Annotated in this window: 54 protein-coding genes and 1 pseudogene (2 of these 55 running past the window's edge); 39 read left to right on the forward strand and 16 right to left on the reverse strand. The window is 69.0% G+C overall.

Going from position 1 to position 57,171, the window contains the following annotated elements; all coding sequences use genetic code 11:
- Positions 1-471, reverse strand: partial view of an SDR family oxidoreductase gene (locus E0H73_RS23170; protein WP_131359950.1) — the 5' portion only. 273 nt of this gene lie to the left of the window's left edge; 471 of the gene's 744 nt are visible here — the first part of the coding sequence; the start codon lies at positions 469-471; the stop codon falls past the left edge of the window.
- A 99-nt stretch (positions 472-570) separates the two neighbouring features.
- On the opposite strand from E0H73_RS23170, the gene E0H73_RS23175 reads away from it, so the two are divergent.
- The 5 genes from E0H73_RS23175 (at position 571) to E0H73_RS23195 (ending at position 6,388) form a co-directional block, all read left to right on the forward strand.
- Positions 571-1,437, forward strand: coding sequence for a helix-turn-helix transcriptional regulator (locus E0H73_RS23175; RefSeq protein ID WP_131359952.1), 867 nt, complete (start codon positions 571-573; stop codon positions 1,435-1,437).
- A 77-nt stretch (positions 1,438-1,514) separates the two neighbouring features.
- Complete coding sequence (locus E0H73_RS23180; protein WP_202867517.1) at positions 1,515-2,753, forward strand: ThuA domain-containing protein; 1,239 nt, start codon at positions 1,515-1,517, stop codon at positions 2,751-2,753.
- Between the two features lie 22 nt (positions 2,754-2,775).
- The gene (locus E0H73_RS23185; protein ID WP_202867518.1) at positions 2,776-3,849 is read left to right on the forward strand and encodes a WD40/YVTN/BNR-like repeat-containing protein; all 1,074 of its coding nucleotides are present in this window, start codon (positions 2,776-2,778) and stop codon (positions 3,847-3,849) included.
- Positions 3,850-3,912: 63 nt separating this feature from the next.
- Positions 3,913-4,725, forward strand: coding sequence for an endonuclease/exonuclease/phosphatase family protein (locus tag E0H73_RS23190; protein WP_131359956.1), 813 nt, complete (start codon positions 3,913-3,915; stop codon positions 4,723-4,725).
- Positions 4,726-4,984: 259 nt separating this feature from the next.
- Positions 4,985-6,388, forward strand: coding sequence for a C40 family peptidase (locus E0H73_RS23195; RefSeq protein ID WP_131359958.1), 1,404 nt, complete (start codon positions 4,985-4,987; stop codon positions 6,386-6,388).
- A gap of 43 nt (positions 6,389-6,431) precedes the next feature.
- Here the strand turns inward: E0H73_RS23195 and E0H73_RS23200 are convergent, their stop codons facing one another.
- From E0H73_RS23200 to E0H73_RS23210, 3 genes are read right to left on the reverse strand one after another with little or no spacing between them, the layout of a single operon-like run.
- A complete protein-coding gene (locus tag E0H73_RS23200) occupies positions 6,432-7,145 on the reverse strand; it encodes an SDR family oxidoreductase (protein WP_202867519.1) in 714 nt (237 codons plus the stop codon).
- Between the two features lie 44 nt (positions 7,146-7,189).
- On the reverse strand, positions 7,190-8,080 hold the full coding sequence (locus tag E0H73_RS23205) for a LysR family transcriptional regulator (protein ID WP_131359960.1): 891 nt from the start codon (positions 8,078-8,080) through the stop codon (positions 7,190-7,192).
- 19 nt (positions 8,081-8,099) lie between these two features.
- Positions 8,100-9,065: a quinone oxidoreductase family protein gene (locus E0H73_RS23210; protein ID WP_131359962.1), complete on the reverse strand. Its 966-nt coding sequence runs from the start codon at positions 9,063-9,065 to the stop codon at positions 8,100-8,102.
- Positions 9,066-9,150: 85 nt separating this feature from the next.
- On the opposite strand from E0H73_RS23210, the gene E0H73_RS23215 reads away from it, so the two are divergent.
- Positions 9,151-9,582 carry a MarR family winged helix-turn-helix transcriptional regulator gene (locus tag E0H73_RS23215; RefSeq protein WP_131359964.1) on the forward strand — a complete coding sequence of 144 codons (432 nt, stop codon included), beginning with the start codon at positions 9,151-9,153 and terminating at the stop codon, positions 9,580-9,582.
- A gap of 60 nt (positions 9,583-9,642) precedes the next feature.
- Here E0H73_RS23215 and E0H73_RS23220 read toward each other — a convergent pair whose 3' ends face one another.
- Positions 9,643-10,131, reverse strand: a complete 489-nt coding sequence (locus E0H73_RS23220) for an inorganic diphosphatase (RefSeq protein ID WP_131359966.1) — start codon at positions 10,129-10,131, stop codon at positions 9,643-9,645.
- Positions 10,132-10,181: 50 nt separating this feature from the next.
- Between E0H73_RS23220 and dacB the strand changes: the two genes are divergently transcribed.
- The 15 genes from dacB to E0H73_RS23295 all read left to right on the forward strand — a co-directional run bounded on the left by dacB (position 10,182) and on the right by E0H73_RS23295 (position 23,071).
- Positions 10,182-11,543: a D-alanyl-D-alanine carboxypeptidase/D-alanyl-D-alanine endopeptidase gene (gene dacB / locus E0H73_RS23225; RefSeq protein WP_131359968.1), complete on the forward strand. Its 1,362-nt coding sequence runs from the start codon at positions 10,182-10,184 to the stop codon at positions 11,541-11,543.
- A gap of 61 nt (positions 11,544-11,604) precedes the next feature.
- A complete protein-coding gene (locus E0H73_RS23230) occupies positions 11,605-12,699 on the forward strand; it encodes a zinc-dependent metalloprotease (protein WP_131359970.1) in 1,095 nt (364 codons plus the stop codon).
- 94 nt (positions 12,700-12,793) lie between these two features.
- The gene (gene tilS, locus E0H73_RS23235) at positions 12,794-13,735 is read left to right on the forward strand and encodes a tRNA lysidine(34) synthetase TilS (protein WP_238164183.1); all 942 of its coding nucleotides are present in this window, start codon (positions 12,794-12,796) and stop codon (positions 13,733-13,735) included.
- 4 nt (positions 13,736-13,739) lie between these two features.
- Complete coding sequence (gene hpt, locus E0H73_RS23240) at positions 13,740-14,291, forward strand: hypoxanthine phosphoribosyltransferase (protein ID WP_131359974.1); 552 nt, start codon at positions 13,740-13,742, stop codon at positions 14,289-14,291.
- A gap of 172 nt (positions 14,292-14,463) precedes the next feature.
- Positions 14,464-16,500 carry an ATP-dependent zinc metalloprotease FtsH gene (gene ftsH, locus E0H73_RS23245; protein WP_131359976.1) on the forward strand — a complete coding sequence of 679 codons (2,037 nt, stop codon included), beginning with the start codon at positions 14,464-14,466 and terminating at the stop codon, positions 16,498-16,500.
- Between the two features lie 63 nt (positions 16,501-16,563).
- Positions 16,564-17,136, forward strand: coding sequence for a GTP cyclohydrolase I FolE (gene folE / locus E0H73_RS23250; RefSeq protein WP_131359978.1), 573 nt, complete (start codon positions 16,564-16,566; stop codon positions 17,134-17,136).
- A 141-nt stretch (positions 17,137-17,277) separates the two neighbouring features.
- The gene (locus E0H73_RS23255) at positions 17,278-18,402 is read left to right on the forward strand and encodes a S1 family peptidase (RefSeq protein WP_131359981.1); all 1,125 of its coding nucleotides are present in this window, start codon (positions 17,278-17,280) and stop codon (positions 18,400-18,402) included.
- Positions 18,403-18,519: 117 nt separating this feature from the next.
- Positions 18,520-19,317 carry a dihydropteroate synthase gene (folP, locus tag E0H73_RS23260; RefSeq protein WP_131360435.1) on the forward strand — a complete coding sequence of 266 codons (798 nt, stop codon included), beginning with the start codon at positions 18,520-18,522 and terminating at the stop codon, positions 19,315-19,317.
- Positions 19,314-19,799, forward strand: coding sequence for a nuclear transport factor 2 family protein (locus E0H73_RS23265; protein WP_131359983.1), 486 nt, complete (start codon positions 19,314-19,316; stop codon positions 19,797-19,799). The genes folP and E0H73_RS23265 overlap by 4 nt, the downstream gene beginning before the upstream one ends.
- Before the next feature lie 76 nt (positions 19,800-19,875).
- Complete coding sequence (gene folB, locus E0H73_RS23270; RefSeq protein ID WP_202867520.1) at positions 19,876-20,265, forward strand: dihydroneopterin aldolase; 390 nt, start codon at positions 19,876-19,878, stop codon at positions 20,263-20,265.
- A complete protein-coding gene (gene folK, locus E0H73_RS23275; protein WP_131359985.1) occupies positions 20,262-20,819 on the forward strand; it encodes a 2-amino-4-hydroxy-6-hydroxymethyldihydropteridine diphosphokinase in 558 nt (185 codons plus the stop codon). The genes folB and folK overlap by 4 nt, the downstream gene beginning before the upstream one ends.
- Positions 20,819-21,334: a DUF3180 domain-containing protein gene (locus E0H73_RS23280; RefSeq protein WP_131359986.1), complete on the forward strand. Its 516-nt coding sequence runs from the start codon at positions 20,819-20,821 to the stop codon at positions 21,332-21,334. The genes folK and E0H73_RS23280 overlap by 1 nt, the downstream gene beginning before the upstream one ends.
- An 11-nt stretch (positions 21,335-21,345) precedes the next feature.
- Positions 21,346-21,786: a hypothetical protein gene (locus E0H73_RS23285; protein WP_131359988.1), complete on the forward strand. Its 441-nt coding sequence runs from the start codon at positions 21,346-21,348 to the stop codon at positions 21,784-21,786.
- Between the two features lie 44 nt (positions 21,787-21,830).
- Entirely contained in the window at positions 21,831-22,226 is a 396-nt protein-coding gene (locus E0H73_RS23290; protein WP_131359990.1) for a hypothetical protein, read from the forward strand.
- 59 nt (positions 22,227-22,285) lie between these two features.
- On the forward strand, positions 22,286-23,071 hold the full coding sequence (locus tag E0H73_RS23295) for an inositol monophosphatase family protein (protein WP_131359992.1): 786 nt from the start codon (positions 22,286-22,288) through the stop codon (positions 23,069-23,071).
- Position 23,072: 1 nt separating this feature from the next.
- Here the strand turns inward: E0H73_RS23295 and E0H73_RS23300 are convergent, their stop codons facing one another.
- Positions 23,073-24,278 (reverse strand): NADH-quinone oxidoreductase subunit D, encoded by a 1,206-nt coding sequence (locus E0H73_RS23300; RefSeq protein ID WP_131359994.1) that lies wholly within the window; start codon positions 24,276-24,278, stop codon positions 23,073-23,075.
- Positions 24,279-24,303: 25 nt separating this feature from the next.
- Here E0H73_RS23300 and E0H73_RS23305 point away from each other — a divergent pair, with 25 nt between their 5' ends.
- Positions 24,304-24,792: a PH domain-containing protein gene (locus tag E0H73_RS23305; protein WP_131359996.1), complete on the forward strand. Its 489-nt coding sequence runs from the start codon at positions 24,304-24,306 to the stop codon at positions 24,790-24,792.
- Between the two features lie 197 nt (positions 24,793-24,989).
- Positions 24,990-26,072 (forward strand): annotated as a pseudogene (locus tag E0H73_RS23310) (PH domain-containing protein); the annotation flags it as partial.
- Between the two features lie 20 nt (positions 26,073-26,092).
- Here E0H73_RS23310 and E0H73_RS46625 read toward each other — a convergent pair.
- Positions 26,093-26,974 (reverse strand): SAM-dependent methyltransferase, encoded by an 882-nt coding sequence (locus E0H73_RS46625; RefSeq protein WP_131360000.1) that lies wholly within the window; start codon positions 26,972-26,974, stop codon positions 26,093-26,095.
- The gene (locus E0H73_RS23320; protein ID WP_131360002.1) at positions 26,971-27,528 is read right to left on the reverse strand and encodes a 2'-5' RNA ligase family protein; all 558 of its coding nucleotides are present in this window, start codon (positions 27,526-27,528) and stop codon (positions 26,971-26,973) included. The genes E0H73_RS46625 and E0H73_RS23320 overlap by 4 nt, the downstream gene beginning before the upstream one ends.
- Positions 27,529-27,607: 79 nt before the next feature.
- Between E0H73_RS23320 and E0H73_RS23325 the strand changes: the two genes are divergently transcribed.
- The 7 genes from E0H73_RS23325 to E0H73_RS23355 all read left to right on the forward strand — a co-directional run bounded on the left by E0H73_RS23325 (position 27,608) and on the right by E0H73_RS23355 (position 34,723).
- Positions 27,608-28,477 carry a Rossmann-like and DUF2520 domain-containing protein gene (locus E0H73_RS23325; RefSeq protein WP_131360004.1) on the forward strand — a complete coding sequence of 290 codons (870 nt, stop codon included), beginning with the start codon at positions 27,608-27,610 and terminating at the stop codon, positions 28,475-28,477.
- On the forward strand, positions 28,474-29,301 hold the full coding sequence (gene panC / locus E0H73_RS23330) for a pantoate--beta-alanine ligase (RefSeq protein WP_131360006.1): 828 nt from the start codon (positions 28,474-28,476) through the stop codon (positions 29,299-29,301). The genes E0H73_RS23325 and panC overlap by 4 nt, the downstream gene beginning before the upstream one ends.
- Before the next feature lie 144 nt (positions 29,302-29,445).
- A complete protein-coding gene (locus E0H73_RS23335; RefSeq protein WP_131360008.1) occupies positions 29,446-31,113 on the forward strand; it encodes an L-aspartate oxidase in 1,668 nt (555 codons plus the stop codon).
- Entirely contained in the window at positions 31,106-31,960 is an 855-nt protein-coding gene (nadC, locus tag E0H73_RS23340; protein WP_131360010.1) for a carboxylating nicotinate-nucleotide diphosphorylase, read from the forward strand. The genes E0H73_RS23335 and nadC overlap by 8 nt, the downstream gene beginning before the upstream one ends.
- Positions 31,960-32,724 (forward strand): type III pantothenate kinase, encoded by a 765-nt coding sequence (locus E0H73_RS23345; RefSeq protein WP_131360012.1) that lies wholly within the window; start codon positions 31,960-31,962, stop codon positions 32,722-32,724. The genes nadC and E0H73_RS23345 overlap by 1 nt, the downstream gene beginning before the upstream one ends.
- 85 nt (positions 32,725-32,809) lie before the next feature.
- Positions 32,810-33,274, forward strand: a complete 465-nt coding sequence (locus E0H73_RS23350) for a hypothetical protein (protein WP_202867522.1) — start codon at positions 32,810-32,812, stop codon at positions 33,272-33,274.
- Positions 33,275-34,723 carry a multicopper oxidase family protein gene (locus E0H73_RS23355; protein ID WP_131360014.1) on the forward strand — a complete coding sequence of 483 codons (1,449 nt, stop codon included), beginning with the start codon at positions 33,275-33,277 and terminating at the stop codon, positions 34,721-34,723.
- Positions 34,724-34,809: 86 nt separating this feature from the next.
- Here E0H73_RS23355 and E0H73_RS23360 read toward each other — a convergent pair whose 3' ends face one another.
- A complete protein-coding gene (locus tag E0H73_RS23360) occupies positions 34,810-35,373 on the reverse strand; it encodes a carboxymuconolactone decarboxylase family protein (protein ID WP_131360016.1) in 564 nt (187 codons plus the stop codon).
- Positions 35,374-35,440: 67 nt separating this feature from the next.
- A complete protein-coding gene (locus E0H73_RS23365; RefSeq protein ID WP_165555791.1) occupies positions 35,441-38,707 on the reverse strand; it encodes an ATP-binding protein in 3,267 nt (1,088 codons plus the stop codon).
- Positions 38,708-38,812: 105 nt separating this feature from the next.
- On the opposite strand from E0H73_RS23365, the gene E0H73_RS23370 reads away from it, so the two are divergent.
- Complete coding sequence (locus tag E0H73_RS23370) at positions 38,813-39,490, forward strand: hemerythrin domain-containing protein (protein ID WP_165555792.1); 678 nt, start codon at positions 38,813-38,815, stop codon at positions 39,488-39,490.
- A 111-nt stretch (positions 39,491-39,601) separates the two neighbouring features.
- On the forward strand, positions 39,602-40,894 hold the full coding sequence (locus E0H73_RS23375; RefSeq protein ID WP_238164216.1) for a hypothetical protein: 1,293 nt from the start codon (positions 39,602-39,604) through the stop codon (positions 40,892-40,894).
- On the opposite strand, the gene E0H73_RS23380 is transcribed toward E0H73_RS23375, so the two are convergent.
- The 4 genes from E0H73_RS23380 to E0H73_RS23395 form a co-directional block, all read right to left on the reverse strand.
- Complete coding sequence (locus tag E0H73_RS23380) at positions 40,880-41,533, reverse strand: DedA family protein (RefSeq protein WP_202867523.1); 654 nt, start codon at positions 41,531-41,533, stop codon at positions 40,880-40,882. The two genes, E0H73_RS23375 and E0H73_RS23380, sit on opposite strands and share 15 nt — an antisense overlap.
- Before the next feature lie 46 nt (positions 41,534-41,579).
- Entirely contained in the window at positions 41,580-42,467 is an 888-nt protein-coding gene (locus E0H73_RS23385) for an SPFH domain-containing protein (protein WP_131360024.1), read from the reverse strand.
- The gene (locus E0H73_RS23390) at positions 42,455-42,901 is read right to left on the reverse strand and encodes an NfeD family protein (RefSeq protein WP_131360026.1); all 447 of its coding nucleotides are present in this window, start codon (positions 42,899-42,901) and stop codon (positions 42,455-42,457) included. Before E0H73_RS23390 ends, E0H73_RS23385 begins: the two co-directional genes overlap by 13 nt.
- A 72-nt stretch (positions 42,902-42,973) precedes the next feature.
- Positions 42,974-43,540, reverse strand: coding sequence for a winged helix-turn-helix domain-containing protein (locus E0H73_RS23395; RefSeq protein WP_202867524.1), 567 nt, complete (start codon positions 43,538-43,540; stop codon positions 42,974-42,976).
- A gap of 58 nt (positions 43,541-43,598) precedes the next feature.
- Between E0H73_RS23395 and E0H73_RS23400 the strand changes: the two genes are divergently transcribed.
- The 5 genes from E0H73_RS23400 (at position 43,599) to E0H73_RS23420 (ending at position 51,241) form a co-directional block, all read left to right on the forward strand.
- Positions 43,599-44,810, forward strand: coding sequence for an MFS transporter (locus tag E0H73_RS23400; protein WP_131360028.1), 1,212 nt, complete (start codon positions 43,599-43,601; stop codon positions 44,808-44,810).
- Between the two features lie 9 nt (positions 44,811-44,819).
- Complete coding sequence (gene lysS, locus E0H73_RS23405) at positions 44,820-46,340, forward strand: lysine--tRNA ligase (RefSeq protein ID WP_131360030.1); 1,521 nt, start codon at positions 44,820-44,822, stop codon at positions 46,338-46,340.
- Between the two features lie 316 nt (positions 46,341-46,656).
- Positions 46,657-46,986 carry a histone-like nucleoid-structuring protein Lsr2 gene (locus E0H73_RS23410; protein WP_131360032.1) on the forward strand — a complete coding sequence of 110 codons (330 nt, stop codon included), beginning with the start codon at positions 46,657-46,659 and terminating at the stop codon, positions 46,984-46,986.
- 350 nt (positions 46,987-47,336) lie between these two features.
- Positions 47,337-49,877 (forward strand): ATP-dependent Clp protease ATP-binding subunit, encoded by a 2,541-nt coding sequence (locus E0H73_RS23415; protein ID WP_131360034.1) that lies wholly within the window; start codon positions 47,337-47,339, stop codon positions 49,875-49,877.
- A gap of 113 nt (positions 49,878-49,990) precedes the next feature.
- The gene (locus tag E0H73_RS23420) at positions 49,991-51,241 is read left to right on the forward strand and encodes an MFS transporter (protein WP_131360036.1); all 1,251 of its coding nucleotides are present in this window, start codon (positions 49,991-49,993) and stop codon (positions 51,239-51,241) included.
- Between the two features lie 6 nt (positions 51,242-51,247).
- Here E0H73_RS23420 and E0H73_RS47995 read toward each other — a convergent pair whose 3' ends face one another.
- Together E0H73_RS47995 and E0H73_RS23430 are read right to left on the reverse strand one after the other, a co-directional pair.
- Positions 51,248-51,757, reverse strand: coding sequence for a hypothetical protein (locus tag E0H73_RS47995; RefSeq protein WP_131360038.1), 510 nt, complete (start codon positions 51,755-51,757; stop codon positions 51,248-51,250).
- Positions 51,754-54,381: a hypothetical protein gene (locus tag E0H73_RS23430; RefSeq protein ID WP_131360040.1), complete on the reverse strand. Its 2,628-nt coding sequence runs from the start codon at positions 54,379-54,381 to the stop codon at positions 51,754-51,756. The genes E0H73_RS47995 and E0H73_RS23430 overlap by 4 nt, the downstream gene beginning before the upstream one ends.
- 309 nt (positions 54,382-54,690) lie before the next feature.
- On the opposite strand from E0H73_RS23430, the gene E0H73_RS23435 reads away from it, so the two are divergent.
- Positions 54,691-56,673: a coiled-coil domain-containing protein gene (locus tag E0H73_RS23435; protein WP_131360042.1), complete on the forward strand. Its 1,983-nt coding sequence runs from the start codon at positions 54,691-54,693 to the stop codon at positions 56,671-56,673.
- Between the two features lie 72 nt (positions 56,674-56,745).
- Positions 56,746-57,171: the beginning of a DivIVA domain-containing protein gene (locus E0H73_RS23440; protein WP_131360044.1), read on the forward strand. It continues 525 nt past the right edge of the window; the window shows 426 of its 951 coding nt (coding positions 1-426); it begins with the start codon at positions 56,746-56,748; its stop codon lies beyond the right edge, outside the window.

The following is a 57,171-nucleotide window of genomic DNA, read 5'->3' on the forward strand; positions in this document are numbered from 1 at the left end:
GATGGCGGCCTTGGTCGCGCTGTACGTCGGCGTGGCCACGAGCGGCACGAACGCCAGCCCGGACGAGACCGTGACGATCGCGGCATCGGGCTGCTTCAGCAGGTACGGCGTGAATGCGGTGATGGTCCGGATCGTGCCGAGGAGATTGATGCCGATCGTCTCCTCGCTCGTCGCCAGGTGGGCGGGATCGTGCAGATCTTCGGTCCGCATGATGCCGGCCATCGTGACGACCACGTTGAGGTCCGGGTGCGTGCCGGTGACGGTCTCGAAGGCCGCGGCGATCGAGTCCGGGTCGGCGACGTCGAGGGTGATGCCCTCGATACCGTCCTCCGCGGCGATCCGGTCCAGCAGGTCCTGGCGGCGGCCGCTGATGATCACGGTGTTGCCGAGGTCGCGGAACTTCCGGGCCAGCCCGAGGCCGATCCCCGACGTACCGCCGGTCATGAAGATGGTGTTGCCCGTGGTTCTCATAGCTCCAGACTGGGATCGGATGCCGACGGCAACCAGGCTCGGCTCAGCCTCTGCTCGGCAAGCAGTGGATAACGCCGGCCGGTCCGGGACACTGGACATATGGAGTACGCCGATCTGTCCGATTTCCTGCGTAGACGCCGCGAGGCCCTGCAGCCCGAGGATGTCGGGATGCCCCGCGGCCGGCGCCGTCGTACGCCGGGACTCCGCCGCGAGGAAGTCGCCGCACTCGCCTCGATGTCGGCCGACTACTACAGCCGGCTCGAAGGCGGTCGGGGTCCGCAGCCGTCAGCCGAGATGCTGGGCTCGATCGCCCGCGCGCTCCGGCTGACGCTGGAGGAGCGCGACCACCTGTATGTCCTCGCCGGGCACGGTACGCCGCCTCGGACGACACGGACCTGTCACGTCGACCCGGGGATGCTGCGGATCCTCGACCGGCTCCAGGACACCCCCGCGATGCTGCTCAACCGGTGCGGCGAGACGCTCGCGCAGACACCGGCGCACGTCGCGTTCGCCGGCGAGCAGACCAACTACGAAGGCATGGCGCGGAGCGAGTTCTACCGCTGGTTCGCCGACCCGGACTCGCGCTATCTGTACCGCGAACCGGAGATGTCCACTCACAGCCGGATGCTGGTCTCATGGCTGCGCTCGGTCGCCACCGCCGACGGACCCAAGTCGTACGCCGCCTCGATGGTCCGCACACTGCGCAAGCTGAGTGCGGAGTTCGACGAGCTCTGGAACGCGCACGAGATCGGAATCGCACACAGCCGGACCAAGCGTTTCCAGCACCCGGTCGTCGGCGAACTCGACCTGTACTGCGAGGTCATCGACAACCGCGACCAGCAGCAAACCCTGGTGGTCTTCACCGCGGAGCCCGGGAGCGAGAGCGCCGAGAAGTTGCGGTTGCTGGAGGTTGTCGGCAGTCAGTCGATGAGCTCTGGACAGGACTTTGATCCAGAGTTAATTTAAGTCCTGAAATTTCAGAAGTCACCGCACCGGAAAGGGCCGCCCCCATGCTTTCCGATCGCTTTCGCCTGCCCGTATTCTTGCTCGCCGTCGTCTTGCTGCTCAGCAGCCTGACGACGACCGCATCCGCTCAAGTTCAAGCGAACTTCAATGTGCTGGCGTTCTACAGCGGCACCTGGGATGCCGCGCACATCGACTTCGAGAAGGAGGCGAACCAGCGCTTCCCGCAGTTCGGGGCGCAGAACGGGTTCAACTACACCGCGACGAACAACTGGGACCAGTTGAACAACCTGAGTGCCTCGCAGTACCAGGTGGTGATGTTCCTGGACGACTCGCCGCACACCGACGCGCAGCGGACCGGGTTCCAGCGCTACATGGACAACGGCGGCGCGTTCTTCGGCTTCCACGTGTCGGCGTACAACGACGCGAGTGGCGGGTGGCCGTGGTTCAACAACACGCTGCTCGGGACCGGCCGGTTCCAGTCGAACACCTGGGGTCCGACCGCGGTCACGCTGAAGGCCGAGAACCGTTCGCACCCGGCGCTGGTGAACACCGGTGCGACGTTCCGCTCCTCGGTGAGCGAGTGGTACAGCTGGCAGAACGACCTGCGGAACAACCCGAACATCCAGATCCTGGCCTCGATCGACCCGTCCAGCTTCCCGGTCGGCATCGACCCGGCGCAGACCTGGTACAGCGGCTACTACCCGATCATCTGGACGAACAAGAACTACAAGATGATCTACGCGAACTTCGGCCACAACGCGATGAACTACGAGACCAACACCCGGCTCTCGTCGACCTTCGACAGCCCGGCCCAGAACCAGTTCATGATGGACGCTCTGAAGTGGCTGGCCGGCGCCGGTACGACGCCGCCGGTGGACCAGCCGTCGCCGACCGCCTGGTACAAGGTCTCGAACAAGGCCAACGGCAAATGCGTCGACGCCCGGGCCGCGGGTGTCGCCAACGGCACGGTGATCCAGCAGTACAGCTGCAACGCCACGCAGGCACAGCAGTTCCAGCTCCAGCCCACCTCGGGCGGCTTCACCCGGGTCAACAACCGCAACGACGCGAGCAAGGTGATCGACGTGACCGGGGTGTCCGCCGCCGACAATGCCGGCCTCCAGTTGTGGACCTACAGCAACGGCGACAACCAGCAATGGCAGGCCGTCTCCGAAGGCAGCGGCTACTTCCACCTGGTCAGCCGCCACAGCAACAAGTGCCTGACCGTCCCGAACGGCTCGACCGCTGACAGCACCCAACTCGTCCAACTCACCTGCAACGGAGGTACGACGCAGTCCTTCCTGCTGACGATGGTGTGACCCATCGACTAGGTTGCCGCGCATGAGAATCCTGCGTGTGGCCGCTGTTGCGGCAGGAGGTCTGCTGTTGATGTCTCAGCTCGTGCCCGCCGCCCAAGCCCATGGCGTGCCGTCGTACCAGTGGAAGGCGACGCCGACCGGGAGTACGGCGCAGTTCCGCGGGCTGGCCGCGGTCAGCAAGGACGTCGCCTGGGTGGGCGGGAGCGAGGGGACGGTGCTGCGGACTGTCGACGGCGGGCGGCACTGGCAGAACGTCAGCCCGCCCGGTGCGGAGGCGCTGCAGTTCCGCGACGTGGAGGCGTTCGACGCGAAGCGCGCGGTGGCGTTGTCGATCGGGACCGGCGAGGACTCGCGGGTGTACCGGACCGCGGACGGTGGCAAGACCTGGACCGAGACGTTCCGCAACCCCGATGCGAACGCGTTCTACGACTGCTTTGCCTTCAACGACGACCGGCACGGCCTGGCGTTGAGCGACCCGGTCGACGGCAAGTTCCGGATCGCGGCGACGGCGGACGGCGGCACGTCGTGGAAGGTCCAGTCGAACGAGGGGATGCCGGCGGCATTGCCCGGTGAGTTCGCGTTCGCGGCCAGCGGGACGTGCCTGGTCGCCGGACATGGCCGGTCGGCCTGGTTCGCGACCGGTGGCGGCGACCGGCCGCGGGTGTTCCGGACCTTCGACGGCGGCCGGCACTGGAAGGTCTCGGACTCGCCGATGGCCAGTGGCCCGGCGGCGGGCATCTTCAGCCTCGCGTTCCGCGGTCCGCTGTTCGGCGTCGCGGTCGGCGGTGACTTCGAGAAGCCGACCGAGGCGGTGAAGGCCGCGTCGGTCACGTCCGACGGCGGCCGCACCTGGAAGCTGGTGCCGGCCGACAAGGCGCCGAAGGGTTACCGGAGTGGATCCCACTTCGTGCCCTGGTCGCCCGCTACCGTCATCGCGGTGGGCCCGTCCGGCAGCGACGTGAGCTTCGACGGTGGGCGCAGCTGGAAGCAGTTCTACGACGGCAGCTTCGACAGCGTCGAGTGCGGCGGTCACGGCTCCCAGGCCGGCTGCTGGGCCTCCGGCGCGAAGGGCGCGGTCGCGCGGCTGGTGCGCTGACGTTCACACCGCGGACACGCCTTGGCCGTGCGGGTGTCGCCGGTTTTCCGGAAAGATGGGTGCATGCGTAAATTGTTGACCGTGCTTGTGGGGCTGCTGATGGTGGTACCGACCGTTGCCGCGGCGCAGCCCGCCGCCGACCGCCCGGACCGGCCGTTGACGGTGATGACGTACAACATCCACCACGGCGCCGGCATCGACGGCGTCCTCGACCTCGAGCGGATCGCCCAGCTGATCGAGCAGTCCGGCGCCGACGTGATCGGGCTGCAGGAGGTCGACCGGCACTGGGACGTGCGGAGCAACTGGGTCGACCAGCCGGCCTGGTTCGCGAAGCGGCTCAACATGCACTACGGGTACGCCGCCAACCTCGACCTGCCGCCGGTGAACCCGGGCGAGCCACGCCGCCAGTACGGTACGGCGATCCTGTCGAAGTACCCGATCAAGGACTTCACCAACACCCTGCTGCCGCTCTACCCGACCGGTGAGCAGCGCGGTCTGGCGGTCGCGACGGTCAAGGTCCGCGGCGCCGAACTGCGGTTCGCGAACACGCACCTGACCAGCAACAACAACGCGGAGCGGCTGGAGCAGGCGCAGAAGGTGGTCGAGCTGCTCGGTACGTCGAAGACGCCGACGCTGCTGGTCGGCGACCTGAATGCGACCCCGGAAGCGCCCGAGATCAAGACGCTGACCGCCGTACTGAACGACACCTGGACCGAGGTCGGAGTCGGCCCGGGCTACACGATCGAGGCCGGCAACCCGACCAAGCGGATCGACTTCCAGCTGCACAGTGCCGGCTTGACCCCGACGAAGGCCTCGGTCCCGGTCACCCCTGCCTCCGACCACCTCCCGGTGCTGGCCTCCTTCATGCTGCACTGACCGCCCCGGACCGCTACGGCGTCCATCGGCTTCGGCCGGTGGGCGCCGTTTTCGTGCTCCCAGCAGCGGGTCGACTACGGCTCGTGTGAAATTACAAGCTTGTAGTTTGTCAAGTCGACACGCAGGTGAAACAAAGTTACTTGTGTGAAAGCTGTTCCCAATGGGGCTGCAGGCAACTAGTGTCACGTATGAGTCCAAATGGACCAAAAGTTCACGAACCCTGGGGAAGGGGTTCGTGACCGGCGGAAGGAACGACCTGATGCGGACCCCCTCGCGGGCCAGGTCCGGCGGACGGGTCGCGGGCACTGGGAAGACCGGCAGGGCGCTGCTCTCCGGGGTGCTCGTGGTCTGTCTGGCCGGTTCGATGGCCGTCAACCCGATCCAGGCCGACGCCGCCAAACCGAAGCCGCCGGTGATTCCGTCCAAGGCCGCGGTCGAGAAGGCCAAGCAGGCCGCCGCCGCGAAGGCCGGCCAGGTGGCCGGGATCGAGCAGCAGCTCGCCGCGGCGAGCGCGCGGCTCGAGCAGTTGGGCGTCGCCTCCGGGATCGCGGACGAGGCCTACAACGGTGCCGTCTACAAGTTGCAGCTGGCCAAGACCGAGGCGGCCGCCGCCGCGGCCCGGGCGGCCAAGGCGCAGAAGACCCTGACAACCCAGCGACAGCAGATCGGCCGGTTCGCCGCCGCGTCGTACCAGGGTGGTGGTGATGTGGCGAAGATCGCGCCGCTGTTCACCGCCGGGGGTCCGCAGGAGTTGCTCGACTCGGCCGGCGCGGCGCGGTCGGTGTCGACCGCGATGCAGGGGTCGTATCTGCGGTACACGGCGAGCCAGGTCGTCACGAATCTGTTCAAGGTCCAGGCCGACCAGGCCGTCGCCAAGGTGAAGAAGGCGACCGACGAGGCCGCCGCGGCGAAGAAGGCGGCCGAGGCCGCGGAAGCCGCGCAGGCGTCGGCGGTGACCGCGATGGGCGTCCAGCGCAAGCAGGCGATCGCCCAGCTCGCCGTCCTGCAGAACACGTCGATCCAGGTGGCCGCCCAGCGGCAGCGGGGACTCGAGGAGCTTGCGCGCCAGCGAGCCGCCGCTCTCGCCGCGAAGAAGGCCGCCGAACTGCGCCGCAAGATCGCCGCCCGGGAGGCCGCCGAGCGGGCCCGGGAAGCGGCCGACAAGGCGCGGGAAGCGGCCGAGAAGGCGCGGGAGCAACGCGAGGAGCGGGAAGAGGTGAAGAAGAACCACGGCAAGAAGCCGCCGAAGCACAAGCCGGACCGGCCGAGCCGCCCCGACAACCCCCGCCCCTCCCGCAAGGGTGCGCAGGCGGCGATCGACTTCGCGCTCTCGCAGCTCGGCGACATGTACCTCTGGGGCGGGACCGGGCCGTCGCGGTGGGACTGCTCCGGTCTGATGATGGGTGCCTGGAAGCGGGCCGGTGTCCAGTTGCCGCACTACAGCGTTGCGCAGTACGAGCAGGTCCGGCACATCGACGAGGACGAGTTGCGGCCCGGCGACCTGATCTTCTGGTCGGTCAACCCGGACGACCCCGGCACCATCCACCACGTCGCGATGTACCTCGGCGACGGGCGGATGATCCACGCACCGCGCACCGGCAAGCCGGTGCAGATCGACAGCGTCTACTACTGGGAGCCGCCGGACTTCTTCGGCCGCCCCTGACAGGTGTCCCCGGCAACCATCAGGTGCCGGGGACCTCCATTTCCTAGACCAGCCGGTGTCCGCCGTCGGCGTGCAGGACGGTGCCAGTGATGAATCCGTTGCGCAGCAGGGCGATGATTGCGTCCGCGATGTCCTTGGTCCGGCCGATCCGGCCGGCCGGCAGGCGGACGGCCATCGCGGCCAAGGTGTCCGCGGCCGCGTCACCGGCGACGTCCTGCCAGATCGGGGTGTCCACCCAGCCCGGCGACACCACGTTGACGCGGACCGGAGCCAGCTCGACGGCCAGCGCCGAGGCGAGTGACGCGAGTGCGCCGTTGAGTGCTGCGACCAACGATGCCCTCGGTCCGGGCCGGTACGCCGCGATGCCTGAGGTGAACACGATCGAGCCGGCCGGTTCGAGTGCCGGTGCGCCGTGCTTGGCGAGGAGCAACGGGCCGAGCAACTTGGAGTCGACCGCGGACCGGGCCGCGTTCACGTCGTACTCGCTGATCGGTTGGTAGGCGCCGCTGATGTCGGCGGCGGTGGTGACGATGTGGCTGACCTTGCCGGTGGTCGCGAAGAGCCGCTCGATGTCTTCCTCGACACCGATGTCCATGGCAACGGTCCGTACGCCGAGCTCGCGGCGTACTGCGTCGAGTTTGCCGGTGGAGCGGCCTGCGACGGTCACTTCGCTGCCTTGGGCAACGAGTTCCGCGGCGAGCCCGCGGCCCATCCCGGAGCTGCCGCCGACGATCACGACGTGTTCTGTTGACTGCACTCTTTCTCCTTTGCTGGTTGACTTCGAGCCAACCAGCGCAGGAGTCACGCTTCCACGACTTGTTGCCTAACCACCGTTAGGCCAGGGCTAACGGTCATTGCGCGGAGCACCGGGTTGCGTGAGTCGGTCCGCCAGATCGCGGCGTACCGAGCGACCAGCGGACGGCCGCACAACGGTCGCCACCCCACGTCCGGTGTCGCCGCGCGGCGGGAGCCAAGGCTGATCGCGTCCCGGCGAACGAGCAGGGCGGAGCGGAGCTGGGAGTGGCTCATGCTGATGTCGCTGAGCCTGATCCGGTCGCCGAGCCGGCGGAGAGCATCGTCGTAGAACTCCGGTGCGGCGGCGCGTGGGATCCAGATGAGCTCCAGTCCGGCGAGGTCGTCGAGGGTGAGCTCGGCACGCGAAGCGAGCGGATGCGTGGACGCCAGCAGTACGCCGAGCTCCTCGTCGGCCAGGTGCTCCGATGTCGTTGCTGCAGGCAACGTCAACGGCGTGCGGACCAGGCCGAGATCGATCTCGCCCGCGGTGAGCATCCGGACCTGATCGGTGGTCGTCCCGGCCTCGAGGGTCACCGTGCTGTTCGGGAAGCGTTCGGTGGCGAGCTGTTCGAGGGCCGCCGGCAACCATCCGGGGATGCCGTTGAGCAGGCCGAGCCGGAGTACGGGTTCGTCCAGGCCGGCCGCCCGGCGGGTGTCCTTCAGCGCCAGACCGGCCGCCTGGATCGTCTCTCGGGCGCGGGTCAGGAAGACCTGGCCCGCGGGCGTGAGCTCGACGCCACGGCTGTGCCGGATCAGCAGCGTGGCGCCGACCTCACGTTCGAGTTGCTTGATCTGCTGGCTCAGCGTCGGCGTGGAGATGTACAGCCGCTCGGCGGCGCGGCCGAAATGCAGTTCCTCCGCGACGCCCACGAAGTACCGCATCTGCCGAAGCTCCACGCCTTGATTCTAAGGCGGTTCAGGGCGTGGCGATCAGTCTTCCGAGGTGGGTGCGGGCGTCGAGCACCTGGTGGAGCTCGACGACGTCGCTCAGTGGGTAGCTCGCCTGAACGACAGGACGGAGTTCGCCGGACTGCCAGCGGCGGGTGACCTCGGCGATGTCGGCGCGGGCCCCGTCCGGGCTGGCCATGCGCCAGCCCATGACCGAGACGCCGGTGACGGATCGGAGGCCGAACAGGCTACTGACCGGAATCATCGGCAGCGCACCGCTGATGCCGCCGTAGGTGATCATCGTGCCGAGCGGTTTCACCAGCTCCAGGCCCTGATCGAAGACCTTTCCACCGACGGCGTCGAGGACGGTGTCCACGCCGTCGGGTGCGAACTTGCGAACCTGATCCGGCCATTCGGCGTCGGTCAGGTCAACGGCCTCGGCGCCGAGCGAACGGATGAAATCCAGGCGAGCCGCGGACGACGTCGTACCGATGATCGTCTTCGGGTCGAAGGACCGGGCCAACTGGACGGCGAGGTGGCCGATGGTGCCGGCGGCGGACTGGATCAGGACGGTGCCGCCGGCGGGGATGCGGCCGGCCTCGAGCAGGCGGAGGGCGAGCGGTGCGGTCATCGACATCATCGTCGCCTCACCCGCGTCCGCGTCGTCGGGGACCGGGGCGAGGAAGTCGGCGTCGGCCGCGGCGTACTCGGCGAACGCGTCGTCGGTCAGGGCCGCGACACGCTGGCCGACGGCAACGCCGGGTGGGGTGTCCTGGCCGAGCTTGGTGATCCGGCCGACCACGTCGCCGGTCAGGGTGCTGGGGAGTGGGCGGTCCCAGGGGGTGCCGCCGCGGCGGAGGACGGCGTCGATGGCGTTGGCGCCGATCGCCTCGACCTCGATCAGGACCTGGCCGGCGGTGGGTTCCGGTACGGCGACCTCGTCGAGTTGCAGGACGTCGGGACCACCGTGCCGATGGAAGCGCACTGCGCGCATGAGTACTCCAATTCGTGGGAGTCATAAATAATAGGTGGCTCCCACGATAACCTCGGACGAGACCGCTGCCAATAGAGTTGTTCGGGTGAAGAAGTCGTCGACCCATCGTCTGTCCGACCGGGTGCTGTGGGCGCTCGGCCGGTCCAGCCAGCAGGCGCAGCGTCTGGTCCGGCAGCACATGACGGAGGCCGGCGTACGGACGTTGCACTACCACGTTCTCGCGAGCCTGGCCGATGACGGCGAAGGTGCTCAGGCGACGCTGGCCGACCGGATCGGGTTCGACCGCAGCGATCTGGTCACCCTGCTCGACGAGTTGGAAGAGCTGAAGTACGTCGAACGCCGGGTCGACCCCGCGGACCGGCGACGCAAGATCGTGGCGATCACGCCCGCGGGGGACAAGCAACTGCTCGCGATGGACGAGCTGATCGCGGCCGCCGAGACGGAGTTGCTGGAGCCGCTGAGCGCGAGCGAACGGAAGACCCTGCTCGGCCTGCTCCGTCGGCTCACCTCCGAGTGAGCCACCGAGTGAGCCACCGAGTGAGCCACCGGCGCGGGGAATCCGGGCCGGCGGGACGGCTCAGTGGGCTTCGGTCTTCAGGCGCTCGAAGGACGCGGTGATCTCGGTCTCGGCGTCGGCGCGTCCGACCCAGGTGGCGCCTTCGACGGACTTGCCGGGCTCGAGGTCCTTGTAGACCTCGAAGAAGTGCTGGATCTCCAGCCGGTCGAACTCCGGCACGTGGTGGATGTCGCGCAGGTGCTCCTGGCGCGGGTCACCGGCCGGCACGCAGAGCACCTTGTCGTCCGGCCCCTTCTCGTCGGTCATCCGGAACATGCCGATCGCGCGTGCCTTGATCAGGCAGCCGGGGAACGTCGGCTCCGGCAGCAGCACCAGCGCGTCCAGCGGGTCGCCGTCCTGGCCGAGGGTCTCCTCGATGAATCCGTAGTCGGCCGGATACTGGGTGGCCGTGAAGAGGGTCCGGTCCAGCCGGAGCCGGCCCGACTTGTGGTCCAGCTCGTACTTGTTGCGCGTGCCCTTGGGGATCTCGATGAAGACGTCGAACTCCATACGGCAGATACTGTCACGGTTCGGACCGACCAATTGACAGGAGCAGCCCGGTGCCCCGTCCTCCCCGTGCGGTGTTCGTCACGCTGCTCGCCACAGCGCTCTGCGTGAGTCTGGCGGGCGGAGCGGACGCCGTACCCGGATCTGCCCAGGCAGCCCAGCAGGCGCCGGCTGTGCTGGCACCGGCCAAGACCGAGGGCGTCGCGCCGACCGCCGCCGGCGTACAGAAGGTGCTGGCACCGATCCTCAGTGACCCGGCGCTGGGCAAGCACCGTGGGATCTACGTGTACGACGCCTCCCGCGGCAAGGCGGTGTACTCGGCGGGTACGGCGACGCCGTACGTCCCGGCGTCCACGATGAAGCTGCTGACGACGGTGTCCGCGCTGGAGACCCTCGGACCGGACCACCGGTTCACCACGAGGGTCGTCAGTGGTGCGGGTAGCTCTCTGACCCTGGTCGGAGGCGGTGACCCGCTGCTGGCCACCAAGCGGTCCACCGACCCGACCGACTTCCCGGTCCGTGCGTCCCTGCAGGACCTGGCGGCCAGTACTGCGAAGGCCCTGAAGGCCCAAGGCATCCGGAGCGTCACTCTCGGGTACGACGCCTCGCTGTTCACCGGGCTTGCGGCCAACGCGAACTGGGAGCCGAACTACACCACCGAGGGCATCGCCGCCCGGACGTCCGCGCTGTGGGTGAACGAGGGACGACTGTCCCCTGGCATGGCCAAGCGGGCCGACTCTCCGTCGCAGGCGGCGGCCACTGCCTTCGCCGCGCAGTTACGTGCCGCAGGCATCAAGGTGGCGCCGACCCTCAAGGCGGCGGTCGCCCCCGCCGCAGCCAAGACGGTCGCACAGGCGCAGTCGCCGACGGTCGGCCAGATCGTCGAGTACGTGAACCTGCACAGCGACAACGACGGCGCCGAGGTGCTGCTGCGGCAGGTCGGCCTGGCCACCAAGAACGGCGGCTCGTACGCCGGTGGGGTCAAGGGCGTACGGGCGACGCTGACCAAGCTCGGTCTGGATGTCAGCAAGGCCCGGATCCTCGACGGCAGCGGACTGTCTCGCGGCAACCACGTGCCGCTGGACCTGCTCGCCGGTGCGATCCGGACCGCGGTCTCCAGCGAGCACCCGGAGCTGCGGCACCTGCTGACCGGGCTGCCGGTCGCAGGGTTCACCGGAAGCCTCGAGGAGCGCTTCACCGGAGCCGGCACCGCCGGCGGGACCGGACTGGTCCGTGCGAAGACCGGCACGCTGACTGGAGTCCACAGCCTGGCCGGTCTGGTCCGCGACCGCACCGGCACCCTGCTCGTCTTCGCGGTGGCGACCGACAGCGTTCCGGTGCCCAAGACCCTCGATGCCCGGGCCGCGCTCGACCGGGCGGCCGCCGCGCTGGCCGGCTGCGGCTGTGCTGTCTGACCGCGGCCTGACCCGGACCGATCAGCAGACGCATATTGGGACATGCGACTAGGGTCGGAATATGAGTACGGCGGAAGGTGGGACCACGGCCGAGATGGTCGACTGGCAGCTGGCAACGGGAGTGGCGCGCAAGCTGCTGCGGCCCGGACCTGCGGTCAGCCGCGCGGAGGCGGATCAGGTGGTGGCCGAGCTGCGCCAGTTCGCGGCCGACTCCGAGCACCACGTCCGCGAGTTCACCAAGCTGGAGGCCACCTCGGCCACCGCGCCAGTGGTGATCGTGGACCGGCCCGGCTGGGTCCAGGCGAACGCAGACGGCTTCCGGACCGTGCTGCAGCCCCTGGCCGACAAGCTCCGCGAGAAGGCCGAGCGGACCGGTGGGCTGTCCTCCGCTGTCGGCTCGCGGGTGACCGCGATCGAGGCTGGAGCGCTGCTGGCCTTCCTCTCGTCCCGGGTGCTCGGGCAGTTCGACCCGTTCTACCCGTCCGAGCCGGATCCGGACCGGCCTGGTCTGACCGGCCGGTTGCTGCTGGTCGCGCCGAACGTCATGCACGTGGAGTCCGAGCTGGGCGTCGTACCGCGGGACTTCAGGCTGTGGGTGTGTCTGCACGAGGAGACGCACCGGGTGCAGTTCACCGCGGTCCCATGGCTGCGGGACCACCTCCGGTCGGAGATCGCGCTGTTCCTCGACCAGGCCGAGCTGGACGCCTCGGCGTACGCCGCGATGTTCCGCGAGGCGGTCCAGCGGCTGGGCCGATCGGTGCGTGGTGAGGCCGAGCTGAGCCTGGTCGACCTGATGCAGTCGCCGGAGCAGCGTGCGGTGCTGGACCGGCTGACCGCGGTCATGTCCCTGCTGGAGGGCCACGCCGACTTCGTGATGGACGGGGTCGGACCCTCGGTGATCCCGACCGTGGACGCCATCCGCTCCAAGTTCACGTCGCGCCGGCAGAGCGGCAACCCGGTCGACCAGTTGCTGAAGCGGTTGCTCGGCCTGGACGCCAAGCTGCGGCAGTACAAGGACGGCGCCGCGTTCGTACGCCGGGTGGTCGAGCAGGTCGGGATGGACGGGTTCAACCGGGTCTGGACCGGGCCGAACACGCTGCCGACCAAGCACGAGATCGCGAATCCGGATGCCTGGGTCAGCCGGCTCCACGGCTGAGCCACCGGGTGGATCGGCTGCCGACGAATTGGTCGAGCGCCGGAGAGGAAAGCTGCACCCCGCCGTCGCACGCACGCGGGAGGCAGTGCGGGCCATGCTGGCCGAACTGCCCAAGGGCACGACCGTTCTGGTCGCCTGCTCCGGCGGTACGGATTCGCTGGCCCTCGCGGCCGCGACGGCCTTCGAGGCTCCGAAGCTCGAGCTCCGCGCTGGTGCCGTCATCGTCGACCACGGGCTCCAGGCCGACTCCGCCCACGTCGCGGAGACCGCCGCCACCCAGTGCCGGGGGCTCGGGCTCGACCCGGTCCACGTGCGCCCGGTAGAGGTGGGCTCCGACGGTGGTCCAGAGGCCGCTGCCCGAGCGGCTCGGTACGACGCTCTGCGGGACGCGGCTGACGAATCCGGCGCGGACGTCGTACTGCTGGCTCACACGCGGGACGACCAGGCCGAGACTGTTCTATTGGGGCTGGGACGTGGCTCGGGCGCTCGATCGCTGGCAGGTATGGCTCCGATCGCCGGACTGCTCAGGAGGCCGTTCCTGGAAGTTCCGCGCGCCACCACGGCGGCAGCCTGCATCGCGTCGGGCCTTCGGCCGTGGCACGACCCGCACAACGACGATCCGCAGTACACCCGGGTTCGCGTACGCCACGAGGTTCTGCCGGTCCTCGAGGAGGCTTTGGGGCCCGGTGTGGTCGAGGCACTCGCCCGTACGGCGGGATTGCTCCGGGCCGATGCGGATGCGTTGGACATACTCGCGGCGGACCTTGCGGAGACCGCACTCCGGCGTGCCGAGGACGAAGTGGTGTGCGACATCGGGATGCTCGAGGACGAGCCGGCGGCGATCCGGACCAGAGCCCTGCGGCAGGCGGCACTGGAGGCGGGCTGCCGTGCGACGGACCTCACAGCGGCGCACATCGCTGCCGTCGACGCACTGGTGACAGCGTGGCGCGGACAGCGGTGGATCGATCTGCCACAAGGGGTCCGGGCGGTCCGCAGGGGCGGATTCATCGTGTTGGGCGAAGGTGTGACAGGCTGACGGCGTGGATGCCGCGGACATCGAGAAGGACCTCACCAAGGTCCACTACACCGAGGACCAGATCCTGGCGAAGCTGCGCGAGCTGGCGGCGCGGATCGAGCAGGACTACGAGGGCAAGGACCTGCTGATGGTCGGCGTCCTGCGGGGCGCGGTGATGGTGATGGCCGACCTGGCCCGGTCGTTCAGCCGGCACGTGGAGATGGACTGGATGGCCATCTCGTCGTACGGCTCGGGCACCAAGTCGTCCGGAGTGGTCCGGATCCAGAAGGACCTGGACACCGACATCACCAACCGGCACGTGCTGATCGTCGAGGACATCATCGACACCGGGCTGACGCTGAGCTGGCTGGTCAGTAACCTGGAGTCACGGAAGCCGGCCTCGCTGGAGCTGTGCACGGCGTTCGTGAAGCCGGACGCGGCCAAGATGCGGGTCCCGGTCAAGTACGTCGGACTGGAGCTCCCGGACGAGTTCGTGGTCGGTTATGGCCTGGACTACGCGGAGAAGTACCGGAACCTGCGCTGCGTGGCGACGTTGGCCCCGCACGTCTACTCCTGACCGATCCTTCAGGGCAGACTTGGTGACAGCCTGTACAACGGGGTCACGCCGTCTTGGTGACCCTCGTTATGTGTTGTCTTGTGCGACACGAGACACTTGGACTGGTGTTACCGTCTCAAGCCCGCATACCCGGGCCTGCCGAGCTAGGAGGGACGGGGCGTAGGCCTCGATCATGGACGTGAAGCGTATCTTCCGCGGACCCCTGTTCTGGATCGTCGTCGCCTTCTTGGGCGTACTGGTGATCGGACAGCTCCTGACCGGCTCGACCGGGTACAAGACCGAGCCCACCGGCCAGGTGGTCCAGCTGATCCAGCAGGCCAAGTCCTCGTCCGACAAGTCGATCAAGTCGGTGACGCTGATCGACCCCGACCAGGAGATCCGGGTCGAGAAGACCGACGGGACCAAGGTCCGGGCGCACTGGGTCGACGGCCAGGCCAACACCCTCGGCACTGACCTGCAGTCCCTGTTCCAGGACGGCAAGATCGAGCGGTACGACGTCGAGAACCCGAAGCCGAGCTTCATCGGCCAGGTGTTCTCCACGCTGATCCCGTTCCTGCTGATCGCCGTCGTCTTCATCTTCTTGATGAACTCGATGCAGGGCGGCGGCTCGCGGGTGATGAGCTTCGCGAAGTCGAAGGCCAAGCTGATCACCAAGGACACCCCGAAGACGACCTTCGCGGATGTGGCCGGGTGCGACGAGGCGATCGAGGAACTCGGCGAGATCAAGGAGTTCCTGCAGGAACCAGGGAAGTTCCAGGCGGTCGGTGCGAAGATCCCGAAGGGCGTGCTGCTCTACGGCCAGCCCGGTACCGGTAAGACCCTGCTGGCCCGTGCGGTCGCCGGTGAGGCAGGCGTGCCGTTCTACTCGATCTCCGGTTCGGACTTCGTCGAGATGTTCGTCGGTGTCGGTGCCTCCCGGGTCCGCGACCTGTTCGAGCAGGCCAAGACGAACGCCCCGGCGATCGTGTTCATCGACGAGATCGACGCCGTCGGCCGGCACCGTGGTGCGGGCCTCGGCGGTGGTCACGACGAGCGCGAGCAGACCCTGAACCAGTTGCTGGTCGAGATGGACGGCTTCGACGTCCGCGGCGGTGTGATCCTGATCGCAGCCACCAACCGGCCCGACGTGCTCGACCCGGCGCTGCTGCGGCCGGGCCGCTTCGACCGGCAGATCGCCGTCGACGCGCCGGACCTGCCGGGTCGCGAGCAGATCCTCAAGGTGCACGCGCGGGGCAAGCCGATGGCGCAGGACGTCGACCTCCGGGCCGTCGCCCGTCGTACGCCGGGCTTCACCGGTGCCGACCTGGCCAACGTGCTCAACGAGGCCGCCCTGCTGACCGCCCGCGGCAACATGCAGGTGATCGACAACCGGGCGCTGGACGAGGCGATCGACCGCGTCATCGCCGGTCCGCAGCGCCGGACCCGGCTGATGTCGGACAAGGAGAAGGTGCTCACGGCGTACCACGAGGGCGGGCACGCCCTGGTCGCCGCGTCGCTGCCGCACTCCGACCCGGTGCAGAAGGTGACGATCCTGCCGCGTGGCCGCGCCCTCGGCTACACGATGGTGATGCCGGACGAGGACAAGTACTCGACCACCCGGTCCGAGATGCTCGACAAGCTGGCCTACATGCTCGGTGGCCGCGCGGCCGAGGAGATGGTCTTCCACGACCCGACCACCGGCGCCAGCAACGACATCGAGAAGGCGACCGCGCTGGCCCGTGCGATGGTCACGCAGTACGGCATGACCGAGCGGCTGGGCGCGATCAAGTTCGGTCAGGACAGCAGCGAGCCGTTCCTGGGCCGCGACATCGGCAGCCAGCGGAACTACTCCGAGGAGATCGCGGCCGCGGTCGACGAGGAGGTCGGCAAGCTGATCCTGAACGCGCACCAGGAGGCGTTCGACATCCTGGTCGAGAACCGCGCGGTGCTGGACCACCTGGTCGAGGAGCTGCTGGAGAAGGAGACCCTGGACAAGAACGAGATCGCCCGGGTCTTCGCGCCGGTGATCAAGCGGGAGCGGCGGCCGGCCTGGACCGGTTCGTCCACCCGGGTGCCGTCGGACCAGCCGCCGGTGATGCCGATGCCGACCCGCGGCGAGCAGAACGGATCGCTGTCCGACGTCCTGCCGGGCGGTGCGGTCGGCCCGGACGAGGCCGTCAAGCCGCCGAACTACGGCAGCGGCCCGACGCCGCCTTCGCCGAAGGACTGAGCTGAAGTCAGCAGCGCCGCCACCCACCCGGGTGGCGGCGCTGCTGCTGTTTAAGGTGGCGGCATGACCTCACCGAAGTTCGATCATGCACGGGCCGAGCGGGCCGTCCGGGAGTTGCTGATCGCGATCGGCGAGGATCCGGACCGCGAAGGTCTGCTGGACACCCCGGCCCGGGTGGCGCGCTCGTACGCCGAGATCACCGGTGGACTGGGTCAGCGGGCCGAGGACGTGCTCACGACGACGTTCGACATCGGCCACGACGAGATGGTCCTGGTGAAGGGCATCGAGGTGTGGAGCCTCTGTGAGCACCACCTCGTCCCGTTCACCGGAGTGGCCCATGTCGGGTACATCCCGAGTCGTGACGGCCGGATCACCGGGCTGTCCAAGCTGGCCCGTCTGGTCGACGTCTACGCCAAGCGCCCACAGGTCCAGGAGCGGCTGACCACGCAGGTCGCCGACTCGCTGGTCGAGCTGCTCGAGCCGCGGGGCGTGATCGTCGTGATCGAGTGCGAACACCTGTGCATGACCATGCGCGGCGTCCGCAAACCGGGCGCCAAGACCATCACGTCGGCGGTCCGCGGCCAGCTCCGCAACCCGGTCACCCGGGCCGAGGCGATGAGCCTGATCGTCGGCTGATCCGCCCGGCCGTAGCCTGGCCGGCCGGTCTCTCGTTGGAGATTGAAAGCCGACATCTGTGGACATTCTGTCGCTGAACGTTTACTTTCCGTAGTGGCGTTCGGTCGACGAGGACCGGATGCCGGCGTGAGGAGGACAAGAATGTCGGGGCGTTTCCGGGTCGGCGCCGCACTCGCCGGTGCCGTCGTACTGACGGCCGCCGGGCTGGTCGCGGCGAACTGGGCCACCGCGGACTCGGAGCCGTCGGGGGTGAAACCCGGAGAGCTGACCGCCAAGTCTCCGCTGGTCGCCGACGCCCTCGAGACCGAGCTCGGGTCGCGGGCGGTCGGCAGCTACTACGACGAGGCCGGTGAGCTGGTCGTCGCCGTGTCCGATGTCGCCACCGCTGACCTGGTCCGCGCGGCGGGCGCCATCCCGCGGCTGGTCCGCTTCACCGCCGACCAGCTGAACGCGGTCCAGTCCGAGCTGAACCGGCTCGCCAGCGGCTCCAGCGCCGGCAAGGTGCGGTCCTGGTACGTCGATCCCCTCTCGGGCACCGTGGTCGTCACCGTCCCCCGGGGCGCGCGTGACCTGATCACCCAGCGCTTCCTGGACCGCGCCAAGGCGAACGGCGACCGCGTGACGATCCGGTCCGCGCCCGGCCAGGTGTCCACCACCGCGGACGACTTCGGCCTGCGCGGCGGCCTCCGGGTGGACAAGAACACCGGCTACGTCTGCTCCCTCGGGTTCAACGCCCGCACCACCAAGGGCACCCGGATCTTCCTGACCGCGGGCCACTGCACCGCCGGCAAGCCGTCGTTCTCCCGCAACGGCTACGTCCTCGGCAACACCCGCACGTCGAGCTTCCCGGGCAACGACTTCGGCAGCGTCGGCGTGATCGAGGGCTGGGACCAGCAGGGGTACGTCGAGGGTTGGGGCGCCGGCAATGTCTCGGTCAAGGGGATCGCCAACGCCACCGTCGGATCCACGCTGTGCAAGTCGGGTAAGAGCACCGGCTGGACCTGCGGCCGGATCGTCGCCCGCAACGTGACGGTCAACTACGGCAGCAACAGGATCGTCAAGGGCCTGTTCCAGCACACCGCCTGCGTCGAGGCCGGCGACTCCGGCGGGGCGAACATGACCGGCAACTACGCGCAGGGCATCACCAGTGGCGCAGCGCTGATCAACGGCCAGTGCCTGGAGAAGACCGGTCAGACCAACGAGTCGTACTCGCAGCCGATCGGCGAGGCCCTACAAGCCACCCAGTCGCGCCTCGTGCTGAGCTGAGGCGGCTGATGCCCGGCTGGTTCCGCGGCTGGGGGTGAGGGCCACTACGGTGGTCTGGTGAGTGATGGTTTGCGGGTGCACGTTGACGGGCTACCGGTCCTGGACCGGTGTCTCGTGATGGGTGTTGTCAACGTGACCCCGGATTCCTTTTCCGACGGCGGCGAGTGGTTCGAGCCGGCCGCGGCGATCAAGCACGGCCGGGAGTTGCTGGCCGACGGCGCCGACCTGCTCGACGTCGGCGGCGAGTCGACCCGGCCGGGTGCCGAGCGGCCCGCGCCCGAGGAGGAGATCCGCCGGGTGCTGCCGGTGATCGAGACGCTCGCGGCCGACGGCGCCCTGATCTCGGTCGACACGATGCGGGCCGGAGTCGCCGCCCTCGCCCTCGACGCGGGTGCGGTGATGATCAACGACGTATCCGGCGGCCAGGCCGACCCGGACATGCTTCCGCTGGTGGCAGAGCGTCGTACGCCGTATGTCTGTATGCATTGGCGTGGGCACTCCATCGACATGCAGAACAAGGCGGAGTACGACGACGTGGTCGCCGAGGTGATCGCGGAACTCGGCCAGCGGGTCGACGCGATCCGGTCCGCCGGCGTGGATCTGGGCAGGGTCGCACTGGATCCCGGACTCGGGTTCGCGAAGAACGCGGACCACAACTGGGAAGTTCTTCGCCGATTACGGGAATTCGGCGTACTCGGTCGGCCGTTGCTGATCGGTGCGTCCCGGAAGGCGTTCCTCGGTAGGCTGCTCGCCGACGAGCAGACCGGTGAACCCAGACCGGCCGTACGACGAGACGATGCGAGCGCGGCTGTATCCGCCCTGGCCGCCGCTGCGGGAGCCTGGTGTGTCCGGGCCCACGCGGTGGCGCCCAGCGCGGACGCGGTCCGGGTGGCGAAGAGATGGGGAACGGTATGACGGACGGACCGGGCGGTCCGCGCCGGAGCGCAGGAGGAGACGGTGCGCGCGGTGCGACGGTGGAGGACGTCGTGCTGAACGCGAACACCGCGTTCTACAACGCGTTCGAGGCCGGCGACCTGGATCTGATGGCGGCGGTCTGGCTGCCGGATCCCGATCCGGTCTGCATCCATCCCGGCAACGCGGCGATCTCCGGGTACGCCGAGATGATGCGCGCCTGGGCGATGATCTTCGCCAATACGCCGTACATCCAGTTCTTTCTCACCGATGTCCAGGTCCGGGTGGATGAAGACGTGGCCTACGTCACGTGTACGGAGAATGTCCTGTCGTCGGGTGAGGGTGCCCCGGAGGAAGGGTTCGCGGGCGGTAAGGCGCTGGCCACGAACGTCTTTCGCAAAACTTCCTCCGGCTGGCGGTTGTGGATCCACCATGCCTCACCGGTACTGTCGTCGTCTGGGGGCCGACAGGAGGAGGCGCCGTGAGCGAGCGAAGCGAGTTCACCATCGAGCACAGCGCATACCGTGCCTCGTCCGCGCCCGGAGCGAAGCGAGGACGTGGATGAGCTCTCCCGCGATGACTCCTGATGTGATCGAGATCCGTGGCATCCGCGGTTTCGGGCGCCACGGGGTGTTCGAGCACGAGCGGGCCGACGGGCAGGAGTTCGTCGTGGACGTCCGGCTGGAGCTGGACACCCGGCCCGCCGCGGCTTCCGACGACCTGGCCGACACCGTGAACTACGGGTTGGTGGCCGAGCAGGTGCACCAGGCGATCGAGACCGACCCGGTGGATCTGATCGAGACCCTCGCCCAGCGCATCGCGGACCTGTGCCTCGCCGACCGGCGGGTGACAGCGACCGCGGTGACCATCCACAAACCCTCGGCGCCGATCACGGTGCCGTTCGACGACGTTGTCCTGACCGTGCAGCGCAGAGCCGGAGAATCCTCGTGACTGAGACCCCAAGTCCCCACGTCATCGACGCGGACACCCTGAGCGGTGGCCTCAAGCCGATCCGCCAGGTGATCCTGTCGCTCGGGAGCAATCTCGGCGACCGTGAGGCGAACCTGCAGGGCGCGGTCGATGCGCTGCGAGACACCCCGGACGTCGTGGTGGTCGAGGTCTCCCCGGTCTACGAGACCCAGCCGATCGGCGGTCCCGACGAGTCCGGCCCGTACCTCAACGTCGTACTGCTCGCCGACAGCACGCTCGCCGTGGACCTGTTGCTCGACCGCGCGCACGCGATCGAGCAGGCGTTCGGCCGGGAGCGCAGCGTTCCGGGTGCACCACGCACGCTGGACGTCGACCTGATCACGTACGGCACCAAGGAGATCGAGTCCGAGGAGCTGACCATCCCGCACCCGCGGGCGCACGAGCGGGCGTTCGTTCTGGCGCCGTGGCTCGACATCGAGCGGGACGCGGTGCTGCCCGGGCACGGCCCGGTCGCCGAACTGCTCGCGAAGGTCGGCACCGAGGGCGTGACCAAGCTCGACATCGAGCTCCAGTAGTGGCATCCGGCGGTCCAGAGCCCAACCAGGCGCCCGGCAAAGAGCCGCCGCGCCCGGGCTCGGTCCGGCCGACCTCACGCCGGTTGCTGATCGCGATCGCCGTCCTCGGGGCGGCGATCGGCGTGACCATGGTCAAGGCGATCGAGTCCAGCGGCGGGGTCGCGCCCGCGGTGTCCTGGCTGACTCTGATCGCCTGGACGTTCCTGGCCGCGCTGCTGTTCATGGCGGCCCGCAACACCCATCAGCGGATCCAGGTCCGGCGCGAACGGATCGAACCGTCGCGCGCGGTGTTCCTGCTCCTGATCGCGAAGGCGAGCGCTTTCGTCGGCGCGTTGTGCACCGGGGTTTACGCAGGGTTCGCGTTAAGCTTCCTGGACGCGGTGAGTGCTTCGGGGCCGCGCAACCGAGTGATCATGGCCGGTGCCGCGGCGGTGGTCTCAGTGCTGGTCGTCACGGCCGGATTGTTGCTCGAACGCGCGTGTCGTATTCCCGAGGACCCGGACGAGACCCCCTAACATGGCGGTCCATGGGGTCAAGGGGTAGCCGCCGTCGAACCAGGACCACAGTTCTCACCGTTGCCAACGGTCTGCTGATCGTTGTCTGCCTGGGTGTGAGTGTCGCGCTCTTCTCCCAGAATGCTTGGATTCTGCGGACTGCCGCAGCGGGCGCCGTCGTGATCGCGATCGCCGCCTCGGTGCTGTTCCGCCATCAGTTGCTGGTCGAGCGGCTGGCCCATTCCGACGAACGCGCCCAGGTGGCGCAGGAGTACTCCCGGATCACCAGCGCGCGGGTGGTCGAGAACGCCGAGTTCGTCGACCTGATGCAGCGCCGGTTGGACAAGATCGACCAGCGCCTGGACAAGATCGACCAGGAGGTCGCCACGGTCGTTGCCGCCGGCGACAAACACTCCCAGGCCGACGCCCCCACCGTCGTGGATCTGAAGCTGCGAGGCCTGGCCGCTTCCTGACGCGGACCTCCCGGCCCATACTTCGGTGTGGGGAGGGGATGGCCATGGGGCTGGATGCGAACTATCCGGCGGTGACGATGAACGATCCGAACGGGCACGTCACGGTCTTCAACGAGGATCACCTGCCGATCGGGCAGTTGGGCCCGCCGCCGTTCGAGTCGGCGTCGGTGAACGTGACGTGCCGGCGGAAGGCGTGGGAGGACGCGGACTGGTACCGGCTGCTCAGCGCGGAGGGCTGGCCGTTCCCGGCCAACGAGGCGTACGTCGCGGCCAGCGAGACGCACGAGCTGAATCCCGGCCAGCCGTATCCGATCCCGCAGTGCGCGTCAGGCTGTCCGATCAAGATCGGGCAGGCGGCGGGTGCTGGGGCGTTGGCGATCGGAGCGGCAGCTGCCGCGGCGGCCTGGCGGCGTCGCCGGAGGGCACCGGGAATCGCCTGAGCGACCGGGTGGTGGACCGGGAGGAGCGGGGAGCCGGTGATCCCGCGTAGGTTCTGGGTGTGGATCTCGCTGAACTGCTGAAGGTTGCCGAAGCCGCCGTCGATCGGGGCCGGGTGGTGACCGACTCCCGGGCGCCTGGGGTGCTCACATCCAAGGGCGATCGGGACATGGCGTCCGAGGTGGACTTCGCCGTGGAGCGGGAGGTGCGTGCCTTTCTCGAGCGGGAGACGCCGGAGATCGGCGTACTCGGTGAGGAGGAAGGCGGCGCGACGGACGGGACCCGATGGGTGCTCGATCCGATCGACGGGACGGTGAACTTCATCCACGGCGTACCGCTGTGGGGGATCTCGCTCGGACTGATCCACGAGGGACGGGCAGTGGCGGGCGTGATCGACCATCCCGCGCTCGGGACCAGGTACGCCGCGGCCGAGGGCCACGGTGCGACCTGCAACGGCAAGCCCATCGGCGGTAGCGAGTGCGCGGACCTGAGTGAGGCGTTGGTTGCCGTGGGCGACTATGGGGTCGGCCCGGACGCGGACCGGGTGAACGCCGAGCGGCTCGCCCTGACGCAGCTCCTGTACCCGCGAGCTCAGCGGATCCGGATGATCGGTACGGCGGCCACCGCGCTGACCTGGACCGCGGCCGGTCACTTCGACGCGACGATCATGTTCTCCAACAAGCCCTGGGACACGATGGCCGGCGTCTCCATCTGCCGTGAGGCCGGCGTCACGGTCCTCGACCTCGACGGCTCACAGCACGCCCCCGAGTCCCGCGGCACCTTCGCCGTCTCCGCAGCCCTCGCCGACCCGCTCCTCGAGCTGATCGCTCAGACCGCCGTCCACTGAGCTACTTGTCGATGTCGCCGACGACGAAGAACATGCTGCCGAGGATGGCGATCATGTCGGGGATCACGGTGCCGGGGAGCAGCGCGGGCAGGGCGGAGATGTTGTTGAAGCTGGCCGAGCGCAGCTTGAGCCGCCACGGCGTCTTGTCGCCGCGGGAGACCAGGTAGTAGCCGTTGATGCCGAGCGGGCTCTCGGTCCAGGCGTAGGTCTGGCCCTCCGGCACCTTCAGGATCTTCGGTAGCCGCACGTTGACCGGCCCGGCGGGCATCGACGACAGCTTGTCGATGCAGGCGTCGACCAGGTCCAGCGACACCTTCACCTGCTCCAGCAGGACCGAGAACCGCGCGAAGCAGTCGCCCTCCGGCCGGGTGACGACCCGGAGTACGCCGTCCTGCAGGAGTTCGTCGTACCCGAGGTAGGGCTCGTCGCGGCGGAGGTCGGCGTCGACCCCGGAGGCGCGGGCGATCGGGCCGGAGACGCCGTACTGCGCGATCAGTTCGGGCGCGAGTTTGCCGACGCCGACGGTGCGGGCGCGGAAGATCTCGTTGCCGAGGATGAGGTCCTCGATGTCGGGCAGCCGCTTGCGGACCGCGACCGAGGCGGCCGACGCGCGGCCGAGCCAGCCGTACGGGAGGTCCTCCTTGAGCCCGCCGACGCGGTTGAACATGTAGTGCATCCGGCCGCCGGACAGCTCCTCCATCACCGCCTGCAGCGTCTCCCGCTCGCGGAACGCGTAGAAGACCGGGGTGATCGCGCCGAGCTCGAGCGGGTACGAGCCGAGGAACATCAGGTGGTTCAGGATCCGGTTCAGCTCGGCCAGCAGGGTACGCAGCCAGACCGCGCGGATCGGCACCTCCAGGCCCATCATCCGCTCGACCGCGAAGACGACGCCGAGCTCGTTGGCGAACGCGGACAGCCAGTCGTGCCGGTTCGCCAGCACGATGATCTGCCGGTAGTCGCGCACCTCGAACAGCTTCTCCGCGCCGCGGTGCATGTAGCCGATGATCGGCTCGCAGCCGACGATCCGCTCGCCGTCCAGGGTCAGCCGCAGCCGCAGTACGCCGTGCGTCGCGGGGTGCTGCGGACCGATGTTGAGCACCATGTCGGTGGTCGCCAGCTCCGAGCCGGTCCCGGTCCCGCCCCGCTCGTACGCAGGGTCGAATCCGGCCGCCCCGGCACCGATTCCTACCACTCTTTCCGTACTCATGCCCCTATCGTGACAGGCTGGGTGTGTGGATGACCTCTTCGCACCCTCGGATGTCAGCTGGACGCCGGTCTCGCCGAAGCTGGCCGCGGTCCGCCGGCTGAACGCGGGGATCACCGCCGGCGTAGCCGGGATCGTGCTGCTGATCGTGCTCGGGATGACCGTGGGCTGGCTGTACGGCGTCCTCGCGCTGCAGATGGCGGCGGCCGGGTTCGTCTGGGCGTGGGTCCTGATCGGGCGCAACCAGCGGTCCTGGAAGTACGCCGAGCGCGAGGACGAACTGCTGGTCAGCCACGGGATCATGTTCCGCGAGCTGGTGGTGGTCCCGTACGGACGGATGCAGTTCGTGGACGTGGCCGCGGGACCGCTGGAGCGGGCGTACGGGATCGCCACGGTCGAGCTGCACACGGCCACGCCGGCGACGGACGCCAAGATCCCCGGTCTGCATCCGGACGAGGCCGGTCGGCTGCGTGACCGTCTCTCGGCGCTCGGCCAGGCCCAGGCGTGGGGCCTGTGACCGAGCCGACGCCCGGGCCGCCCGGGCAACAGACAGCGGCGGTGCGTCCGCCGGTGACTGAGCAGACCGGCGCCCGCCTCCACCCGCTCACGCCGTTCGTGAAGGGCTGGGGGTACTTCGTCGTCGCGGCCTTCGCCCTGGTCAACAACGAGGGTCTGCGGAGCAATCTGACCATCGCGGGCATCGGACTGGCCGCGGTGCTGGTCGGTGGCATCCTGCTGGGCGCACTGTCCTGGTGGTTCACCAAGTGGCAGCTGACCGATGATGCGATCCGGGTCGACAGTGGGTTCCTGTTCCGGCGTACCCGGATCATCCGGTTCGACCGGATCCAGGCGATCGACGTGGCGCAGCCGTTCGTCGCCCGCCTGTTCGGGATGGCGGAGCTGCGGATGGACGTCGCCGGCGGCGGCAAGAGCGACGGCAAGCTCAGCTACTTCACGTACGAGGAGGCCGGCCGGCTGCGCACCACACTGCTGGTCAGAGCCAAGGGCCAGCAGGTCGCCGAGCAGCAGACCGACCAGGTCGAGTTGAAGCCGTTGCTGGTGGTCCCGACCGGCCGCCTGCTCGGTGCGACCCTGCTGTCGTCCACTGTCCTCGCCAGCGCGGGTGGTCTGGTCTGGTTGATCGCCGCAGCGACCGTGCTGAACTTCCACATCGGTCTGTTCGCCGGTCTGCCGCTGCTCCTCGGTGTGGTGCAGCCGATCTGGAAGCAGGTCGTCGGCAACCACGGCTTCACCCTCTCGGAGAGCGACCACGGTCTGCGCACCAAGCGCGGCCTGTTCGACGTCCAGCGGCAGACCGTGCCGCCCGGCCGGGTGCAGGGGTTGCTGATCACCGAGCCGCTCATCTGGCGTCTGCTGGGCTGGTCCCGCGTGGAGCTGGACATCGCCGGTGTGGCGGGCAACAAGGACGAGGGCGACAACGACCACGAGGGCGCGCAACTCCTGCCGGTCGGCGAGCGGGTCGAGGTGGCCGGCGTACTCGCACGGGTCCTGCCTGGCTTCGACCTGTCTCGCATGGAGATGCACCGCGCCCCGGAGCGCGCCAAGTGGCTGCGCCCGATCGGCTGGCGCTACCTCGCGTACGGCGCCGACGACCAGGTGCTCGTCACGGTCCGAGGCTGGGTCAGCCGCCGTACGTCGATCGTCCTGCACCACAAGACCCAGTCCGTCCGCCTGCAACAGGGCCCCCTCCAGCGCCGTCTAGGCCTCGCCAACGTCCACGTAGACACCCCGCTCGGCCCCACCGACGCCGTAGCCCTCCACCGCGACCAGTCCGAAGCGGCCGCACTGCTCCAGGATCAGGCCGACAGGGCGCGGGAGGCGCGGCGTACGGTGTCTTCGCCGTTTGCGGTCCAGACCCAGCCGAAGCCACCGAGTCCGGAGGGGTCCTGCAGTTCGGCGGCCTCGCCGGCTGACGACAGCTCGGACAAGTAGCGCAGCGGGTCCGTCTGAGCCAGGTCCAAGCTTGGACGGGTCGCACTCACTCCGAGGGCTCGCAGGGCGTCTCTCTGGAGCAGCAGGGAGCCTCCGAGCGAGTCCAACGCCACGTGGGCTGTCACGTCGCAGGAGCCGTCCAGCAACGGGTCGCACTCGCGGCCGTCGCGGAAGCCGGTCACGGTGCCGTAGGGCGGGCGGCCGGCGCGGAGATGGCCGTAGTCGATGGCCACGGCGACTGAGCCGTCGGTGAGACGGTGTACGACGTCTGCCCAGGCCTGGTCGCGGGCGGTGCCGATCTCGGCGCGGTCGCCTGGTTCGTGCAGGGGCCACCAGGTCTGCAGCCAGGCGAGATCGTTGCCGTCGACAACATTGCCGGGAGTCAGGTCGGCAAGGAGATAGCGAGGTACGCCGTTCTCGTCGAGTTCGGCGACGTCGCAGGGGATGTTGTCCAGCCATTCGTTGGCGATGACCAGACCGGTCAGGGACGCCGGCAGTTCGTCGTCGAGTTCGATGTCCAGGACGGAGAGGCCTTCGGCGCGGAGGACCTTGCCCAGTTCGCCGGAGCCCGCGCCGATGTCGACGACCTCGTCGGCTCCGACCGCGCGAGCGAGGCGGGCGATCGCCTGTCCGAAGAGCTCGGAGGCGTGCACCGACGTACGGAAGTGGGCAGCCGGTCGCTCGCGCCTGTAGAACCCGTCCGGTCCGTAGAGCGCCGCCTGCCAGCATTCCCGGAACGTCGTCATGCACCCAGCGGGACCGCACCGAACTGGCGCCACACGCCGTCCGAGCCCTCCCGCCACAGCCCGACCTCGGTGAGCTGCACGACCGGCGGAGCGTTCTCGGCCAGCGCGGCCTGGGCCTCGGCGACGACGGCCGGGCCGCCCTGCGTGGACGACGAGATGGTGAGGTGCGGATGCGGCTCCGGGAACTCACCGCCGTACGGCGGGCACTCGGGGAACGCCTCGAACACGGACAGCAACAGTGAACGCACGGTGTCGAAGGGCTCCGGCCGCAGCCACGCCGTTCCGTTCGGGAACTGGCCCGCCGTCGGGAAGCTCAGCTCGAACGGCCCGACCTTCGCCAATGCAGCCCTCAGCCGCTTCTCGTCGGCGTCGGTGGGATCGGCGACCCACGGGACCAGCACGGTGACATGCGGCGGGATCAGCTCGGTCAGCGGCACGTGCGGCCGTGCGGTCGAACGGGACACCGAACGCCAGCGATCGGTGTACGCCGCCAACTCGGGGACTGTGATCAGAATCGCGGACAATCCCCTCCGCGCAGCCCAGTCATCGCTCACCACGCCATGCTCTCATCACCTAGGCTGACCAGTGGATCGTCTGGTACCCCACCGCGGGACTGGAACGAAAAGAGTGAAGATGGAACGGATCGGCTTGGTCGGAGCCGGCCGGGCCGGGACCGCCGTGGGAGCAGCCTTGGCGGCCGCCGGACATCCCCTGGTCGGCGTCACCGCACGGTCGAGCGCGTCACGCGAACGCGCCGCCCGGCTTCTTCCGCATGTACCGGTGCTGACTCCCGGTGAGGTCACCGAACGCGCCGACGTGGTCCTGGTCGCCGTACCCGACGACCTCATCCGCGAAGTGGCCGCCGGACTGCCGTTGACCAGCGATCAGTACGTCGTACATCTGTCCGGTACGCACGGGCTCGCGCCACTGCAGGGTCTGCCGGCGACTCCGGTGTCGCTGCATCCCCCGATGACGTTCACCGGGGACGACCCGGTCAGCCTGGACGACGTGCTGTTCACGGCGACCGCTCCCGACGCGGCCCGGCCGATGGTCGAGCGGTTGGTGAAGCTGCTCGGCGCGCAGGTGCAGTGGGTGGCGGAGGAGAGCCGCGCGCTGTACCACGCGGGTCTCGTGCACGGCGCGAACCACCTGACAACGTTGCTGACCCAGGCCCTCGACGTACTGCGGGAAGCAGGCGTGGCAGATCCGGCCGCAACGCTTCGGCCACTGGTGACCGCAACCCTCGACAACACGCTGCGATCCGGTCATCATGCGCTCACCGGGCCGATCGCGCGGGGCGACATCGACACGGTGGCAGCACATCTGGCCGTACTGCCGGACCGGACGGCGCGCACGTACGCCGAACTGGCCCGGGCGACGGTCGAACTGGCGGCGGCGGACGGACGGCTGTCGCCGGAGGTGGCGGCCGGGTTCTACGAGGTGCTGAAGGGGAACCGGGGCGGCGACCCGGAGCGGTATCGGACAGGGGAGGCACCGCGATGAGACTCACCCAGACGAAGGCCGAACTGCGGGCGGCAGCGGCGGTCCGGCCCCGGGCGGTGGTGATGACGATGGGCGCCCTGCACGAGGGGCACGCGGCGCTCCTGGCCGAGGCGCGCGAGCGGGTCGGGCCCGAGGGCAGTGTGGTGCTGACCATCTTCGTGAACCCGTTGCAGTTCGGGCCCGCGGAGGACTTCGACCGTTATCCGCGCACGCTGGCCAGCGACCTGGCGGTCGCCAAGAACGAAGGCGTCGACCTGGTCTTCAACCCGTCCCGCGACGAGCTGTATCCGAACGAGCCGTCCATCACGGTGCATCCCGGCCCACTGGCCGATGAACTCGAGGGCATGGTCCGGCCGGGCCACTTCGCCGGCGTACTCACGGTGGTGGCGAAGATGCTGCACCTGACCGCGCCCGACCTGGCGTTGTTCGGCGAGAAGGACTACCAGCAGCTCACGCTGATCCGCGAGATGGTGTGCGATCTCGACTGGGACGTCGACATCGTGCCGGTGCCGACCGTGCGTGAGCCCGACGGTCTCGCGTTGTCCTCACGCAACCGCTACCTCGACGAGACCGAGCGTGACGAAGCGCTGGTCCTGTACCGCGCGCTGACCGCAGGCGCGAAGGCCGGCATGAACGGACCGGACGCCGTGATGGCCGCCGCCCAGGCCGAACTGGAGGCGGTGCCGTCGGTGAAGATCGACTATCTCGCCCTGCGCGCGCCGGATCTCGGCCCAGTCATCGGTCCCGGCGAGGCCCGGATGCTGATCGCCGCCCGCGTCGGTATGACTCGTCTCATTGACAACATTTCCATCACGCTCAGGTGAAATCGATTGATACGGTCGCCGGATGACGGTGCACATTGCCGCGCCTCCGGCGCCGGCGGGGTCACGGGGCTTTGACTCCCGCCCTTCCCTCGTCACTCCAGTCGCTTCGCTCCCTCCGCTCCTCAGTCCAGGGCGGGAGGCCCCGTGACCGGTCCTGCTGTCCCGCAACGGTTGTGTGCGCCCGAGCCTGGTTGGACCGACACCGTCGACGTGGTGGTGATCGGCTCTGGCATCGCCGGACTGACAGCTGCACTGAAAGCCCGTGAGCTCGGCACTGTTCTGGTGGTGACGAAGGATGTCGTCGCCTCCGGCTCGACCCAGTGGGCCCAGGGCGGCATCGCGGCCGCGCTCAGCCCGGAGGATTCGCCCGAGGACCATCTGCAGGACACCCTGGTCGCGGGCGCCGGCCTGTGCGATCCGGACGCCGTACGGGCGCTGGTGACCGAGGGACCGGATGCGGTACGGGACCTGATCGAGCTGGGCGCGCGGTTCGACACGCTGGCCGACGGAGATCTGTCGCTGACGCGGGAGGGCGGGCATCACCGCAACCGCATCGCGCACGCCGGCGGCGACGCGACCGGCGCGGAGATCGAGCGGGCGCTGGTCGCCGCGGTGAAGCGGGCCGACGACATCCGCCTGATCGAGCACGCCCTCGTCATCGACCTGCTGACCGCCGCCGACGGAGGCGTCGCCGGCGTCACCCTGCACGTGATGGGGGAGGGTCAACTGGACGGCGTCGGCGCGATCCGCAGCCGAGTGGTGATCCTGGCCTCGGGCGGTATCGGCCAGTTGTACGCCGCCACCACCAACCCCAGCGTGTCCACCGGCGACGGCATGGCGCTGGCGTTGCGGGCCGGCGCCAAAGTGCGTGACCTCGAGTTCGTGCAGTTCCACCCGACCGTGCTCTGGTTGGGCAAGAGCGCGAAGGGCCAGCAGCCGTTGGTGTCCGAGGCGGTCCGCGGCGAGGGGGCGTTCCTGGTCGACCACGAGGGCAACCGGTTCATGCAGGGGCAGCACGAGCTGGCCGACCTCGCCCCGCGCGACATCGTGGCGAAGGCGATCATGCGGCAGATGCTTGCCACCGGCAAGGATCATGTTTACGTGGACGCGCGCCACTTCGGCGACGAGAAATGGCGGGTCCGATTCCCGACCATCCTGGCGTCCTGTCGCTCGCACGGCATCGACCCGGTGCGGGAGCTGATCCCGGTCGCGCCGGCCTGTCACTACTCGTCCGGTGGGGTGTGGACCGACCTGGACGGCCAGACCTCGATGCCCGGGCTGTACGCGTGCGGTGAGGTCGCGTGCACGGGTGTCCACGGCGCCAACCGGCTGGCCTCGAACTCTCTGCTCGAAGGGCTTGTCTTCGCTCGCCGGATTGCCGCTCACCTTGCCGACGGCCTCCCGCCCCTGCGTGAGCCGGTGGCCGACATCCGCGTCCCCGGTCTGGTCGACGCGGACGTAGTCGACGAGGTGCAGCGGGTGATGACCGTCGGTGCCGGTGTCATCCGCAGTGCGCGCGGCCTGGCGGAGGCCGGTGCGACCCTCGGCAAGCTGATCGAGCAGCCGGCCGGCGAGCCCGGCACGCCGGGATGGGAGGCGACCAACCTGGTTACGGTGGCGTCCGCGCTGATCGCCGCGGCCACCGTGCGCGAGGAGAGCCGCGGCTCACACTGGCGCGAGGACCACCCCGATCGCGACGACCGGAACTGGTCGGGCAGTCTGGACCTGACCCTCCCGTCCGAGGGCGATACCGCGAGACCACGTACGACGTTCGTCCCGCACGACACCAAGGAGAATGCTCACCATGGATGAAGCCGTCGACCGGCAGTGGGTCGGTGACCTGGTGCGCGCCACCATCGAGGAAGACCTGGCCGGTGGCGCCGACGTCACCACGGTCGCGACCGTCGACCCGGACCAGATCTCGGTGGCCGAACTCGTCGCACGCGCCGACGGCGTGGTCGCCGGCCTGGAGGTCGCCGAACTGGTGCTCCGGCAGGTGGCCGCTCCGGAAGAAATCGAGCTCGAGTACTCGGTTCGTGACGGAGCGTCGGTGCGCAAGGGCGACGTACTGATGACGATCCGTGGCAAGACGCGCCAGTTGCTGACCGCTGAGCGGACGACGCTCAACCTGCTGTGCCACCTGTCCGGCGTCGCGACCCTCACCCGCCGATGGGTCGACGCCGTCGAGGGGACGGGTGTGGTCATCCGCGACACCCGCAAGACCATGCCGCTGCTGCGGTCGCTGGAGAAGTACGCCGTGCGCTGCGGTGGCGGCAAGAACCACCGGATGGGCCTGTCCGACGCGGCGCTGATCAAGGACAACCACGTCGTCGCCGCCGGCGGCGTGGCGGAGGCGTTCCGTCTGGTCCGCAAGGCTTACCCGGACCTCGCGGTCGAGGTCGAGGTGGACTCGGTCGACGACGCGCTGATCGCGGTCGAGTCCGGTGCCGAGCTCATCCTGCTCGACAACATGGAGGTCCCGCAGTTGCGGGAGGCGGTCGAGAAGGTGGCCGGCCGAGCGCGGCTGGAGGCCTCCGGCGGACTCACGCTGGATCAGGCCCGGGCGGTGGCCGAGACCGGGGTCGACTACTTCGCGGTCGGCGCACTGACGCACTCGGCGCCGGTGCTCGACATCGGGCTGGATCTGCGGGAATCCTGATGCTCCTCGCCGTCGCCGTCGAAAACACCAGGACGCTGGTCGGCCTGGTGCTCGACGGCACGGTCAAGCGACACTGGTGGGTCGGCACCGATCCCCGGCGTACGGCCGACGAGTGGGCGGTCCTGCTGCAGGGACTGCTGACCGGGGAGTCTCCCGTGTCCGGTATCGCTGTGTGTTCCGCCGTGCCGCATGTGTTGCACGAGCTCCGTGATGTGGTCGCGCGGTACTACCCGCACGTGCCGGGGGTGGTGGTCGAGCCGGGCGTGAAGACCGGGCTGCCGGTGCTGGTCGACAACCCGCGCGAGGTCGGCACCGACCGGATCGCGAACGCACTTGCCGCGGTCAATCAGTACGGCGCACCCTGCCTGGTCGTCGACGTCGGTACGGCGACCACCATCGACGTGGTCAACCCGGCCGGCGCGTTCATCGGCGGAGTGATTGCCCCAGGCATCGAAACCGCGACCGACGCGCTCGGCCTGGCCGCGGCCCAGTTGCGCCGGGTCGAACTCGTCCGACCACGCGCAGTCGTCGCGAAGAACACCGTCGAAGCCCTTCAGTCGGGGGCGATCCACGGTTTCGCGGCGCTGGTCGACGGTCTGGTGGGCCGGATCCGTACCGAGCAGTCGCTTGATTCCTCGACCCCGGTGGTTCTCACCGGTGCCCTCGCCCCTTTACTTGCGGGCGAACTGACCACCGAGATTCGTCACGAACCGTTGCTCACCCTGCACGGCCTGCAGCACGCGTTTGCCCGGAACAACCAATAGTTGCCTGATCGGGCAGGAGCCCTTGTGTCGTTGTGGTGACCGGGATCACCATGTGCTCAGGGGAAACCGGGGTTGGGGGAGAGCTATGAGGTCTGTTTATCGGGTACTGGCCGGTCTCGTTGCCATCGGCGTCGTACTGCAGGCGATGTTCATCGCGCTGGGCTGGTTCACGGCGATCAGTGACATGGACGACGGCCTGGTCATCGACAAGAACTACGACGGCAACACCGGGCACATTCTGCACGGCCAGTTCGGGATGATGGTGATTCCGATCCTCGCGCTGTTGCTGCTGATCGTGTCGTTCTTCGCGAAGGTCAAGGGCGGAGTCAGGTGGGCGCTCTACGTGGTCGGCCTGGTCGCGCTGCAGATCACGCTGGCGTTCCTGTCGTTCGGAGCGCCCGCGCTCGGCGCGCTGCATGGCCTGAACGCGTTCGCGCTGCTCGCGGTTGCCGCTATCGCGTCCCGGCGAGCCGCCGCCGCGCGGGTGCCGGCCGCTGAGACTGCGGCGGACTCGGGAGTTGACTCCCCGGGCTCGACGACCACCGTCTAGATGCCTTTGGCAACAAAGCTGGCCGAGCGGCGCCGGTTGCTGATCGCTGTCGCCGCGACACTGGTCGTACTGGCGCCGCTGGCCTTCTTCTGGCAGCGGAGCCTGATTCCGAACGACCTCTCCCCGATGACCATGGGGTACGCCGACTACGGTGGCGGCCCCATGGTCCATGCCCATCACGGCCAGGACGTCAGCGCGCTGAAGGGGCCGGCCGAGGGAACGCCTGACGTGGCGGTGGAGCTGACCGCCCGCAAGGAGAAGTTCGAGATCCCCGGGCGCGGGTCGGTGGACGGCTACACGTTGAACCACACGTCTCCCGGCCCGCAGATCGTCGCAAAACAAGGCGATCTGATCCAGGTGACCCTGCACAACGAGTCGATTCCCGAGGGAATCACCCTGCACTGGCACGGCGTCGACGTACCGGCGGCCGAGGACGGCGTCGCGGGCGTCACCCAGGACGCGGTCGGCCCGGGCCAGTCGTTCGTCTATCGCTTCGTCGCGAAGGACGCCGGCACGTACTGGTACCACTCGCACCAGGTCTCCCACGAACAGGTGAAGAAGGGCCTGTACGGCGTACTGATCGTGCAACCGAGCCCGACCGACGTGATCGCGGCCGTGCACACGTACGACAAGATCCGGACAGTCAACGGCGGGTACGGCGAACGCCGGGTGGCGGCACCGGGATCGACGGTCCGGGTGCGACTCATCAACACGGACAACGGGCCGATGGCTGCCTGGGTCGACGGAGCGCCGTACCGGGTGGTGGCGGTCGACGGGACCGACGTGAACGCGCCGACCGAGGTGAGCAACAAGACCGTGCTCGTCACCGCGGGTGGACGGATCGATCTGCAAGTGACGATGCCGCAGGGATCAGCCGTGCGGATCGGCCTGGGTGGTGGGCCGACCACGCTGGTGATCGGTGACGGCAACGCGCCGACCGGTACCGAACCGCGTGACCGGGTCGACCTGTTGAGTTACGGCTCGCCGAAGCGGCTCGAGTTCGATCCGGCGAAGGCCGACCGGAACTTCCAGTACACCATCGGCCGCCGGCCCGGGTTCTTCGACGGCAAGCCCGGGCTGTGGTGGACGATCAACGGGCACCAGTTCCCGGACGTGCCGATGTTCGTGGTGTCCGAGGGCGACGTCGTTCGGATGACGATCAAGAACACGTCCGGCCAGGTCCATCCGATGCACCTGCACGGCCACCACGTGGTCGTACTGAGTCGCAACGGCACGGCCGCGACCGGCAGCCCGTGGTGGACGGACTCACTGAACGTCGAGGACGACGAGACCTACGAGGTCGCGTTCGTCGCCGACAATCCGGGCATCTGGATGGACCACTGCCACAACCTGCCGCATGCCGCACAGGGCCTGGTCACCCACCTCATGTACACCGGCGTCACCAGCAACTTCCACCTCGGTGGTTCCCCGGGCAATCAGCCCGAGTAGGGCGTGCAGCTGGACAGGAGGTGTGCCGGTCAGTCGTAGTGCACCCGAGCGCACTCGCGCCCGGTATACGGCGTCTCGCAGGTGCACTACCTGTCGAGCTGCACACCTCCTCCGACGGTCAGGGCCTTGCGGAGGAGGTCGGGGAGCGAGTTGAACGCGGCGTCGGGTGGGGTGCCGGTTGCTGCGAGGGTCTTGGAGAAGAAGCATCGGGCAGCCGCGGCGAGGACGACGTCGAGGACGTCGGAGTCGGTCAGTCCGACGGCCTTCAGTTCGTCCACGTCCGCCTGGGTGATGGTGTCGGCGGCCAGCGCGACCTTGCGCGCGAAGGCCATCACGGCGCGGTCGACCGGGTCGGCCGGCGGCTCGTCGACCAGCGCCGCGACCTCCTCGGACGTGTAGAACTTGTCGGCCAGCACCTGACCGTGCGCGAGGCTGCAGTAGCTCGACTTCAGCGCGGTCGCGGCGGCCAGCGTGGCCAACTCGTAGCGGCGCAGGTCCATGGATTCCTTGATCGCGCCGTTGAGCTTTTTCCACGCGTCGTACACGGCCGGCCGGGCCGCGAACGTGGTGACGAAGTTCGGTATGTGACCTGCCGGAGCCCGGTTGCTCTCGAAGAAGTCACGGTCGGACGGTGTGTCGATGAATGCCATGCTGGTTTCCCCCCTTGTGGCTCCTTCACGGTAGGTCCGGCGTACCGATCCGGCAACGACGTTGGAGCTATTGCTCAGCTTGGCGCAGCAGTGCCGCGGTGGCCGCGGCGTGAGCCTCGAGGCCCAGGCGCCGGTGAGTGTCCAGCGCGGCGCGGAGCAGTTCACGCGCGGCGGCGCGGTCCCCGGCGGCGAGGGCAAGGTGGCCGAGCGTGTGACGGACGCTGCCGAGGAAGAACGCGCCCATGCCCCCGACCGCCAGCCGATCGGCGTACGGCGTCAACTGGTCGCGCAGGTCCGCGATCGCGCGCTGGTCGCCGAACTCGATCCAGACCCTGGCCCGGATCCCGGTCATGCCGATCCACAGGAAGTCCCGGAGCAGTGGGCGCTGCTCCGCCCAGTCGCCGAGCATGATCCTGGCCTCGTCGGTCCGGGAGCACGCGATCAACGCCAGCGCATGCAGGTCGCGCAGGACCAGCTGGTGCAGCGCGGCCTCGCGCAGCGCCGGTTCCAGCTCTGCCAGCCGGCCTTGGATCATGCGCATGGTGGCGAGCTGGCCGATGCCGAGAGCCAACGGCGCCATTGAGACCGTCGACTGCAGCATCACGATGCGCTCCAGCGCCGTCTCCGCGGCGGCGAAGTCGCCGACCGCCTGCCGTTCGAGCGCGAGCGCCGAGCCGGCGACCAGCAGGACCGGGACGAACTGGTGCTGTGCGGCGATCCGCTCGGCGCGGTGCATGTCGGCGACTGCCTGCTCCCAGGCGCCGCGCTCGGCCCGGTCGACGGCCCGCATACAGAGCGCGGCGGCGAGTCCGGAGACGTCGTCGTGCCGGCCGGCCAGGATCACGAGTTCGTCGGCGATCGCGGCCCTGCGGTCGAGCAGGTCGGGCCGTTCCATGGCCAAGTGGGTCAGTTGGAGGACGGGGAGCAGCTGTTGTGGTGAGCCGGCCTGCCTGGTCGTCAGCAAGGCATCGGTCGCGAGTGACGTCGCACGGTCCGCGGACTCCGGCTGGTACAGGAGTTCGACGGCCAGGGTGGCCTGGACGTGTGCCCGGAGCAGCGTCTCCGAGGCCGGCAGCGCGGCCAGGACCTGGTCCCACAGCTGGATCGCCACCTGGTCCGGCGCGGCGTAGTCACGCCACGTCCAGATGTTGCGTTCGCTGATCACGAGCAGCGCATGAGCGGCCGCAACGGCGTCGCCGCGGGCCAGTGCGGAGCGCGCCGCGTCGGCGAGCGAGACCCATGCCTCGACCGGACGCGCCATCCAGTGCTGGGCCCGGCCGAGACCGGTCAGCACCGCCTCCCGCTCTTCAGCGGTCGCCATCGGATCCCGGTCCTGCAGCTCGGCCGCCATCCGGAACAGCCGCAGTGCCTCGTCGTGCGCGGAGCGCTCGGCGGCCCGGCGAGCGCCCCGGTTCGCAAACGTCCAGGCCGATCGGGCATGCACGGATCCAGCGAGCCGGTAGTGCTCGGCCAGTTGTGCCGTGTGGGGTTCGAGATGGCCGATGCGCTGCCGTTCCAAGGCCTGCGCGGCTCGTGCGTGCGCCCGGGCGCGAGCGGGGGCGGGCAGCGAGCGATAGATCGCGTCCCGTACGAGCGCATGCGTGAACCGGTAGCGGCTCGGTGTCTCCTCCTCGAGCAGGCCACAGCGCAGCGCGGCCTCGACGGAGTCATCGACGGCCTCGGCCGTTACGCCCGCAGCGGCCGCGACCACGTCGAGGTCGAAAGATCGACCCAGGACCGCCGCAGCCGCGAGGATGTCGCCGGTCTCGTCCGGCAGCTGGGTCAACCGCTGCCGGACCACGTCGCGGACCCCACCGGGCACCTCTTGCCAGGACGGCGCGGCTGGGTCGGTCAGGTCGCCGGCATTGGCCAGCAGGCGGACGAATTCGTTGATGTAGAAGGGGTTTCCGTCCGTCCGGCTCCGGATCGCCGCGGCGACCTGGCGGTCGACGTCGACACCGGTGTTGAGCGACACATGTGCTCTGATCGCGTCCTCGTCGAGACCCGCGAGTTCAATCCGTACGGGATCGAGCCGGGCCAGGGCAGCCAGGACCTCGGCCACCGCCGTACTGATGTCAGCGTCCGCATCCCGGCAGGTGACCACCAGCAGGACCGGTACGTCGGCCAGCGTGGCGGCGATCCGGCGCAGCAGACGCAGGCTGTCCGCATCGGCCCAGTGCATGTCGTCCAGCACGAGCAGCGATGCGGGGCCGGACCGCAAGGCCTCGACCACAGTGCCGGCCAGCTGGAAGGTCGACGACGCCGCGTCGATCGGCGCCGGACCGGACAGCTGGAGTACGCCGGTGTCGCCGAACAACTGGTCCGCAGCTTGCTGCCATCCCCAGAGCGGAGCACTGGCATCGGGCTCCCAGCCGCCCCAACCGCACCGGAAGCCGGCCGCCTTCGCGTCCGTGGCCACGGCTTGCGCCAACGACGTCTTCCCGATACCTGGCTCCCCGCTGACCAGGACAACGCGGCCGCTTCCAGCAGTCGCCTCGTCCATCGCCCGCCGTACCTCGAGCAGTTGCTCCCCCCTGCCCGGCAGTGCGGCGGAGTCGGCGGAGGTCGGAAGGTCCAGGTCGGGGGATTGCCGCAGGACCGCCTCCTCGAGGTTGCGCAGTCCGATCCCCGGGTCGAGGCCGGCCTCGTCGACCAGTCGGCGGCGTGCCCGGCGCAACGCATCCAGCGCATCGGCCTGCCGTCCCGACCGGTAGAGCGCCAGCGCGAGCAGTGCCCACAGCCGTTCGCGCAACGGATGCGATTCGACGAGATGCTCGAGCTCGGGTGCGGCGAGGCGGTGCTGACCGAGCGCGAGCCGGGTCGCCCAGAGATCCTCGACGGCGGTCAGCCGCAGCTCCTCGAGACGAGCCGCTTCCGCTTGGATGGCAGGCGTCGTACTGGCCACGTCGGCGAAGGCATCACCCCGCCAGAGGTCCAGTGCGGTCCGGAGAAGCGTCTCCGCCTGGGCCGGATCGGCGGTGATCAAAGGCGACGCCTCGGCCAGCAGAGCGGTGAACTGCCGCGCATCGACGTCGATCCCGTCGAGCAGCAAGGCGTACCCCGGTGGCCGGGAGACCAGCACGTGGGCGGGCGCACGCGGCTCGCGTACAGGTTCGAGCAGGCGCCGGAGCCTTGCGATGTAGGCGTGCAGAGAGGTCATCGCCTTGGCCGGCGGTTCCTCTCCCCAGAGCAGGTCGACCAGCCGATCCACCGGTACGGCGTACCCGTCGGCGGTCACCAGGATCGCCAGGAGCGCGCGCTGCTTGAGGCCGCCGAGGTCGACGACCGACCCGCCGACCACGAGCTCGATGCCGCCGAGCACCCGGACCTGCATGATTCGCAGAATAGGGCGCACTGCGGTGCAAGCCGTCTGCAATTCAGCCGCAAGACACCGCGCGCAGAGTGGACTCGTACCGCATCCGCGCTCAGGAGGGCAGCCGTGACCGCAGCCGAACAACCGACCGAACTCGTCGACACCCGCGACATGATCGTGGTCCACACGGCCTTCCGGCGCGAGTTCCGGCTCGCGCCCGGCCTGGTTCGCGCAGTCGAGGACGGTGACACCCGGCGGGCCGGCACGATCTGTGCGCATCTGGAGTTCCTGACCAGCGTCCTGCACCTCCACCACACGGGCGAGGACCGGCTGCTGTGGCCGAAGCTGCTCGAGCGGGTGCCGGAGGAGCTGGCGCCGATCGTGCACCTGATGGAGGCACAGCACGAGCGGGTCGCGGCCGTGCTGGAGGACATCGAGCGGGTGCGTGCGCAGTGGCGCTCCACCGCACGGCCGGCGGAGCGGGACGAGCTCGCGCGGCTGCTGGACGAGCTCTACGTCGGTCTCTGCGAGCATCTGGACGCGGAGGAGGAGCGCCTGCTGCCGATCGCGGCCCGCAACGTCACGGAGGAGGAGTGGCTGCAGCTCGGCGAGGAAGGTGTCAAGGGACTCCCGAAGCCGGAGCTCCCTCTGGTGCTGGGGATGATGCAGTACGAGGGCGACCCGGAGGTCGTGGCCGAGATCGTCAGCCACACCCCGTGGCTGATCCGGTCCGTCGTCCCGATGCTGTCCCGCCGGGCCTTCCGCAAGCACGCACTCGCCGTCCACGGCACCGCCACGCCGTGATTGCCGGCATACCGATCCGGCAACGACGCTACGGACTCGGCACACTGGTCTGGGTATGGTTCACCCGGTCGGTTGTGAGGCAGCTGAGACGAGGTGGTCGGAGTGCGGCGGATGCTCGCCGCGGCGCTGGCGGTGGTGTGTGGCACAACAGTGCTGACCGCCTGCTCCTCGGATCCGGTTCCCACCGACGTGGCGGTCGGCTGGTCCGGTGACGGCCGGACCGCGGTCCAGGTCAGCTGGAAGGACGACAACGCCCCGAACCGGATCACGATCGAGGGTGTGCTCAGCGAGAGCCCGTCGTACGTGAAGTACGTCGGCGCGGGCGAAGCGAACAGCTGGGACATCCCGACGTCGGCCTTCCCGCCGGACGGGAACTACCGGGTGGCGGTCGCCATCGGGACCTCGCAGGGTGGGGTGACCAGCAAGCTCGCCCGCTCTGCCGTCTTCGACACCGACGGGCCGGTCGGGCCGAGTGCGGCGACGGTGGCACCGGCGGGCCGATCGGGCGCGCTGATGCAGTGGACGGTGCCGGTGGTGCCGCAGGACTTCACTCCGGACGACCCGCTGGATGTGAAGGGGCCGCGCACCCAGAAGTACGTGCCGATGGTTGGCAAGCCCGGTGAGCAGTTGCGACCGGTCGGTCCGGCGACGACGTCGACGCGCCAGGTGATCAACAGCCTCAAGCCGCCGTACGTGTTCCAGGTCCGGACGCAGAACGAGTGGAGCACCCGGCTCGGTGGGCAGGTGCTCGGCCTGACCAGCTCGATCAGCGCGGCGATGCCGGGACTGGCCCAGTTCAGCCTGCCGATCCGCGCCCGCGGCCGGGTCATCCTGCAACAGGTGGCGTGCGAGCCGGAGACGCCGTGCACCCAGCGACGGGCCACGCCGGCCGGGGTGCCGATCGTCGTACTCACGCAGGTGATTCCCGGTGGCCGCTGGACCCCGGTCGCCCGCGGTAAGACGACGGCGGGTGGGCACTACGACATCGGGGTTCCGACCGGTGGCAGCCGCCCGTACACGGTCTCGGTCCCGAACTACACCAAGCCCGGTCTGCTCACGAGTACGTCGAACAGCCGGCCGACGTACGTCCGCAACGTGGTCCGGGTCGTGTCGGCCGGGTTCGTCGGCGGGCTGACGGTCAAGAAGCGCGGGTCGACCGTCACCGCGTTCGCGACCATCAAGCCGGCCATGAGCTCGACCGCGACGCTGCAGGTGTGGAACCGCGTGCTGCGCCGGTGGGTCGGCGTCAAGGCGACGCCGATCCGCAACGGCCAGACGTCGCTGGCGTTCCGGGCGGGCTCGGCGGGGACCTTCGCCTACCGGTTCGTGCTGCCGGCCGCGACGATGTACGGCCGCTCGATGAGCGGGACGATCACGCAGCACCTGGTGCTATACGTCCGCTGACTCCGGCTCCCGCACCGCGGCGGTCTCCCGGTGCCGGCGGCGGATCCGGTAGTACGTGTACGCCGCGACCGCGCCGAGCGCGAGCACGACCAGGGCCCAGACCGACAACTGGCCGAAGATCTTGTCGGCGTTGTCGCCGATGTTGTACGCGACGATGCCGATCGTGGTCGCCCAGGCGATCCCGCCGGCCGCGTTGGCGGCCAGGAACTTGGGGTAGGGCATCCGCAGCATGCCCGCCATCGGACCCGCGAAGATCCGCAGCAGCGCCACGAACCGGCCGAAGAAGACCGTCCAGACGCCGTACTTGTGGAAGTACTTCTCGGCCTTGACGATCCGGTCCTCGGAGAAGTGGTGGAACCGGCGTCCGAGCCGCTCGAACAGGCTCCGGCCCGCCTTCCGGCCGATGTAGTACCCGACGGAGTCGCCGACGATCGCGCCGGTGGCCGCCGCCGCGATGACGAACTCGAGATGCAGGTTGCCCTGCGACGCCAGCAACGCGGCCGCGATCAGCGTCGTCTCACCGGGTAACGGAACCCCCATGCTCTCGACGCCGATGACAAGGCCGACCACCAGGTACGCGACGATCGCCACCCCGCCCGTCGGGACCATGATCGCGAGCGCGTGCAACGGTTCCCCCATGCACCCATAGTGACATCCGGGGTCAACCGATTACGGGACGAGGCAACTATTTCAGGGGATTCTCAGGGCTGTGGCCGTTGGTGTCGGGAGGAATCTCCGGAAGATAGCCGTTGAACGCCTTGGTGACGTTCTGTAGCGCGGAGGTGACCTCGGACGGGATCACCCAGAACGTGTTGCCCGGGCCCTTGGCCAGTTCGGGCAGCATCTGCAGGTACTGGTACGCGAGCAGCTTCGGGTCCGGGTCGTTGCGGTGGATCGCCTCGAACACCGTGTCGATCGCCTTGGCCTGACCCTCGGCCCGCAGGATCGCGGCCTGCCGGTCGCCCTCCGCGGTCAGGATCCTGGACTGGCGCTGGCCCTCGGCGGTGAGGATCGTGGCCCGCTTCTCGCGGTCCGCCCGCATCTGCTTCTCCATCGACTCCTTGATCGATGCCGGCGGGTCGATCGCCTTCAGCTCGACCCGGTTCACCCGGATGCCCCACTTGCCGGAGGCCTCGTCGAGTACGCCGCGCAGGGTGGAGTTGATGTGCTCCCGCGACGTCAGCACCTTCTCCAGGTCCAGGCTGCCGATGACGTTTCGCAGCGTCGTGACGGTGAGCTGCTCGATCGCCTGGATGTAGTTGGCGATCTCGTACGCCGCCGCCCGCGGATCGGTGACCTGGACGTACAGCACCGTGTCGATGTCGACGACCAGGTTGTCCTCGGTGATCACCGACCGCGGTTCGAACGAGATCACCTGCTCGCGCAGGTCGATCAGCTGCCGGGGCCGGTCGATGAACGGGATCACGACGTTCAGCCCGGGTTCGAGCGTGCGCAGGTAGCGGCCGAGGCGCTCGACGTTGCTGGCCCGCGCCTGCGGGATGATCCGGACGGTCCGAAGGACCAGGACGACGGCGAGCAGGGCGACGACCAGCCCGATGATCAGTTCGGCCATGGATCCTCCTGAGGATGGACGAGGGCGGTGGCCCCCTCGATGGCGAAGACATCCACCCGGGTGCCTGCGGGGATGAGCAGGTCCGGGTCGTACGACCGGGCACTCCACTCCTCGCCGCCGATCTTGACCCGGCCGGGATCGCGGCCGCACGGGGTCAGCACCACGGCCTCGCGCCCGATCAGCGCCGCGACGCCGGTCCGCAGCTGCGGGTGCGATCTCAGGTGCCGTCGCGCGACCGGCCGGACCAGCGTGATCATCGCGCCGGCCGTGACGGCGAACGCGAGGAGTTGCAGGCCGGTCGGGAGCCCGAGACCGGCGACTCCGGCCGCGGCCAGCGCGGCGACGGCGAGCAGGAGCAGATCAAGGGTTGCCGTCATCAACTCGGCGGTGCCGAGGACGGCGGCGATGATCAACCACAAAAGCCAGGACTCCATATGACCACCCGCCGGCGGAGAGAACCTCTCTTTCGAAGGTACCTCTGGATACGCGGGAAGGCAGCTAACGGTTCAGCTATCTTGTGGCGGCTTCCCGGTCGGTACGACGGCCAGCAGGGTGCTGATCATCCGGCTACCGGCCGGATGGTTGGCCGGGCCGCGGCCCTTCTTGTAGCGGTCGACCAGGTCCCTGAGCTCCTCCCCGAACTGCGTGGCCTCCTCATGGGTGAGCCACAGCCGGGACCGGCTCAGCGAGCTGACGTCGTCCCAGGGGTCGTCGGCGGCGACCTGCTCGAACTGCTCGAGGACCCGGTCCGCCGTCGTCCGCATGATCGTCTGGCTGGCGACCCGGCCCACGTTGTTCGACTGCGACGAGATCATCAGGCTGGCACCCCGTGACCGCCAGGGCCGCTCCCGGCCGTCGCCGGAGTCCTCGGCGCGCTCGATGATGCCCCAGCGCTCCAGCGCTCGCAGGTGGTAGCTCATCGCCGACGGAGTCAGTCCGACCAGCTCCGCACACTCGGTCGCGGTCAGCACGTTGCCGTCGTAGAGCTCGTCCATGACCCGCTGCCGGGCCGGGTGCGCCAGGGCGCGGATCGCCCGCGGATCGGTGATCACCACGGGTTTCTTCTTGGCCACGAGGTCAGCGTAGCCAATCCCTTGACGATCCGGAATATGAAGCAGTAGCTTCACAACTATGAAGCAATCACTTCAGACTTCGATCTGGTCCTTCCCCGACATCCGGCTGGTGCTGCCGGCCCGCGCGCTGTCCTACGCGGGTGACTCGGTGGCGCTGGTCGCGTTGATGCTGCGCGTGTCCCACGACGGCGGACCCGGCGCGATCACGGCCCTGCTGCTGGCGTTCGCCGTACCGACCGTCGCGATGATCCCGTTGGCGGGCCGGATCGTGGACGGGCACGACTCCCGCACAGTCCTGGTCTGGGCGTCCTTGCTTCAGGCGATCGCAGGAGTCGGCCTGGCCTTCAGCCACGGCTTGGCCGAGACCCTGGCGCTGGTCTGCGTGCTGCAGGTTGGCCAGGCCGTGGCCGGACCGGCCTGGGGTGCACTCATCCCACGCATCGTCGGTGACGAGCTGGTCGGCAAGACGACCGGTACCAGCCAGGCGCTCATCGGCGTCGCCACCCTGGCCGGGTCCGCCGTCGGCGGGGTGCTCGTCGGTTGGTCGGGGGACCGTGGTGCCCTCCTGCTCGACGCCCTGACCTTCCTTGTCCTCGGCCTGGTCGCCCGGCTGGTCACCACCCGCCGCCGTCCCGAGCCGGGAGCTGTCCGGGAGCCCGGTGCGCTGATGGCAGGTCTGCGCAGTCTGTACGGCGACTCACTGCTCCGGATCCTGGTGACGTGCCTGTGGGTCTTCGTGCTCACGGGGGAGGCGGTCAACGTCGTCGAGGTGTTCCTGGTCACCGACGAGGTTGGACTCGGCGCATCGGGCTACGGCTGGCTGATGGCCGCCCAGGGAGCCGGAGCGATCCTCGGAGCCTGGGGCAGTGGTCGCTTGGTGACGGCTGCGTCCCGCTCCCGGGCCTTGCTGGCCGGGATGGCCGCCATCGGCGGTTCGTGTGTGCTCATGGGTCTGTCGCATGACGTGGTCACGCTGGCCATCGGGTGCCTGGCGGTCGGAGCCGGCAGCGGCATGCTCAACGCCGCCTGCAGCACCCTGATCGTCACCCGGACGGCCGAGCACGTCCGCGGACGGGTCGTCGCAGCGCTGGGCGGCACGGTCCGGGGCTGCAGTCTGATCGCGCTTCCCCTGGGTGGTCTGCTCGGTGCGGTACTCGGGACCCGGATGACCTTCGTGACCTGCGGGATCACCGGTGTGGTGACCGCCGCGATCGCCGCCGTACTCCTGGTGCGAACAAAGGATTCGGTTGTGGAGGCGGTCAGTCACTAGCCTTTAGCCATGACTGACGCACACGTGAACCCGGTGAACCCCGACAGCGGGCAGGACGACCTGCCCGAGCAGATGCGGGTTCGCCGGGAGAAGCGTGACCGCCTGCTGGCCGAAGGCGTGCAGCCGTACCCGATCTCGGTGCCGCGGACGCACCTGCTGAAGGACCTGCGGGCGAAGTACGACGCACAGGAACTGGAGCCGGACACCCGGACCGGCGAGCAGGTGTCGGTGGCCGGCCGGGTCATCTTCCTCCGCAACACCGGCAAGCTGTGCTTCGTCCGGCTGCGCGAGGGCGACGGGACCGAGCTCCAGGTGATGTTCTCGCTGTCGGATCTCGGTGCGGAGGGGCTGGCCCGGTTCAAGCAACTCGTCGACATCGGCGACCTGCTGTCCGTCCAGGGCGAGGTGATCACCAGCCGTCGCGGTGAGCTGTCCGTGCAGGCGACCGGCTGGCAGATGGCCGCCAAGACGCTGCGCCCGCTCCCGAACGAGCACAGGCCGCTGAACGAGGAGGCCCGGGTCCGGCTGCGGTACGTCGACCTGATCGTCCGCCCGGAGGCGCGGGAGATGGTCCGGAACAAGGCCGCCGTACTGAAGTCACTGCGGGCGACCTTCGACGCGCACGACTTCATCGAGGTCGAGACGCCGGTGCTGCAACTGACCAACGGCGGTGCCGCGGCGCGGCCGTTCTCGACCCACCTGAACGCGTTCGACCAGGAGATGAAGCTGCGGATCGCGCTCGAGCTGGATCTCAAGCGGGCCATGATCGGCGGCGTCGACCGGGTCTTCGAGATCGGCCGGACGTTCCGCAACGAGGGACTCGACTCCACCCATGCGGCGGAATTCTCGATGATCGAGGCCTATGAGGCGTACGGCGATTACGACACGATGGCCGAACTCTTCGCCGAGCTGATGCGGAACGCCGGCCGTGCGATCGGCCGGACCACGATCACCGCGCGCGACGGTTCGGACATCGATCTGGAGCAGCCGTTCCGGCATGCGACGCTTTTCGGGCTCGTCTCCGAAGCGGTCGGTGAGACCGTCGACGTGACCACCGACGTGGCCGCGCTGACCAAGCTGGCCGAGCAGCACGACGTCGAGCTGCAGCCGGGCTGGAATGCCGGTGAGATCGCGGTGGAGTTGTTCGAGAAGCTGGTCGAGCACACGCTGATCCAGCCCACCTTTGTCCGTGACTATCCGGAGTCGGCCAGGCCGCTGGCGAAGCCGCATCGCGAAATTCCCGGATTGGTCGAGGCCTGGGACCTGATCGTCAACGGGGTCGAGCTGGGCACGGCGTACTCGGAGCTGAACGATCCGGTGATCCAGCGGGAACGCCTGGTGGCACAGTCGTTGCTGGCCGCGGCCGGCGACCCGGAGGCGATGGAGCTGGACGAGGACTTCCTCCGGGCGATGGAGTTCGGGATGCCGCCGGCCGGCGGCATGGGGATGGGCCTGGACCGGCTGGTGATGCTGTTCACCGGCGCCGGTATCCGGGAGACGATTCTGTTCCCGTTGCTGCGCCCGGAGTGATTCCGGCAGTCCGTGAGTGATTCGGGAAACGGCCCGGAGGTTCGTTGCATAGCACAACCTCCGGGCCATGCAATTCCCGGGGTCCAATTCATTCTGGTCCAGCCGAGTTCCGATCGGCGCACCCGGCTGAATACTGAAGGTCACCGTCGGAGCACAGTAGTGACCGTACCTCACCGAACGGAAGATTTTGGTCACATCTTTCCGGCTCATTCCCGGTGGTGAATGACACGAAGGCGGTTTGTGCGGTACAAATCAGGTGCGAACAATTCGGCAGGGGGATTGTGCCCGGTGGCGGGCGCGGAAAGGACTGTCATCGATGGCGCAAAGGGTGCAGGTAGTTCTCGAGGACGATCTCGACGGAGGTAAGGCCGACGAGACCGTGACCTTCGGGCTGGACGGCACGACGTACGAGATCGACCTGTCGAAGAAGAATGCCGCCAAGCTGCGCGACGCCATGGCCGGGTACGTCGGTTCGGCGCGCCGGGTGTCCGGGCGCCGCGGTGCGGCGGGCCGGGCGCGGGGCCGCGGCCGGTCGGCGTCGGACTCCGCCGACATCAGGGCCTGGGCCAAGGAGAACGGCTACGAGGTGAGCGAGCGCGGCCGGATCTCGGCCGAGGTACGCGCGGCGTACAACGAAGCCAAGTAATTCCCACGGACCTGCCGGTCCCGGCGCCCACCAGGGTGCCGGGACCGTCCGCATTCCGGTTGTTTCACAGTGTGGACGCCCCCGGTGACCGGGGATCGGAAGCGGATGGTTGCGTCGGCAGGTAGTTCGGGGAATTCGCTGGTGGCGAACACGCTGTCCGATCGGGGCCGGACGGGAACACGCTGGAGAGCCGCGGGGTTCTTCCCTTGTGATGCCTCCCGGGTGGCCGATCGAGCAGTGTTCTTTTGTTCGCCCAGAGCGAGCCTGTCGGCACCGGGGACTAGCATGCATGTACGGGGGTCGGGCCACACGGTACGTCCGACTCCTCTGAGGCAAGGAGCGCTTTGGCGATGTTTGAACGATTTACGGACCGCGCCCGTCGGGTAGTCGTCCTGGCTCAGGAAGAGGCCAGGATGCTCAGCCACAACTACATCGGGACCGAGCACATCCTGCTCGGCCTGATCCACGAGGGTGAGGGTGTCGCCGCCAAGGCTCTCGAGAGCCTGGGTATCTCGCTCGAGGCCGTCCGCTCCCAGGTCGAAGAGATCATCGGCCAGGGGCAGCAGGCACCGAGCGGGCACATCCCGTTCACCCCCCGCGCCAAGAAGGTGCTGGAGCTCTCCCTGCGCGAGGCCCTGCAACTGGGCCACAACTACATCGGCACCGAGCACATCCTGCTCGGCCTCATCCGCGAGGGTGAGGGTGTCGCCGCGCAGGTCCTGGTCAAGCTCGGTGCGGACCTGAACAAGGTCCGGCAGCAGGTCATCCAGCTGCTGAGCGGGTACCAGGGCAAGGAGACGGCGTCCGCCGGTGGCCCAGCCGCCGAGGGTGCTCCCAGCAGCTCGCTGGTGCTCGACCAGTTCGGCCGGAACTACACCCAGTCCGCCCGCGAATCGAAACTCGACCCGGTGATCGGGCGCGAGATGGAGATCGAGCGGGTCATGCAGGTGCTGTCCCGGCGAACCAAGAACAACCCTGTCCTGATCGGTGAGCCGGGCGTCGGCAAGACCGCCATCGTGGAGGGTCTGGCCCAGCAGATCGTCCGTGGTGACGTCCCGGAGACGCTGAAGGACAAGCAGATCTACTCACTCGACCTGGGCGCCCTGGTGGCCGGTTCGCGCTACCGCGGTGATTTCGAGGAACGCCTGAAGAAGGTGCTCAAGGAGATCCGCACCCGCGGCGACATCGTGCTGTTCATCGACGAGATCCACACCCTCGTCGGGGCCGGCGCGGCCGAGGGCGCGATCGACGCGGCGAGCATCCTGAAGCCGATGCTGGCCCGCGGCGAACTGCAGACCATCGGTGCCACCACCCTCGACGAGTACCGCAAGTACGTCGAGAAGGACGCCGCGCTGGAGCGCCGGTTCCAGCCGATCCAGGTGGCCGAGCCCTCGATCGCACACACGATCGAGATCCTCAAGGGCCTGCGGGACCGCTACGAGGCCCACCACCGGGTGACCATCACCGACGCCGCGCTGGTGAACGCCGCGCAGATGGCCGACCGGTACATCTCGGACCGGTTCCTGCCGGACAAGGCGATCGACCTGATCGACGAGGCCGGGGCCCGGCTGCGGATCCGCCGGATGACGGCTCCGCCGGACCTGCGCGAGTTCGACGAGAAGATCGCGAACGTGCGCCGGGAGAAGGAGTCGGCGATCGACGCGCAGGACTTCGAGCGCGCCGCGAGCCTTCGCGACGACGAGAAGAAGCTGATCAACGCCAAGTCGGAGCGGGAGAAGCAGTGGAAGGCCGGCGACATGGATGTCGTCGCCGAGGTGGACGAGGAGCTGATCGCCGAGGTGCTCAGCACGGCCACCGGCATCCCGGTCTTCAAGCTGACCGAGGAGGAGTCGACCCGGCTGCTCGACATGGAGAAGGAGCTGCACAAGAAGTACATCGGTCAGGAGGACGCGGTGAAGGCCGTGTCGCGTTCCATCCGGCGTACTCGTGCAGGCCTGAAGGACCCGCGCCGCCCGAGCGGCTCGTTCATCTTCGCCGGCCCGTCCGGCGTCGGTAAGACCGAGCTGTCGAAGGCACTGACGGAGTTCCTGTTCGGTGACCAGTCGGCACTGATCAGCCTGGACATGTCGGAGTACTCCGAGAAGCACACGGCGTCCCGGTTGTTCGGGTCCCCGCCTGGCTACGTCGGGTACGAAGAGGGCGGCCAGCTGACCGAGAAGGTCCGCCGCAAGCCGTTCAGCGTGGTGCTGTTCGACGAGGTGGAGAAGGCCCACCCGGACATCTTCAACTCGCTGCTGCAGATCCTGGACGAGGGTCGTCTGACCGACGCCCAGGGCCGCGTGGTCGACTTCAAGAACACCATCATCATCATGACCACGAACCTGGGGACGAAGGACATCGCGAAGGCCGTTAGCCTCGGCTTCTCGCAGGCCAGCGACACCTCCGGTTCGTACGAGAAGATGAAGGCGAAGGTCACCGAGGAGCTCAAGCAGCACTTCCGGCCGGAGTTCCTGAACCGCGTCGACGAGATCGTGGTGTTCCACCAGCACGGCCCGGACGAGATCATCAAGATCGTCGACCTGATGGTCGGGCAGGTGGAAGAGCGGCTCAAGGACAAGGACATGGGCATCGAGCTCACGCCGGCGGCGAAGGAACTGGTCGCCAAGCGTGGCTTCGACCCGGTCCTGGGTGCCCGTCCGCTGCGCCGCGCACTCCAGCGCGACGTCGAGGACGTGCTCGCGGAGAAGATCCTGTTCGGGGAGGTGGGCCCGGGCCAGATCGTTCTGGTCGACGCGGCTCCCGAGGGCACGGTCAACTCCGACGGCCTGACCGAGTACTTCACCTTCACCGGTACGCCGAAGGCGAGCAGCCCCGACCTGGAGCTGACCGACCTGGCCGCCGGTGGCAGTTCAGGTCTGCAGGACACGTGATCTGAGGGTTGCCCTCAGCAAGCCGAGCGCGGCGAGCACATTGCTCGCCGCGCTCGGCATTTTTCTTGCAGCAGACCTGGTAACCATTCGCGGCGCCGCGTCGTCGTACGGACATGAGTGAGCTGACTGGGCCGCGATGGTTGGCGGCTTTGCGTGGGTATCCGGACTTCCGGCGGCTCTGGGGCGCGCATCTGGTCTCGGCGCTGGGCACGGGGGTGACCGTGCTGGCGATCCCGTTGCTGGCGGCGGTGGTGCTGCATGCGTCACCGCTGGAGGTCGGCATTCTCACGGCGCTGAACGCCGTACCGCATGTGTTGTTCAGCTTGGTGGCCGGAGCGCTGATCGATCGGTCGCCGCAACGGGCGGTGCTCGTTCTCACCGACTTCGGCCGGGCGATCTGCCTGGGCGCCGTGCCGGTCCTCGGCCTGCTCGACCTGTTGTCGATGCCCGTGCTGTACGGCGTCGTCTTCGTCGTGCAGGCGCAGACGGTGGTGAACGACCTGGCCTCGGCGTCGATGGTTCCGCGGGTGCTCCCGCCCGCGATGCTGGGGGCGGGGAACAGCGCCATCTCGGTCAACGGTTCGGTCGCCGGCATCGCGGGCAGTGGCCTGGGCGGTGGCTTGGTCCAGCTCGTCGGTGCCACTGTCGCGGTCGCCGTCGACGCGGTGTCGTATGTCTGCTCCGGGGTGCTGCTGCTGTTCCTGCGGTCGCCGGAGCTGGTGGCTGCGAGGGTCACCGGGCGAAGGGGAATCATCGGCGACATCCGGAGCGGTCTGGCCTACGTGCTGAAGGACCGGGTCCTGGTGGCGCTGTGCTTGTCGTCGGGCATCGGGGCGTTCGCGGTGGCGGTCCGAGACTCGTCGCTGGTGCTGGCCCTGGTGCGTGAGCTGCACTTCTCCGCGGGACTTGTCGGCCTGCTCGCGATGCTGGCCGGCCTGGGCGGAGTGGTCGGGGGGCTGCTGGCGAACTGGGCCGCCACCCGCTTCGGATTCGGCCGCTCGGTCATGGTGGCGATCCTGACGACCGCTGCCGCGATCGCGCTGCTGACGGCGCCGTTCGGTGTGGTCCCGGCCGTACTGGTCGGGATCGGACAGTTCGTCGGCGGGGTGTCCGGCGCCGTGTACGGGATCGGCCAGCTGACCATGCGCCAGTTGGTCACCCCGCCGGACCTGCTCGGGCGCGTGAACGCCGTACGACGGTTCCTGGTCTTTGCGCTGTTCCCGGTGGGCGGTCTCGTCGGTGGACTCGGTGGAGCCCGGCTGGGCAGCCGGTCGATGCTGCTTGTCGCGGCCGCCGTCATGGCGATCTCTGTGCTCCCGCTGATCCGTGGCAACGTGGCGAGCGCCGAGGGGCATCCGCGGTAGGCGAGCTCAGCGGGTGCGGCGGAGGTGGGTGATGGTTCGCGACAGGGCGGATGGGGGCGCGGCGCGGAGGCGCGGGGTGAAGAACTGGGGGAGGGTGGTGAGGAGCCAGGTCAGGGAGGTGGCGAGGGCTACGGCGGGGCCGGGGGCTGTCCAGGTGTCGGTGGGCGTGGCGGGGTTGGTCGCCTGCCAGGTGGCGGCCAGGAAGAGCAGAGTGGTGATCGTGGTGACGGCTGCGGTTGCCTGGGATTTGGGGCCGGGCTTCAGGAGCAGTCCGATGACTGTGGTGGCCAGACCGGCCAGCCAGGTGAAGGCCAGCGCTGGTTCGGTCTCTATGCCGAGCTGCCAGACGGACAGGCCCAGTCGGCGGCTGTAGGTCCACGGGAGCAGCAGAGCTACCCCAGTAGCCAGCGCGGCGAAGAGTGTGGCCCGTCCGAACCAGCGATGCTCGGCTGTGGCCAGCTCGGTTTCTGCCGCGTCGAGGCGCCCGGGGAGTTCCTCGTCCGGTAGTTCGGTCATGAGGCGTCCAAGCGAATCAAGTCGTTGCCGAGCTGGAAGTAGAGCGCCGGCCCGATGACCGTGAGGTGGTCGGCGGCCTGCGGGACACCTTGGGTGGGCCCGGCGATGACCGTGACGTGTCCAGGCGCGTCCACTCGGACGAGGTGGCTGCCGTCGTACCCCCAGAGCTTGCCGTCGGGGCCGGCGAACCACGTCCCGTCGGCGGTCCGCTGCGACACCGGTACGGCGCTCGCCGAGACAGGCCATCCGGTCGTCGCACCACCGAGCAACGTGACGGACCGCCCGTCCGGCCCGACGAGCACGAGCCGCTCGCCCAGAACCATCGCCACCGCACCGGACGGCAACTGCACCAGCCCGTCAGGCCGCAGCGCGCCTTTCACCTGGACGCGACGTACCGAGCTCCCCGGCCCGTAGAGGTTGTAGACACTCGCGTTGATCGCAGTCACCAGCCGATCCCCGGCAGCCCCGGCGAACTCAGCCTTCTGATCACCCTGCACCGGCTGCGGGTCGCGCACGCGCGTCGTCCGGCCATTCACGAGGTGTACGGCGGTCTCCCACCCCGGCCGATCGAGCAGGGTCCACCACACGCCGCCCTGACCGTCCGGAGCCCACGCACGCGCCGCCAACGGCACCCGAACCCGAACCAGCCCCCCAGCGGCGTCCAGAGCCAGCTGAGAGCTCACGCCGGCTGCGCCCGGCTGTCCGTCCACCACAGGCACCGCCGGCACCTCGGTCGCCCGGTACGTCGTCGTCCCGGCAACCGGCGTACGCCGATCGCACCGGCGATCGGGCGACGGTGCAGCCGGGTACGCCGCAGCCGCCGTCGCCGCCTCAGGAATCACCAGCACCTGGTCGCCACCACCCGGTGACGCCCCCAGCACCACCGACCCGTCCGGCCGCGCCTCGATGCTCTCGACACCATCGGCTCCACCCGGCAACTTCCGCAGTACGCCGTCCGGTGTGATCACCGACGTGGGAGCACCGCCTCCCAGCCAAAGGTTGCCCCGCACATCGACCGCGAACGCGTCCACCGTCATGGACGAGCTGGCCGCATCACTGCTCACCACACAGCCGGCCGGCGCGATCCCGGTGAGCTGCTGTGGCTTGCCGCCCGGCCGGATGATCGCCAACCCCGTCTCGCTCGTACGCCAGGCCGTCGTACCGTCCGGGCCGCTGGAGACCTCGTTGCCTGGTGCACCGATACCCGGGTCGATCACGAAGTCCTTCAGCACCATGCCGGGTCGCAGCTGGTTCGCCGGGATCTGCCAGGTGGTCGCCGCACCCGACACCACGATCGACCGGTCCGCGTTGCGGTGGCTGAGTGCGGGACCGATGCCGGTTGCAAGGATCTGCACGCCGGGCGTCACGTAGTACGTGCTGTTCTGATCCTTGTGGCTGAGGCTGATATCAGCCTGCGCCAGGTCGAGCGGCACGGCCAGGATCGCCCACGGTTTCCCGAGCGCTCCGCCGGCCAGCATGACCATGCGGTTGTCGGCGACGCCCCACAGTGCGGGCGGAGTGGCGCCGTGGTTCAGCGCCACCTGTGGCAGCGCGACGCCGTCCCGGTAGGCGAACACCGTCGAGGTCTCGGATCCGGTCCGCCCCAGCAGCCACTGCCCCGGCGACCCGTCGAGTGTCCCGGCCAACGAATCCAAGGCATCCGACGTACCGATGGACACTCTCATGCCCAGCCGATCGACCAGCTGACCACCGTGCAGATCCAGCAACCGGTGCGGCTTCCCGGCGGCCGCTTCGGGGACATCCTCAGCTCCTATCGCCGACGGAAGCAGCAGACCGCCGAGCAGCCCAACCACTGCCGCACCGGCAACGACCCGCAAGCCGCGCACACCCACCAGGCCTGCGGCAACGAGTAGCAAGCCGAGTAGGAGCGCGGTCCAAGCACCCAGACCGGGCCGGTATCCCACACCGTTCGCCAGCTTGGGTGGCAGCCACACCATGTGCGACAGAACCCCGGCAACCACTGCTGTTCCAGTGCCGACGGCAAGTGCCCGTCGAACCAAGCCTGAGGTCAGCAGCGTCGCGACGGCGAGCAGGCAGATGGCGAGGGTCCACGTCCGGGCCGACGGGATCTCCCAGAGTTGAGACCGGGCTAGACCAGCCTCGGCAGCTGTCGGCCCGAGCGCCACCGGGTCGAGCAGTTCACGCCAGGACAGAACTGTGGAGGCCAGCAGGAGTACGGCGAGGACGCCGGTGAGCACCGGCATCAACTGAACCCGGAGCGGGGTCCATTCGTCCGCTGTGGTCATCAGTCGGACAAAGACTGCCCGCAATTCGGACTGGTTGAGAGGTTCTTCGGCGTCCTCGCCAGGCTCGTCATCGACGGGTGCCGGCGGCGCGGGGGAGCGCGTCACCCAGTGCGCCGCGACCGCGGTGGCGATCGTCCCGCAGGCGATGGTGCCGATCACTGCCGGTGAGGTCGTGCAACCTGAGCGGCCCTGGGCGACCAGGCCGGTCCAGGTCGCCACGGTGACCAGTGCGATCGCCGTCGTACCCGTCCATCGGATCTGCCGACGAAGCTGGGATCGGTCCGCAGACAAGCGATCCGCGAGCACCAGCAGAACCATCGCGACCGGCAGCACCAGCGCCGCACCGCGGCCGTTCACGGGTTGAGTGGTCGCCCGCCAGAGGTAACAGCCTGTGCCCACCGGTGCCGGGACGAGCACCGAGAGCACTGTGGCCACACTGAGACACGCGAGGGTTACACCCTGCCACCCCGTTCGTCGTATGGTCCTGCGGTGCGTGATCTCATCGGTACGAAGAAGGGCCGCCGCGGCCTTCGATTCGGTGGGAAGATCGCGCAGCGGCATGAAAAAGAAGTTACCTGCCACCCATGTACCGCGTTGTAACCCTGTGACCACGCTGATGGACCCGGACTGTCGGAAAGGGGGCCGGGGATGGAATCATCTCGTCGCATGGACGCACCGCGTCTGCCACTGACCCAGGAACCGGTCGCCGACACCGGTTCCTTTGGCGTGCGGCAAGCGGGTGGCGTGCTCGAACGAGCGCAGCGGATCGCGGACACCCTGCGCGAGCAGGCCGAGCACGAGAACGACGTCGTCCGCGAGGAAGCCGGCCGGATCCGGGCCCAGAGCGAGCGGCTGCGAGCCGACGCCGAGGCAGCGGCCCAGAAGCTGCGGACCGACGCGAACTCCGCCGCCCAGCGCCTGCTCAACGACGCCGATCGGGCCGCCGAACAACTGCGGAACGAGTCCGAGGCCGAGGCCGACCGGGTCCGCGCCGAGGCCGAAGCCACCGCCGAGCGACTCCGCGCCGAGTCGACCGCCGAGGCCGAGCGAGTACGCCGGGATGCCGCGGCCGCAGCGCAGAAGCTGCATGCCGAGTCGACCGATGAAGCACAGCGGGTCCGGGCCGAGGCGAATTCGATCGCGCAGCGGCTGAAGGCGGAGTCGGAGAGTGCGGCCGAACAGCTCCGGGCCGCCGTGGCAGACGAAGTGGCCAGACGCCGGGCCGAGTCCGAGGCCGCGGCCGAGCAGTTGCGGACCGAGAGCCAGGCGGCGGCCGACCGGTTGCGCGCCGAGTCGCAAGCCGCGGCGGACCGGCGGATCGCGGCGGCCGAGGCCGAGGCGGCGCGGCTCAAGGAAGAGGCCGACGAACTGCTCGAGGACGCCCGGATGGCGCGGGAGTCGGCGCAGCTGACGATCGAGCGGGCCAGTCGCGAGGCGCAGCAGTTGGTGGCCGACGCGGGCGAGCAGGCCGCGCTGGTCTCGCAGGCAGCGGTGCGCAACGAAGCCGAGGTGATCGCGCGCGCCGAGACCGAGGCGAGTGAGCTGCGAGCGTCGGTGGAGCACGCGGTCGAGGCCGCGCGGGAGAAGGCCCGGGTCGAGATCGCCGAGGCGCATGCCGAGATCGAGCGGCTGCGGGGAGAGAACCGGACCGAGCTGGAGCGGCGGACCGCCGAGCTCGAGGAGACCGAGCGCGCCAAGCTGGCCTCGATCTCGCTCGAGATCGACAAGCTGCGGGCCGAGGCGGTCGCTGAGATCGCCGAACACAAGGCCGCGGCCGAGGCCGGCAACGAGCGGCTGATGGCCGACGCCCGCGCGCAGGCCAAGCTGGTCGTCGACTCGATCGAGGCTGATCGTCGTACGGCGACGGCCGAGGCGCAGCGGATCGTCGAGGACGCCAACAAGGCGGCCGAGGCAGCGCTCGCCGAGGCCGAGCGGCAGACCATCTGGAGCAAGAAGACGGTCGACGACCTGATCGGTGCGGCCGAGTCCGAGGCCGAGTCGATCCGGGCGCAGGCCCAGGCCGAGGCGACCGAGGTACTGCGTCAGAAGCGGGCGCACATGCGCCGCGTGGTCGGTCGCACGACCAGCCGGCTGAAGCAGACCCAGGACGCCATCGCCCGCGAGAACGCCGAGCTGACGACGCTGGCCGAGACCACGTTGGCGACGGCCAACCAGCAGGCGGAGGCGACGCTGGCCAGCGCCAAGCACGAGGCGGAGAAGGTCACCGCCCAGGCGCAGAACCGGGCGGACAAGCTGAAGAGCAACGCCCAGACCGAGGCGCGCGAGATCGTCGAGCGGGCGACCCGCCGCGAGGCCGAGGCCCAGGCGAGCACCCAGGTACTGCGGGAGCGTGCCGCCAACGACCTGGCCGATGCGCAGCGCCAGTCGCACGACCTGATCCGCAAGGCCCGCGCCGAGGCGCAGCAGCTCGAGGCGCAGGCCCGCGAGCATGCCGACGACCTGCGCGCCCAGGCCCGAAAACTTCTCGCCGACGCCGAGGCGAGGGTCGCGGCACTGAACCAGCGCCGTGATGAGATCACCAAGGAGCTCACCCAGCTTTCGGGTGTGATCGAGGCACTCGCTGTACCGGGATTCCGTCCAGGTGGTGGAATGTCATCCAGCGAGGGTTCCACGGGGGAATCAGGATGAGGACGTGACAGTCAGATCCTTGTCAGTGACAATGTGTGATCCACCCACCCACCGAAGTGAGCATCAGAAGACATGAGCAGTGAAAGCCCAACCCCGTTCCGGACCGTTCTGCGTGGCTACGAGCCTGCCCAGGTGGACCAGCACATCCGTGAGCTGACCACCTCGCTGACCGCGCTGCAGCAGCAGTCCGAGCAGCTGCAGCGGCACGTCCAGGAGTTGCAGCAGCGCACGGACGCCGCGGAGTCGGCGGTCATCTCCGCCCAGGAGGACAACAAGGACCGGACGCCCACGTTCACCGAGTTCGGTGAGCGGGTGGCGAAGATCCTGTCGCTGGCCGACGACGAGGCCCGCGACCTGGTCACCCGGGCCCGCACCGACGCCGAGGCGATCGTCGCCGACGCCGAGGCGCACGCCAAGAAGGTCCGCAAGGAGGCCGAGCAGTACTCCCTGGACTGGAAGAGCGAGGTCGACGCCGAGGCTGCCCGCATCCTGGAGGAG

It is taken from the genome of Kribbella pittospori (assembly GCF_004331465.1).
Lineage (GTDB): Bacteria > Actinomycetota > Actinomycetes > Propionibacteriales > Kribbellaceae > Kribbella > Kribbella pittospori.

Coding starts and splice junctions, on each gene's coding strand:
- E0H73_RS23175 (WP_131359952.1), top strand. CDS start 571: ATGGAGTACGCCGATCTGTCCGATTTCCTGCGTAGACGCCGCGAGGCC.
- E0H73_RS23185 (WP_202867518.1), top strand. CDS start 2,776: ATGAGAATCCTGCGTGTGGCCGCTGTTGCGGCAGGAGGTCTGCTGTTG.
- E0H73_RS23190 (WP_131359956.1), top strand. CDS start 3,913: ATGCGTAAATTGTTGACCGTGCTTGTGGGGCTGCTGATGGTGGTACCG.
- E0H73_RS23195 (WP_131359958.1), top strand. CDS start 4,985: ATGCGGACCCCCTCGCGGGCCAGGTCCGGCGGACGGGTCGCGGGCACT.
- E0H73_RS23210 (WP_131359962.1), bottom strand. CDS start 9,065: ATGCGCGCAGTGCGCTTCCATCGGCACGGTGGTCCCGACGTCCTGCAA.
- E0H73_RS23220 (WP_131359966.1), bottom strand. CDS start 10,131: ATGGAGTTCGACGTCTTCATCGAGATCCCCAAGGGCACGCGCAACAAG.
- E0H73_RS23230 (WP_131359970.1), top strand. CDS start 11,605: ATGAGTACGGCGGAAGGTGGGACCACGGCCGAGATGGTCGACTGGCAG.
- tilS (WP_238164183.1), top strand. CDS start 12,794: ATGCTGGCCGAACTGCCCAAGGGCACGACCGTTCTGGTCGCCTGCTCC.
- ftsH (WP_131359976.1), top strand. CDS start 14,464: ATGGACGTGAAGCGTATCTTCCGCGGACCCCTGTTCTGGATCGTCGTC.
- folE (WP_131359978.1), top strand. CDS start 16,564: ATGACCTCACCGAAGTTCGATCATGCACGGGCCGAGCGGGCCGTCCGG.
- E0H73_RS23255 (WP_131359981.1), top strand. CDS start 17,278: ATGTCGGGGCGTTTCCGGGTCGGCGCCGCACTCGCCGGTGCCGTCGTA.
- folP (WP_131360435.1), top strand. CDS start 18,520: ATGGGTGTTGTCAACGTGACCCCGGATTCCTTTTCCGACGGCGGCGAG.
- E0H73_RS23265 (WP_131359983.1), top strand. CDS start 19,314: ATGACGGACGGACCGGGCGGTCCGCGCCGGAGCGCAGGAGGAGACGGT.
- folB (WP_202867520.1), top strand. CDS start 19,876: ATGAGCTCTCCCGCGATGACTCCTGATGTGATCGAGATCCGTGGCATC.
- E0H73_RS23285 (WP_131359988.1), top strand. CDS start 21,346: ATGGGGTCAAGGGGTAGCCGCCGTCGAACCAGGACCACAGTTCTCACC.
- E0H73_RS23290 (WP_131359990.1), top strand. CDS start 21,831: ATGGGGCTGGATGCGAACTATCCGGCGGTGACGATGAACGATCCGAAC.
- E0H73_RS23300 (WP_131359994.1), bottom strand. CDS start 24,278: ATGAGTACGGAAAGAGTGGTAGGAATCGGTGCCGGGGCGGCCGGATTC.
- E0H73_RS46625 (WP_131360000.1), bottom strand. CDS start 26,974: ATGACGACGTTCCGGGAATGCTGGCAGGCGGCGCTCTACGGACCGGAC.
- E0H73_RS23325 (WP_131360004.1), top strand. CDS start 27,608: ATGGAACGGATCGGCTTGGTCGGAGCCGGCCGGGCCGGGACCGCCGTG.
- panC (WP_131360006.1), top strand. CDS start 28,474: ATGAGACTCACCCAGACGAAGGCCGAACTGCGGGCGGCAGCGGCGGTC.
- nadC (WP_131360010.1), top strand. CDS start 31,106: ATGGATGAAGCCGTCGACCGGCAGTGGGTCGGTGACCTGGTGCGCGCC.
- E0H73_RS23345 (WP_131360012.1), top strand. CDS start 31,960: ATGCTCCTCGCCGTCGCCGTCGAAAACACCAGGACGCTGGTCGGCCTG.
- E0H73_RS23350 (WP_202867522.1), top strand. CDS start 32,810: ATGAGGTCTGTTTATCGGGTACTGGCCGGTCTCGTTGCCATCGGCGTC.
- E0H73_RS23355 (WP_131360014.1), top strand. CDS start 33,275: ATGCCTTTGGCAACAAAGCTGGCCGAGCGGCGCCGGTTGCTGATCGCT.
- E0H73_RS23360 (WP_131360016.1), bottom strand. CDS start 35,373: ATGGCATTCATCGACACACCGTCCGACCGTGACTTCTTCGAGAGCAAC.
- E0H73_RS23365 (WP_165555791.1), bottom strand. CDS start 38,707: ATGCAGGTCCGGGTGCTCGGCGGCATCGAGCTCGTGGTCGGCGGGTCG.
- E0H73_RS23375 (WP_238164216.1), top strand. CDS start 39,602: ATGCTCGCCGCGGCGCTGGCGGTGGTGTGTGGCACAACAGTGCTGACC.
- E0H73_RS23380 (WP_202867523.1), bottom strand. CDS start 41,533: ATGGGGGAACCGTTGCACGCGCTCGCGATCATGGTCCCGACGGGCGGG.
- E0H73_RS23385 (WP_131360024.1), bottom strand. CDS start 42,467: ATGGCCGAACTGATCATCGGGCTGGTCGTCGCCCTGCTCGCCGTCGTC.
- E0H73_RS23390 (WP_131360026.1), bottom strand. CDS start 42,901: ATGGAGTCCTGGCTTTTGTGGTTGATCATCGCCGCCGTCCTCGGCACC.
- E0H73_RS23400 (WP_131360028.1), top strand. CDS start 43,599: ATGAAGCAATCACTTCAGACTTCGATCTGGTCCTTCCCCGACATCCGG.
- lysS (WP_131360030.1), top strand. CDS start 44,820: ATGACTGACGCACACGTGAACCCGGTGAACCCCGACAGCGGGCAGGAC.
- E0H73_RS23410 (WP_131360032.1), top strand. CDS start 46,657: ATGGCGCAAAGGGTGCAGGTAGTTCTCGAGGACGATCTCGACGGAGGT.
- E0H73_RS23415 (WP_131360034.1), top strand. CDS start 47,337: ATGTTTGAACGATTTACGGACCGCGCCCGTCGGGTAGTCGTCCTGGCT.
- E0H73_RS23420 (WP_131360036.1), top strand. CDS start 49,991: ATGAGTGAGCTGACTGGGCCGCGATGGTTGGCGGCTTTGCGTGGGTAT.
- E0H73_RS47995 (WP_131360038.1), bottom strand. CDS start 51,757: ATGACCGAACTACCGGACGAGGAACTCCCCGGGCGCCTCGACGCGGCA.
- E0H73_RS23435 (WP_131360042.1), top strand. CDS start 54,691: ATGGACGCACCGCGTCTGCCACTGACCCAGGAACCGGTCGCCGACACC.